Genomic DNA, 43,977 nt, shown 5'->3' with positions numbered 1-43,977 from the left:
CGCTAAAGCGGGCGTTTTTTATGGCTTACTTCCGGCGCCAGGTGGTGCCCTGCGGGCCATCCTCCAGCACAATGCCCATCTCGTTAAGACGGTCGCGCGCCGCATCCGCCGCCGCCCAGTCTTTCGCTTTACGCGCGTCCAGGCGCTGCTGGATAAGCGATTCGATCTCCGCCACTTCCGCGTCGTCGGCCTGCGCGCCGCTCTGCAGGAAGGCGTCCGGCTCCTGCTCCAGCAGGCCCAGCACCGCAGCAAGCTTACGCAGGTGGGCCGCCATGGCATTTGCCGCCGCAGCGTCCTCGGTTTTCAGGCGGTTTACTTCACGCGCCATATCGAACAGCACCGAGTAGGCTTCCGGGGTGTTGAAGTCGTCGTCCATCGCCTCGATAAAGCGTGCTTCGAAGACTTCGCCCCCCGCCGCGTCGACGGATTTGTCCGTTCCGCGCAGCGCGGTGTACAGACGCTCCAGCGCCGAACGCGCCTGCTTGAGGTTCTCTTCGCTGTAGTTCAGCTGGCTGCGATAGTGGCCGGACATCAGGAAGTAGCGAATCGTCTCCGCATCGTAATACTTCAGCACGTCGCGGACGGTAAAGAAGTTGCCCAGCGATTTCGACATCTTCTCGCGATCGACCATCACCATCCCGGAGTGCATCCAGTAGTTGACGTACTCGCCGTCGTGGGCGCAGGTGGACTGGGCGATTTCGTTTTCATGGTGCGGGAACATCAGATCCGAACCGCCGCCGTGAATATCGAAGTGGTTGCCGAGCTGCTTGCAGTTCATCGCCGAGCACTCGATATGCCAGCCCGGACGGCCCGCGCCCCACGGCGACGGCCAGCTCGGCTCGCCCTCTTTCGACATCTTCCACAGGACGAAGTCCATCGGGTTACGCTTGACGTCAACCACGTCGACGCGCGCCCCCGCCTGCAGCTGGTCGAGATCCTGGCGCGACAGCAGTCCGTAGTTCGGGTCCGTCGGCACGTCGAACATCACGTCGCCGTTATCTGCCACGTAGGCATGACCTTTGGCGATCAGTTGTTCGGTGATCTCGATGATCTCCGCAATATGATGCGTCGCGCGCGGCTCGCTGTCAGGGCGCAGAATATTCAGAGCGTCAAAATCTTTGTGCATTTCGGCAATCATGCGATCGACCAGCGCGACGAAGCTTTCGCCGTTTTCATTAGCGCGCTTAATGATTTTATCGTCAATATCGGTGATATTGCGCACGTACTTCAGCTTATAGCCGAGAAAACGCAGATAGCGCGCCACAACGTCAAAGGAGACGAAGGTCCGGCCATGGCCGATGTGACAGAGATCGTAAACGGTAATACCACACACGTACATGCCGACTTCCCCGGCATGGATAGGTTTAAATTCCTCTTTCTGGCGCGTCAGTGTATTAAAAATTTTTAACATCGAAGATTCCGTGTAGACGTGTGTGGGTAATGAAGTCTCTATAATACCCATAATTCAGACCGGACGCAGCACACATTGCAAGGTGCATCGACCCCCGCGGTTATGCTATAACACCCCCCTATATCTCACCCGACATCGGGTGCTGGCACCACACTCATCGGAACAGGATGCAAAAATGGTTACTTTCCACACCAATCATGGCGATATCGTAATCAAAACGTTTGACGACAAAGCGCCGGAAACAGTTAAAAACTTCCTGGACTACTGCCGCGAAGGTTTCTACGACAACACCATTTTCCACCGTGTTATCAACGGCTTCATGATTCAGGGCGGCGGTTTTGAACCGGGCATGAAACAAAAAGCCACCAAATCTCCGATTCAAAACGAAGCGAACAACGGCCTGAAAAACACCCGCGGTACGCTGGCAATGGCTCGTACTCAGGCGCCGCACTCTGCCACCGCGCAGTTCTTCATCAACGTGGTTGACAACGACTTCCTGAACTTTTCCGGCGAAAGCCTGCAGGGCTGGGGCTACTGCGTGTTCGCGGAAGTGGTTGAAGGCATGGACGTGGTAGACAAAATCAAAGCGGTTGCCACCGGCCGCAGCGGCATGCACCAGGATGTGCCGAAAGACGATGTGATCATCAAAAGCGTCACCGTCAGCGAGTAATTCGTGGCGACACTTTTTATTGCAGATTTGCACCTGCAAACAGAAGAACCGGCGATCACCGCCGGTTTTCTGCGTTTTTTACAGGGCGAAGCCCGCCAGGCGGACGCCCTGTATATCCTTGGCGATCTGTTTGAGGCATGGATCGGCGATGACGATCCCAACCCGCTGCACCAGCAAATTGCCGCGGCAATCAAAGCCGTCGTCGACGCCGGGGTACCCTGCTACTTCATCCACGGCAACCGCGATTTTCTCGTCGGCCAGCGCTTTGCCCGCCAGAGCGGGATGATCCTGCTCGCCGAAGAAGAGCGACTGGACCTCTATGGCCGTGAAGTGTTGATTATGCATGGCGACACGCTGTGCACCGATGACCCAGGCTATCTGGCGTTTCGCGCCAAAGTCCACACCCCGTGGATCCAGCGTCTGTTCCTGGCCCTGCCGCTGTTTATCCGCCGCCGCATCGCCGCCCGCATGCGCGCCGACAGCAAAGCCGCCAACAGCAGTAAATCAATGGACATTATGGATGTAAATCCACAGGCGGTAGTTGACGCGATGGAGCGGCATCACGTGCAGTGGCTGATCCATGGCCATACCCATCGCCCGGCGGTTCATGAACTGCAGGCCAACGGCCAGCCCGCATGGCGCGTGGTACTCGGCGCCTGGCACAGCGAAGGTTCGATGGTCAAGGTAACGCCGGACGACGTCGAACTCATCCACTTTCCGTTTTAGTTCCCCCGCAAGCACAATTCCGAAATCGTCCCTCACCTGGGCGAAGATGCGCACTTCCCCCCGCCCTGCATGCTAGTCTTCCACAACGTCACTCTCAAGGAACGAGCATGAGCAGGAAAAAGTGGAGTCAGCCGCTGATGTGGGGAACGATCATCGCGATCCTCAATCCATTAGGGGTAAGTTATATCGCCTTAGTCGGCGTCGCTATTGGCAACACGCTGACATTTGTCTGGTGTGCGCTGCTGGCGTGGGCTATGTATTTCTATGCCATTTATTTGCTCTGCACCCGCCCCCACGATAGCCGGCTGGTACAAATCTATTTACTGATAATGGGTGCCCTGATGCTCCCCTGGGGGTTAGTGCTGCTCATCACCTGCATCATGACTGAGATAAAGGCTAATAACCAGCGCTCGCCATCACCGCCGGGCGAGACAAAAGACGGCTAACCATGCGCACGCAACCGTTTTCCTTGCTAGCAGTTCATGCTATTCTCTGTGGCCTCTAAAGCAGTGTGAAACACACCCACAGGAGTTTTAAGACGCATGTCTTCCCGCAATAATTCGGCGCGTATCGCCATCGTGATGGGGTCCAAAAGCGACTGGGCTACCATGCAATTTACCGCAGAAATCCTGGATGCCCTGAACGTTCCGTATCATGTCGAAGTGGTCTCTGCCCACCGCACGCCCGATAAGCTCTTCAGCTTTGCTGAAAGCGCCGAAAGCCACGGTTATCAGGTGATTATTGCAGGGGCAGGCGGCGCGGCGCATCTGCCGGGCATGATTGCGGCGAAAACCCTGGTGCCGGTGCTCGGCGTACCGGTACAGAGCGCGGCCTTAAGCGGTGTCGACAGCCTCTACTCCATTGTACAGATGCCGCGCGGCATTCCGGTCGGCACCCTGGCTATCGGCAAAGCCGGCGCCGCAAACGCAGGCCTGCTCGCCGCGCAGATCCTTGCCCAGCACGATGCTGAACTGCACCAGCGCCTGAGCGCCTGGCGTCAGGCGCAAACCGATGAAGTGCTGGATAACCCGGACCCGCGGGGTGCGGCATGAAACAGGTATGCGTGCTCGGTAACGGCCAGTTAGGCCGTATGCTGCGTCAGGCCGGCGAGCCGCTGGGCATCGCCGTCTGGCCGGTGGGGCTGGAAGCCGACCCGGAAGCGGTGCCGTTCCAGCAGAGCGTCATCACGGCAGAAATTGAACGCTGGCCGGAAACCGCCCTCACCCGCGAGCTGGCCCGCCACCCGGCGTTCGTCAACCGCGATGTCTTCCCGATTATCGCCGACCGCCTGACGCAAAAGCAGCTGTTCGACAAACTTGGCCTGGCCACTGCCCCGTGGCAGCTGCTGGCGGATAAAAGCGAGTGGCCGGCGGTGTTTGCCCGTCTCGGCGAACTGGCGATCGTTAAGCGTCGCGTCGGCGGCTATGACGGCCGCGGCCAGTGGCGTCTGCGCGCTGACGAAACCGCGCAACTGCCCGATGACAACTACGGCGAATGCATTGTCGAGCAGGGAATTAACTTCTCCGGCGAGGTATCGCTGGTGGGCGCCCGCGCTCATGACGGTAGCACCGTCTTCTACCCGCTGACCCGCAACCTGCATCAGGACGGTATTCTGCGCGCCAGCGTGGCCTTCCCGCAGGCCAATGCCCGCCAGCAGGCGCAGGCGGAAAGCATGCTGACGGCGATCATGAACGAGCTGAATTACGTCGGCGTGATGGCGATGGAGTGCTTCGTTACCGCCGAGGGGCTGCTGATCAACGAGCTGGCGCCGCGGGTGCACAACAGCGGCCACTGGACGCAGAACGGCGCGTCTATCAGCCAGTTCGAGCTGCATCTGCGGGCGATTACCGGCCTGCCGCTGCCGCCGCCGGTGGTCAACAGCCCGTCGGTGATGATCAACCTGATCGGCACCGATCTCAACTACGACTGGCTGAAACTGCCGCTGGTGCACCTGCACTGGTACGATAAAGAGGTGCGTCCGGGTCGCAAAGTCGGCCACCTGAATCTCACCGACAGCGATACCGATCGCCTGAGCGCCACCCTGGAGGCGATCAAACCGCTGCTGCCGCCGGAGTACACCAGCGGTCTGTTCTGGGCGCAATCGCAGCTGGCGTAACGCCTTACCTTTGTCTTGCCGGGCGGCGGCTGACGCTTGCCCGGCCGATAAAAACCCAGCTATTCAGAACTCGTCGCCCTGGCAACTCGCCTCCGTCGCCGTCCCGGGGCAAAATGCACGATATTCAGACATCCTCACCGCCGGTAGTCCCACGTCAGGGCTTGATACAGGTTCCCGCCCGCCCGGCGAGTGTCTCCTCAATGCGTGATAATGCACCAATCCACGCCCGCTTGCCTCTGCGGCGAACATAGCTGCTGACTGCCGAAATTTTCGGCCCCATCGCGCCATCGTCGCGAGCAAAAGGCGCCAGCGCTTCCGGGGTCGCTTCACGGATCGGTCGCTGCATTGGGGTGCCCCAGTGTTCATATACCGCATCCGCATCGGTGAGGATCACCAGACCATCGGCATCAATCTGTTCCGCTAGTAGCGCTGCGGCCAAATCTTTATCGATAACCGCCTCTGCGCCCTGTCCGCTCTCGAGCACCGGAATGCCTCCGCCGCCACAGCAGATCACGACATGTCCCTCATTCAGCAGACGCTCAATCGAGTCGCTCTCCTCAATTCTCACCGGCCTTGGCGAGGCGACAACCCGACGCAAGTATTTGCCGTCGCGCTTCATCGTCCAGCCATACTCCTCTTCCAGTTGCTGCTGTAACTCAGGGTCATAGACCGGACCGATAAATTTCTCCGGCGCCGAAAAGGCTGGATCGTTCGATGCCACAGTAATACGCGTCATCACTGTCGATACCGGCGGTACCAACGATTCCTGCGCCAGACATTGGGCCAGCATATAGCCAATCATGCCCTGGCTCTCCGCCACCAGCACGTCCAGCGGGTAAGGTTCAACGTCGCTATAGGCCAGATTTTGCAGCGCCAACAGGCCTACCTGCGGCCCGTTGCCGTGCACAATGGCCAAACGGTAATGCTGCGCCAGACGCGCCAGCGCGGGAACGGCACTGTGAATATTGCGATACTGATTTTCTACCGTCAGCGCTTCTCCGCGCTGTAATAAAGCGTTACCCCCGAGGGCAACAACCAGCGTTTTCATAAAAGTCCTTACATTATTTGTTGCGCCAGCCAGAACCCCAGAAGCGTGTCGGCACCAGAGGTGTGCCCCATCGCCAGCAGGGCTTCGACGGCAGGTTCAATTCGTCGTCCGCACTGAAGCGCGTTAACAACATGCAGTAGCGGTGAAGCGAAGCATCCCTTACTGGCGTAGCGTAAATAGTTGACGCTGACCTGCGTTGTGGCAGCATGCAGATCGCCGGAGGCATGAAAGAAATGGTGTCCGCTGTTGCGCGACATCTGTCCAGAACACCACGCGGACAGCATCATGCCGATCAGCATATCGTCCATGCTCGGCGTCAGGCCTGGCCCCTTCCCCAACCACAGCCGCCAGTCAACGGGGCTCCCGGTCAACGCAGAAGCAAAACAGTGGCGTAATTGCCGCAACTCAGGATGATGCGGCAGATGGATAGCCTGCCACAGCGGCCCAAACAGGCCCGTCTCTTCCGGGCGCTTCATGAGCGCTGCCGGCAGATAAGGGCCATCAGGCTGATATCGAGGCCGCAGGGAGCAGCGCCTGCGTGGCGGTAACAGCAAAAGGTTATCGACCTGAATGCCGTCATCACGCGCTATCGGCAACCCCCCCGCCTTCAGCGCCGCGTGTAAACGGATAAAATCACGGTGACGTAATACCCATCCGCCGGGGCTCACGCCTTGTCCCCGATGATGCAGCGTCAGCATCGCGCCGCCTGCAACATAGAGATTGATGGTGCGCTGCCAGAGGCCGCCGGTTCGCCACGGCTGGCGATGGTCCGGCGCGTCAATGCTGCCTGTCAGCGGACGGATCTTATCCATTGCGTGCCTCAGCTCACGCCCAACTCGTCCGCCAGCGCTTCCAGCGCCAGTTCAAAGCAGGCCAGTGGGGCTCTGACGGTTCCGGCGCCAATCTGGCCGATCCCCGCCTCTTTATGCGCGATACCAGTGTTGATAAGCGGTGTAATGCCAGTTTCAACCACCCGGCGAATATCCAACCCCAGACAGGCGCCCTGGAAATCCCAGCCCGGAATTTGCAGTTGCATATTGCGTTCAAGGAAGATTTCCGCCATCTCCTCGGAGACCGATTTCGCCGCCTCCATCCCACCCGCGCCGACAAAGCGAGTGACGCCCGGGGCCGCGATCATCGCCGCCCCGCCGATGCCGAAGGTTTCAGTAATGGCGCTATCGCCCATATCCGGGTTGGCCTGCTCCTGCGAGAAACCAGTGAAAAACAGCCCCTGCGGCGTATTGACCGGCGCGGTAAACCAACGGTCGCCCAGCCCGCTGACGCGAATACCAAACATATCGCCGTTGCGGGTCATCGCGGTGACGATACTGCCCGCGCGGACCTGCGCCCCGGCATCCATCGCCGATTTACAGTAGGCCATCGCCAGGTTGAGAAAGAACTGATCGGTAATGGCGAGGAAATCCATCACTTCAGCTATCTGCTGTTTGTCGTGATTAAGGCGCGCCAGATGCGGCGCCAGCGTGCGCATTAGCAGCGCGGAGGTGGCGATATTACGCTGGTGAAACTCATCCCCCATGGTGATGCCCTGCGCCATCATCGCCGTCAAATCGATGCCGCGCTCCATCTGTTTCAGAGCCGCGCTAAGCACCGGCATCAGCACATCGCGCATCCAGCGCAGGCGCTGCTGCACATCTTCGCCGTAAGCGCCGAAACGCATCACCTTGCCAATCCCTTCGTTCAGGTTGCAATAGGCGCGGTTGCCTTCAGCGATATTTTCCACCACCAGCATCGGCATGTTCGGCGAAGTAATGCCGCCCATTGGCCCCACGGCGTTAACGTGATGGCATGGAATAAAGGTAATTTCGCCGCTTTCCAGCATCGCATGGGCAGTTTTTTCATCCTGCGCCCAGCCTTCGAACAGGCATGCGCCAATGCAGGCCCCTTTCATTGGGCCGGTCATCGCCTGCCAGCGCATCGGCGGCCCGGCGTGGAGCAACGTTTTGTTCTGATTCAGCGCCCCGATTAGCGCACCTGCCGGCTTCACATCCAGCCAGTGCGGACGTGCATTCCGAATTCGTTCAATTACTGCCTCATTGGCCTGCGCCACTGATGTAAACATAGGGACCTCTTATTGCAAACGCTCTAATAAACGAGCCAGTTTTTTATTTCCTCCGGCAATCGGCGCCCACTGATAGTGAACAACCGGCGTTCCGGCGGACTGTAAATCGATCGCAAAACTGCGCAGACCGGCATTAATTACCGCCACCCCATCCAGCAGACTGGAACGCGGTGCGGGCTCCGCCATCCGCTGAGGGCTAATCAGCGCAACAGCAAGCAGTGCGGCTTCCGGGAGGCTATCGACCACCACCACGCCGGCATCTTCCAGCTCGGCAATCTGACGGGAACGACACTGCGGGTCATTTTCGGTACCGGTCACGGTCGCGATAACGTGCAGCGGATGGCTTTCACTCCTCAATGCCCAGGCCAGCCGGCATGCTTCCACCAGCGATCCCGCCGGGTCGGCGGTGGCGCCATAGCCAATCACCACATCCAGCAGCAATACGCCCACCTGCGTTTGCTCGCCGAGCTCGGCAATCAGTTGGTTACGCAGGGAGGGATCAATCATCGGGTGTGGACGACCAACGGTGTAGAAATCATCGCCGAGGTCGACGATCTGGTGGCCCAGAGCGTTGAGCATCATGCCCTGCGGGTGATGCTCATCGGGAGTGATGTTCAGGCGCTCAGCCAGCAGCCCGGCAGATTCCGCCGCTAGCGTGCCGCCGGTATATAAACCGCGGATATGCTTATCCGCGACTGCGGTCAGATTTTCCTGGTGGCGTACCACTCGGGCCAACAGACACGCCAGCCGACCGGCCTCGTCCAGCGTGCGGGCAAACCAGACGTTTTCATCGCGGTTGACTGGCGAGACATAGCCAAGAAATAGCGCCACCACCGGTTTAGCACTGCGTTTCATTGCGTTAATTATCTTCAGGCGCACCGCCTCATCAGGTGGCTTGGATACAAAGGCCAGTACCTGGCTCCGCGCATCCTGGGTTAGCATTTCCAGCGCCGTTTGCGCACTAAGGCCCCCCACTTCCGCGCTCAGATCACGGCCGCCGAGACCTATCGCATGGCTGATCCCTTCGCCGCCGAGGGCAATTTGCGATACCAGTTCCTGGATACCGGTACCGGAGGCGCCAATCACCCCGATATTGCCCTCTGGTGTAACGTTGGCGAAGGCCAGCGGGGTGCCGGCAATCATGGCGGTGCCGCAGTCAGGTCCCATCACCAACAATCCTTTCTCACGGGCGCGGGTTTTGAGGGCAATTTCATCTTCCAGGGTGACGTTGTCGGAGAAAATCATCACGCTTTTCTCACTACTGAGCGCCTGATGGGCCAGCTCTGCGGCATATTCTCCGGCAACAGAAATTAAGGTCATATTGGCCTGCGGCAGTTTTTGCATCGCGCTTTGCCAGCGGCGAACCACGTTCAGACTCTGACTTTGTCCGCTTCCCTGCGCCAGGGCGGATAAGGCGTCATCCAGACGGGCGATAATCATTTCTGTCACCGATGCATCTGCGCAATCGGTACGGATCGCCACGCAAATATCATTCGGCGTCGCCGTGGCAAAATCGTCATGCCAAAAACCGGTAGTTTCCAGCAGCGCTTTATTTGCCGGCGTGCCCATCATGACCGAAACATCGTCGACATTTTCTGACTCACTCAGCTTACGTGAAATAATCATTAAACTGACTGAATCCTGAAAACAGCCCTTTTTAATAAAGGCATGGATCATAATAACTCCCCAATAATTGCACCCATTGCAATTGAATGAGCATGGTTAATCTGCAATCAGGCTAACGGGATGGAATTATCAATGGCGTGACCTAAATCACATGAGGATTATTACTACAGGCTTTCAAACAAACCGCCTGACATTAGCAGTGATTTTTTAATAAATCGATTACACGGCCATTTATGACAAATCCATTACGATTATCAAATAAAATCTAACACTGGTCATTTAACTATACAGATCACAATTTCAGTTTCTTTTCCCCGTATTTTAGTCAGCAGTCAGGCTCTACACCGTCGTTAAAAGGAAGACAGATGAAAGTCAGTCGGGAAACACTTCATCAGCTTATTGCTAATAAGCTGAACGCAGCAGGACTCACTCATAATCACGCGGATATTATTGCCGATGTGTTGGTTTATGCCGATGCCAGAGGCATTCATTCGCACGGCGCGGTTCGTGTTGAATATTATGCTGAACGAATTTCAAAAGGCGGCACCAATCGTCATCCCACCTTTAGCTTTGAAAAAACCGGTCCCTGCAGCGGCATTTTGCATGCCGATAACGCCGCCGGCCAGGTCGCCGCCAAAATGGGCATGGAACATGCCATTGAGATCGCCCGGCAAAATGGCATAGCCGTAGTGGGTATCCGGCGCATGGGACACAGCGGGGCCATCTCGTACTTCACGCAGCAGGCGGCTCGCGCCGGGCTGATTGGCCTCTCGCTGTGTCAGTCAGACCCGATGGTCGTCCCTTTTGGCGGAGCGGAGATCTACTACGGCACCAACCCGCTGGCCTTCGCCGCTCCCGGCGAGGGCGACGATATCATCACCTTCGATATGGCCACCACCGTCCAGGCGTGGGGAAAGATCCTTGATGCTCGTTCTCGCCATGAAAGCATTCCCGATAGCTGGGCGGTGGACAAAAACGGCGCCCCAACCACGGATCCCTTTGCCGTCCATGCTCTGCTTCCTGCCGCCGGCCCGAAAGGTTACGGGCTGATGATGATGATTGACGTCCTATCCGGCATTTTGCTCAACCTTCCTTTTGGTCGCCAGGTCAGCTCGATGTACGACAACCTGAGCCAGGGGCGTGAGTTAGGACAATTGCATCTCGTGATTAATCCTGACTTTTTCTCCTCCAGCGCCTTATTTCGCCAGCACATTAGCGAAACCATGCGCGAATTAAGCGCCATTACGCCAGCGCCTGGATTTAGTCAGGTTTATTACCCGGGGCAGAATCTGGATATCAATGAGAAAAACAGCGCGGTCAACGGGATCGAAATCGTTGATGAGATTTATGACTATCTGGTTTCAGACGCTTTATATAACCGCTCTTATGAAACCAATTCCCCTTTTGCTCAATAAAATAAGTAACAGGAGTTATGTATGACTCATTCTTTTCGACAGGCAATTGAAGAAACATTGCCCTGGCTTTCATCCTTCGGCGCCGATCCTACCGGCGGACTTACCCGTTTGCTTTATTCGCCGGAGTGGCTGCAGGCGCAGCAGGCGTTTAAACAAAAGATGAGCGACAGCGGGCTGGAAACACGCTTCGATGAAGTGGGTAACCTTTATGGCCGCCTGCCCGGTAGCCGTTTTCCCGACGACGTTATCCTCAGCGGCTCGCATATTGATAGCGTCGTCAACGGCGGTAATCTTGACGGTCAGTTTGGCGCGCTGGCGGCCTGGCTGGCGGTCCGCTGGCTAAAAGAGACCTACGGGGCGCCGCTGCGTACCGTGGAGGTGCTGGCGTTAGCGGAAGAAGAAGGCAGCCGCTTCCCTTACGTCTTCTGGGGCAGCAAAAATATCGTCGGCATCGCTAACCCAGCGGACGTGCGTGAGATTAAAGACGCCAAAGGCGTGGCGTTTGTCGATGCGATGAAGCAGTGCGGTTTCAGCCTGCCCGCCGCCCCGCTGGCGCCGCGCCGGGATATTAAAGCCTTCGTTGAACTGCATATCGAACAGGGCCGCGTGCTGGAAACCAACAAGCAGTCCATCGGCGTGGTCAACGCCATTGTCGGCCAGCGCCGCTACACCATTACCCTCAACGGCGAGTCTAACCATGCCGGCACCACCCCAATGGGCTACCGCCGCGACACCGTCCATGCTTTCAGCCGCATCTGCTGCGAATCTATCGCCAAAGCGAAAGCCCACGGCGACCCGCTGGTGCTCACTTTCGGTAAAGTCGACCCGCAGCCGAATACGGTCAACGTGGTGCCGGGTAAAACGGTCTTTACCATGGATTGCCGCCACACCGATGCCCTTGCATTAACGGCATTTACTGAAGTGATCGAAGGCGATATGCGGCGGATCTGCAAGGAAATGGATATTGGCATTGAAATCGACCTGTGGATGGATGAAGCTCCGGTTCCCATGGACCAGAGGCTGGTCGCCCAGCTCACTGCCCTGTGCGAAAAGGAGAAGGTGAATTTCCGCGTGATGCACAGCGGCGCGGGGCACGACGCGCAAATTTTCGCCCCCTGCTTCCCGACCTGCATGATCTTTATGCCGAGCATTAAAGGTATTAGCCATAACCCGGCGGAGAGTACGCATATCGACGATTTGGCGGAAGGCGTAAAAACGCTCGCCTTAATGCTGCACCAACTGGCCTGGACTGAATAAGGAAAAGATAATGGGATATTTAAATAATGTCGTGGGTTATCGCGATGATTTACTGGCCAGCCGTTCCATCGTGCGCCACGGTAATTATGCCCTGCTGACGCCGGACGGTCTGGTCAAAAATATTATTCCGGGTTTTGCTAACTGTGATGTGACTATTCTGTCGACGCCGAAATTAGGCGCATCCTTCGTTGATTATCTGGTGACGCTGCATGAAAACGGCGGCAATCAAAGCGGGTTTGGCGGCGAAGGCATTGAAACCTTCCTGTATGTCATAAAGGGGGAAATCACCGCCGGGGCGCAGGGTAAAACCTTTGCGCTGACCGAAGGCGGCTATCTTTACTGCCCACCGGGTGAACGGATGACGTTCAGTAATAGCCATTCAGCCGACAGTCAGCTATTTCTCTATAAGCGCCGCTATATTCCGACAGAGGGCCATGCGCCTTATCTGGTCACCGGCAACGTCAGCCAGCTGGAGCGTATTCATTATGAAGGAATGGAAGACGTTATTCTGATCGACTTCCTGCCAAAAGAGCTGGGCTTCGATATGAATATGCATATCCTCTCTTTCGAGCCGGGCGCCAGCCACGGCTATATCGAAACTCATGTGCAGGAGCACGGCGCCTATATTCTTTCCGGCCAGGGCGTGTATAACCTCGATAACAACTGGGTTCCGGTGAAGAAAGGCGACTATATCTTTATGGGCGCTTATTCCCTACAGGCGGGATACGGCGTTGGGCGCGAGGCGTTCAGCTATATCTACTCGAAAGATTGCAACCGTGACGTTGAGATCTGATTGCTAACAATCTGCGCTCGTTGGTATTGCCCGGCGGCGCTTTGCTTGCGTGTTCCTACGGGTACATCTCGCCGCTTTCGTCGGCCGGGTAAGGCGTCATCCGCCACCCGGTGAAATGCGGACACAACGGTAAAGGCGGATTTGTTACCCATCGCATAACATTCTTTTTTGTTTAGCTATGTTGGATTTTGCCACGGTGAGAACCGTGGCATTTTTTATTCAGGCGGGAATGTTCTGGCCGAGCTTGATAGCACAGGCAATATTGCGCGCGCAGGCATACAGATTTTGCTCACCGCGATCCAGCACTTCGGCAAGCGGCGCCAGCGCGGGCAGAATGCTGAATACCGCATCAATGCCATGCTGATGCACCGCTTCCACGCCGTCCCCCAGAACGCCAGCGATACCGATCACTGGGATGCCATGCTTTTTCGCGAGCCGCGCCACGCCAATCGGCGCTTTGCCGCCGACGGTTTGCGAATCCATTCGCCCTTCACCGGTAATTACCAGATTCGCGTCGCGCAGCGCCTCCTCCAGTTGCATCGCCTCAATCACGATATCGATGCCCGGCTTCAGCGCCGCGTTAAGGAATACGCAAGCTGCCACGCCCATACCGCCCGCCGCGCCGCCGCCGACAATCTTCGTCACCTCCGTACCCGTTGCCGTGAGCAGCACCTGTGCGTAATTTTGCAAACCACGCTCGAGGGCAGCGACCATCTCAGCGCTGGCTCCTTTTTGCGGTCCAAAGACCGCCGCCGCGCCGCGTTCGCCGAGCAGTGGATTATCAACATCGCAGGCCACATCAATCCGGCATTTGCGCAGGCGCGGGTCGAGGTCGCGTAAGTCAATGCTAGCCAGCCGCGCCAGCGCGCCGCCACCGAATCCTACGCTCTCGCCGCGCTCGTCAAGAAAACGTGCCCCCAGGGCCTGGGCCATGCCCATTCCACCATCTACCGTGGCGCTGCCGCCAATACCGAGGATAATATGGCGAACGCCGGCGTCCAGCGCATGGCGAATCAGCTCCCCAGTCCCGAAGCTGGTGGCCCGCAAGGGATCGCGTCTCCCGGCGGGAACCAACATCAGCCCGCTGGCTGCTGCCATTTCAATAAACGCGGTTTGCCCGTCGCCGCTCAGGCCATAGAAGGCGCCTACCACCTCTCCCAGCGGTCCCATCGCCGGCAGCATCACCATTTTGCCGTCGGTCGCCTCAACCATTGCCTCAACCGTCCCCTCGCCGCCGTCGGCGATCGGCAGGCAGATGCACTCCGCCTGGGGGAAAATGGAGACGAAGCCCGCCTTAATCGCCTGAGCGCAGCGACTGGCGCTGACGCTTTCTTTGAACGAGTCTGGTGCAATAATAATTTTCATTGTTCATCCTTTTAATGTCATGACTTAATACGATCCCAGGGAATGAGATTCTCCATGGCTACCGCCAGCAGCACCCCGATTAGTAAGCCGTTACCTAAGAGTGGTCTGATTGTCAGAGGCAACGTCTGGAGATAAACCGGCGGTAGCCCCATCAAAAAAATGCCGACAAATAACGGCAGAGCCAGCCGATAGATATTTCGCGCGGTAAAGGTAATTTGCTTACTGAAAGATAAACTGGAATATAACAACGGCAGGTAAGAGACCAGCATGACCGCACTGCTGATCGGTAAAGGTAGGGTGGTAAAAAAGTGGGTCAGCGGCGTAAATAATCCAACCAGCAGACAGCACAAACAGCCGATAATAAATGGCCGGCACGAGGTGTCGCCAGTTTGAGTTAATAAAGCTGTCGACGAAACAAAGGGGGAAAATGGCACCACGTTGAGCGGAACCGTTATTAATGTTATCAAACCGGAGATTATAAAGCTGCGTCGATAGCGGGTATTACTGGCTCCCTGTTGGGGGTAAAAAACATCGGTGCTGCGAATGGCGCCATAGGTATTGGTAATATTAACCAGTCCCGCCAGCAGGGCGGTTAAAATGATGCCGGGTCGTAGCTGGCCGCCGTAACCCAGCGGGAACCACTGCCAGTGAATGGGGCCTGAGGCTACCGTAGCGGGAGGCATGCGAAACAGCAGATACCAGCCAGCCCAGCCCGCCAGAGTGCCGATCAGTAAGGCGTAGCGAGCGATACCATCCGGGAGAAAAATGATCATTCCCAGCACCAGAATCATCACCGACAGCGCCAGGCAAAATGGTGCCAGCTGAATAGCCGGATTAACCTGCGTCGAACTAAAGGGCAGCCCAAGCATGCCTTTAAAAAAGATGGTAGTCAGCTGCGCGCCCAGCAGCAGCATGAAAAAGACCATTACCGTTGGGCTGAACAGCTTCGCCAGGCGATGGCCAATGCCACTTACGCCAATAATGATGGTGAGCGCCGCCGAGAAAAATATGCCGACAGCCAGGCTGGAGGCGATGCTGTCGAACGGCGTCCCCCGTGCGGCTTCGCCCACGGTGACCGTCAGAATGGTGCTCCACCACAGGCCCGTCGGTCCTTCCATAATCGCCCGACGATGTCCCAGTAACGCTTGTGCCAGACAGGCCAATCCAGTGGTGATAAACCCGTACTGGGTAAGCGTAATTAACGCGCTGGCAGGGAGCTGAAAAGCAGACTGTAATGTTGGCGGTACCACAACGGTGTTGCAGAAAATAAAGAAGAACCATTGAAACCCCGCCAGGGTGTTACGTTTATTTAGCGGCAATACCACCATGATGAAATCCTGAAAAAGCGCCTGCCGTTAAACAGACGCTAAATATGGAATGGGGCGAGAAACGGTCCCCTCTCCCCTTTTAGGAAGAGGGATAGGGTGAGGGAAAATGTACCCACCAATGCCCTCACCCCGGCCCTCTCCCAAAGAGAGAGGGAGCAAACCATCCCCAACTTTTTATTCGCCCGTTACTGCTGATGCTTAAGGATAAATTTCCCCTTCGGCTCGCGCGGGAAGCCCTGTTCGATGTCATAGATCACCTCGCCGCGCAGAATGGTTTTAGCAATCCGAGCGCCAATCTTGCGACCCACGTAAGGGCTGACTTTGTGGCGATATTCGAGGTCTTCTGCCCGTAAGACGTAGCTGCTGTTCGGCTGAATAAACACCAGGTCGGCGTCTTTACCCGGGGCAATGCGGCCCTTATGCTTCAGGCCGAAAATATCGGCGGCGTTGGTCGCCATCAGACGGGCAAACTGCGGCAGAGACATACCGCGTTTCTGCACCGCTTCATCGAACATCACGTCCATGCAGTTTTGCAGACCGGCAATCCCGCCCCAGGCCTGCATGATATTGCCAGCCTTCATTTCCGGTGGGCACGGCGAATGGTCGGAGACCAGGCAGTCGATTTCTCCGTTGAACAGCTTTTCCCACATGCCTTTCTGGTTTTCCGCATCGCGGATCGGCGGAGAGCACTTCGCCAAGGTACCGATCTCTGCAAACTGATCGGTATCCAGTACAAAGTAGTGCGGGCAAGATTCACAAGTCACATCCTGCCCTTCCTGACGGGCGCGGGTCACTTCGGCTACCCCTTCCGGGCTGCTGACATGACACACATGCAAGCGGCAACCGGCGACTTTCGCCAGATACAGAACGCGGCGAATGGCTTCCACTTCGGTGAAGACCGGACGAGAGGCTACGTAATCATGCGCCGTCACGCGGCCTTCCCTTTTCGCCTCTTCGCCCAACTCGTCGCAGATCAGCGCGTTTTCGCAGTGCACCAGCACGGTCTGCTTCATTTCGGCCAGCTTTTGTATACCTTTGAAGAACTGCCAGTCGTTGACGTCGCGGAAGTCGTTATCGATCCCGCGGTCACCGCAGGTGGCGACGAAGCATTTGAATCCCACCACTCCCACTTCATCCAGCTCATGCAGTCGGTCGAGGTTATAAGAGACCAGGCCGCCAAGCTGCGCGGCATCGATGGTCAGTTTGCCTTTCGCCGCGTCGAATTTCAGCTCAATGGTCTGCCGGTCAACGGTGGCCGGTAGCTGATTCAGCGGCATTTCAATCATCGTGGTGATGCCGCCTTTTGCCGCCGCGCGAGTCCCGGTTTCGTAACCTTCCCAGTGGGTACGACCAGGTTCAGAGATATGCGTATGCGCATCGACCATGCCCGGCGAAACGATCAGCCCCGTGGCATCCATGACCTGCTTCGCCTCGCCCAGGTGCTCACCAATAGCAGCGATTTTACCGTCGTTCACCGCGATATCGACTACCCGGGATTCGTTTTCCAGAATAACAGTGCCGTTTTTAATGATTAAATCAAAAGACATAATAACTCCTTGTATGTGTACAGATGGGTCAGCCGCCATACTTCTGCTGCGACATTGCGTGCCGCAATAACAATGGCTTTGGCCGGTAATGCTTCATCCATGAAATAAACTTTCCTGGTTAAAATTAAATTAACTAACAGTATTTGGCCGTGTCAGATTATTGTGTTGCGCCCGTTTCTTCAGCAAAGCGTACGCAACAAAAGCGACAATAACACCGACAAACCATGACACACGGGAGAAAGGTTCCAGCAAAGGAATAAACTTCCCACCGAGAGATAAAATAACTGCTACAATGGTTACCAGGAATGCGGTAACATTAAAACCATTATCAAAATATTTATAATCCCCTGGTGCGGTATAAAGTTCATCAAGATTTATTTGCCCACGCATAACGATGAAATAGTGAGCCATCATTACACCAATAACCGGCCCCAACATCCCGCCAATAATATCGAGGAAGAGATAAATACTGTCTTGATTCTCCATTAATTTCCATGGGCAAATCAGTAAGCTAATAATACTGGCGATAAGCACGCCATTTTTATAGGTCAGTTTGGCTGGGGCGATCGCCGCGATCTGATAACCTGCCGGTATAATATTACCGGTAGCATTGGTGGAGATCGTGGTCATCAATATCACCAGCACCGCAAAGAACGAGGCAAACAGGCTGTCCCATTTCTGCACAATATCCAGCACGTTCCAGGTATCCATACCATAGTGGATACTTGCCCCGGCGATAATACAGACGCCGGCGACCGCAAACAGAATATAGGCCACCACGAGTCCAAGCGTCTGACCAATAGCCTGCTCGCGAAATGAGCGCGCGTTCTGGGTGAAATCCGAGGCACTGACAGCCGGAGCGGCCCAGACGGCCACCACCGCGTTGATCACCACCAGGAACAAGAAACCGGTATGTTCCGCTTTTGCCACCCCGGCAGGCAGGTAGTCGAGGATCGGGCCGAATCCTACCAGCGAAATGGCCCAGATAGCCATGCCGCCGAAGACAATATAGATGCAGGGGTTGAGGATTGCGGTAAATTTATTCAGCACTTTTCCGCCACCAAAGCCAATCCCGACGTTAATCAACCAGAACACCAGAAAGGCGATCAACCCCGGCAACGACAGCCCCAGCAGCTTAAAATCACCGCCAAGCGTCAGAAACGCAGGCCATAATTTGCCTAATAAGATCAGAAATGCCAGCGATCCGGCGTAGCATTGCAAGCCAAACCACATAATCGCCGCGATACCGCCTCTGAGCAGTCCGGGCAATAATGCACCGCGTACTCCATATGAGGCTCTTAATATCATCGCGAAGGGTACGCCATATTTACTTCCGGCAGCACCATTAAACACCATGACCAGGGCAATAATAAAGGCACTTAATATTATCGCCATCATGATGCTAAAAGTGGAAAGTCCAAGGATAAAAAAACCACCCACCATCACATAATTTGGTACGTTGTGTACAGAACCCATCCACAACGTGAAATAATTGAATGTTTTCCAGTTACGCTGAGTGTCTGATTTCGGCAATAGATCATCACTATAGCCCCTGGTTTTGTATAGGTCTTGAGTTTGTTCCATAATTCCCTCTTAATACGCATCGGATTACGTTTGTAGGTTTAGCTATGTGGAACAACAATTTTTATTATTTATTTTTATTATACGGTGATGGTCTTTGACGGTATTTTATTCTTGCGCAAGGTGATCAGAGCAAAAAGTATCGTCCCGGTAACAACCAATCCGGCAGACATCACAAAACTAATTTCTTTCGATCCGGTCAGGTCGGAAATAAAGCCGGTGAGCGTCGGTGCAACTACCGCAGAACTCATACCAAAGAAATTAAATAAGCTGAAGGCGCGGCCTAACGTTTTCGCTGACGCCTGCTCGGAGACGAACGAGATAAGAATCGGATCAACGGCCATTTTGCCCAGCAGCCCGTACAGTACCAGGCTAATCATCAGCATGGTGGTATTCGGCGACAGAACGGTAAACATCAACATGGCCGCTGCGACTATCTCCAGCCCGAGAATAACTTTGACTTTACTGTCACGGAATTTATCCGAGAGATGGCTAAAGAACAGCGCGCCCGGTACCCCGACCACCGCCACCAGCGCGGAAGCAAAACCAATCGCCCCACCGTCAAACCCGCGTTCGGTCTGAAGATAAGAGGGCAGCCAGGTTACAATCAGATAGTAGCCGTAGCAGGTACAGAAATAGAGAAAGTACACGCTGCACAGTAATGGCGAGAACAGCGGCGCCGATTTCTCTTCCGCAATCGGCGCTGACGCCGCTGCGCTCGTTTTATTTTCCGCCGTGGCGGGTTCTTTCAGTTTGCGGCGAATGACCAGGGTAAACACGCAGAGCATCACCAGTAAAATCGCAGCGACGATAAACAACACATTTTGCCAGGCCATGTGCATGCTCTTGACCAGAATACTTGAGCCAATCAGGCCAATCCCCATGCCAATGGCAGAGCCGCTGTTGATGATGGCATTCGCCAGCGCCCGGCGTTCCTGCGGCACGTTGGCCGAGGAGAGCGAATAGGCGGAACTAAAGAAGGAGGCACAACCGGCGCCGGCCAGTAGCGAGCCGATATAAATCAGCGTCAGATTTCCGGCATTAGCGATACTCAGGGTACCGATAATAAATAGCGAAAAACCGCACATCAGCATAATTTTCTGGCCCAGTTTATCCACCAGAATGCCGCAGGGGATCTGCATGCCGCAGTAGGCCAGAAAATAGAAGCTGGCAATCGCGCCAATTTCAGCATTACTGACGTTACCCAATGACGCCTGAATCTCCGGATAAATCGGCGTTAACACGGTACGATAGATCCAAATTGCCACCCAGCCCAGACTCATTACCACGACTATTTGTTTCCAATAGTCGACACCTTTTTTATTGATCGTATCCATAAAGTCACCTGTGAGGTTCAAATAAAGCTGCCGATTTCGGCAGCTTTACGCTTATTATGCTATTTGATGATTTGCCATTAATTCCAGAGCCTGAATCAGAGACGAGTGATCTAATTCGCTGCCGCCATTCGCGGCACAGGTATTAAATAGCTCCTGACAGGTAGCTGTATTCGGCAGATTAAGCGCCAGGGCTTTAGCGCTCTGCAGAGCCAGATTGAGATCCTTCTGGTGCAGAGAAATTTTAAAGCCTGGATTAAAGGTGCGGTTAAGCATTCTTTCACCATGCACTTCCAGAATACGTGAGGAAGCGAAACCGCCCATCAACGCCTGACGAACGCGAGCGGGGTCCGCCCCGGCTTTAGAGGCAAAAACCAGCGCTTCGGACACCGCTTCAATATTCAGCGCGACGATAATCTGATTGGCGACTTTACAGGTCTGACCGTCGCCGTTTCCTCCGACGAGGGTGATATTTTTACCCAAAATCTCAAACAGCGGTTTTACGCGGGCAAAGATGTTTTCATCGCCGCCAACCATAATGGAGAGGGTGCCTTCACGTGCGCCAATTTCGCCGCCGGAGACCGGGGCATCAAGGTAATCGGCGCCCAGATCCCGCACCTGCTGCGCAAAACGTTTGGTTTCTATCGGTGAGATAGAGCTCATATCCACGATAATTTTGCCCTTCAGCGCCGCTTTAGCACAACCATGTTCGCCAAACAGCACCTCGGCAACCTGCGGGGTATCGGGTACCATAATAAAAATAATGTCTGACTGCTCCGCCACCTGTTCCGCGCAGGCCAGATGTTGTGCCCCGTGCTTGAGTAATTCATCAGCAACAGGCCCAATGGTGGTAACGTGCAGTGCGTGCCCTGCTTTAGCAAGACGGAGCGCCATCGGGGTGCCCATAATCCCCAAACCAATAAATCCCAGCTTCATAAGTGTCCTCTCACGATGTGTATTTCGATTTATCTGGGCAATAGCTATCCCTTCCTGTTGTCAGGAAATAAATCCCCTGAGTCTGGAATAATAAATACTGCCCAACGATAAATTTAAAATTAGCGGTAGCGATTAAACCAAGTCAGTCCCGCTTCGGTGGTGGTCAATGGTTTATATTCACAACCTACCCAACCGTCATAGTTTGATTTATCGATGAAATTAAAAAGATACTCATAATTAATTTCACCGGTCCCGGGTTCGCCGCGATTCGGATTATCGGCGATCTGTAAGTGACCAATACGATTAGCATATGTTTGCATCGTATGGGTTAATTCCCCCTCCATACGTTGCATATGGTAAATATCGTACTGAATTTTCAGATTATCATTACCCACTTCATCAATCAGCGCCAACGCCTGATGCGTGGTATTCAGATAAAAGCCCGGCATGTCGAAGTAATTGATTGGCTCAATTAGCAGTAGAATACCTTCCTGGGCCAGCGCGGCGGCGGCAAAACGTAAATTCGCCACCAGCGTTGAGCGAATATGTTCTTCGCGATAACCCACCGGAGTTTTGCCGACCAGACAGTTAATTTTACGATTGCCCAGCGCTTTGGCGTAGCGGATTGCGGCGTCGACACCTTCGCGAAACTCCACTTCGCGGCCTGGAATACAGGCGATGCCGCGTTCCCCTGCCGCCCAGTCACCAGCGGGTAAATTGTGTAAAGTATGTTCCAGCTGGTTGTCGCTCAGCTTTTGCTTTAATAGCTCGGGGGCATAGTCATAGGGAAACATAAATTCAACAGCGCGAAAACCACAGGCCGCCGCTTTCTCAAAGCGATCCAGAAAATCATATTCCTGAAATAACATGGAAAGGTTGGCAGAAAAGCGCAACATAATGTCACCTCATTTATTCATATTTCATGAAACAAGTTTCGGTTGGTGCGTCAATGGCGCTATCGGCAACGTCTTCGAACTCCATGACATTATCCAGTTCGCTGCCCATGGAGATATTGGTTACGCGCTCGAGGATCACTTCCACAACGACCGGCACGCGATAGGCTTTTATCCATGCTTTGGCCTGCTCAAACGCGGGGGCAATATCCTCAGGCTTGAAGACGCGAATTGCTTTACAACCGAGTCCCTCCGCGACCTTCACATGATCGACGCCGTAGCCGTTTACTTCGCTGGAGTTAATATTTTCAAACGCCAGCTGAACGCAGTAGTCCATGTCAAAGGCGCGTTGCGACTGGCGGATCAAGCCGAGATAGGCGTTGTTCACCAGGACATGGATATAGGGAATATTGAACTGGGCGCCTACCGCCAGCTCTTCAATCAGAAACTGGAAGTCGAAGTCGCCGGAAATCGCGACCACGTTGCGCTCAGGATCGGCAGCGCAAACGCCCAACGCAGCGGGAAGCGTCCAGCCCAGCGGCCCCGCCTGACCGCAGTTGATCCAGTGGCGGTCTTTAAACACATGCAGCATCTGCGCGGCGGCGATTTGCGACAGGCCAATGGTGGTGACATAGCATACGTCCCGGCCAAACGCTTTATTCATCTCTTCATAGACACGCTGCGGTTTGACCGGCACGTTATCGAAGTGGGTTTTACGCAGCAGCGTACGCTTGCGCGCCTGGCACTCGCTAACCCAGCTCTCGCGACGCGGCAGGCGACCCTCTTTTTGCATTTGCTGCGCAATGTCTACCAGCTGAATTAACGCCGCTTTGGCATCGGAGACAATGCCTAAGTCCGGGCACAGTACACGGCCAATCTGCGTCGGTTCAATGTCGATATGAATAATTTTGCGGCCTGCTGTGTACTTCTCAACCGAGCCGGTATGACGATTCGCAAAGCGGTTGCCAATCCCGAACACCAGATCTGAGGCCAACAACGTGGCGTTGCCGTAGCGATGCGCGGTTTGTAAGCCGACCATTCCGGCCATCAGTTCGTGGTCGTCCGGTATACAGCCCCAGCCCATCAGGGTCGGGATCACCGGGACATGGGTGATTTCCGCAAATTGTTGCAGCAGCGCGGCGGCATCGGCGTTAATCACCCCGCCACCGGCAACAATCACCGGACGTTCAGCCTGGACTAACAGCGCCAGTGCCTTTTCAATTTGCGGACGCGTGGCGATCGGTTTATAAGCCGGCAGCGGCGAGTAAAGCTCAGGGTCGAATTCGATTTCTGCCACCTGGACATCATAAGGCAAATCGATGAGCACCGGTCCCGGTCTACCGGAGCGCATCAGATGGAAAGCCTGCTGCAGCACGCCCGGAACTAGCGCCGCCTCTCGGACAGTCACCGCCATCTTGGTAACTGGTTTAGCAATAGATTCAATATCCACCGCCTGAAAATCCTCTTTATGCAGGCGCGCGCGCGGCGCCTGGCCGGTGATGCACAGAATCGGAATCGAGTCCGCGGAGGCAGAGTACAGGGCGGTGATCATATCCGTACCCGCCGGACCGGAGGTCCCCAAACAGACACCAATATTACCGGCAGTCGCGCGGGTATAGCCTTCAGCCATATGAGACGCGCCTTCAACATGGCGGGCAAGAATATGGCGGATCCCGCCGTGCTTACGCATCGCAGAATAGAACGGGTTAATAGCCGCGCCAGGCACGCCAAATGCCGTGTTAACCCCTTCTTTTTCCAGAACATACATTGCCGCGTCAACGGCTCTCATTTTTGCCATTTTTACAACCTCACTTTATTGGAAAATTTTTCCAAATATAAACATAATCAAAAAAGTCCCGCTCAAGTGAGCGGGTTGGATCGGCGATCAGTCGGCCTGGGGTTTAAGGCCCAGCGCGGTACTGATATTCCTTGCCGTCTCCCTTACCAGCTCACCCTGGCTGACAAAACGGTCCGGGGTTAGCCTGGACGCAGGTCCGGAAATCGAAATGGCCGCTACCACGGAGCCCACATCATCGTAAACCGCTGAAGCAATACAGTTTAATCCTGTCACATGCTCCTCCTGGTCAATGCTGTAGCCGCAGGCTCGCGCCTCATCCAGATTTCGCTGCAGGACCGGCAAATCCACAATCGTCGTCGGCGTAAACCGCTGCAGGCCGGTCTTCACAATCACATCCACCAGCTCTTCCGCAGGGAGCGGATACAACAGCGCTTTCCCGGCGCCTGAAGCATGGAGCGGGAGTCGACTGCCGAGCGGCGCGCACATTCGCACCATCGACTTACACTCCTGCTGACCAATCAGCACCGCTTCGTTGCCGTTGCGAATCGCCACGTTGACTGTCTCCCCCGACATCAGCATCAGCCGCCGCATAAAGGGCCCGCCGACGGATAAAACGTCCCGGTTATGGATGTAGGCCGAGCCGATATTGAACGCGCCAAGACCGATATGCCACCAACCTAACTGGCTGTCCTGATAGACAAAATCCGCGCCTTCCAGCACTTTTAGCAGGCGAAAGGTGGTCGATAACGGTAAGTCCAGATTCAGGGAAATATCGCTAACCGACGAGCTGCCGCCGCTCTTTTCCAGGTATTGCAATATCGCGATCCCTCTCTCCAGCGCCTGTGCGCCTTTTTGCGCGGAAGGCTCCTGCTGGCCAGGCCTTCCACGCCTTCTCACTTCTGTCATACCTCGATTATCTCCGGCTCAAAACCTGAGCATAAATAGTGTGTAAGCGCCCACATGTTATGCAAGATAATCGACAGCGTCACGTGTAACCTCACGCAAAGCTCAGCTCCACGGTCGGGATCTTTACGACATCGCAGTTGTCTTTTCCGCCGCGATCGACGGTTAAAAAATCGGTTTCCGTCTGCCAGGCAAACAGCGGATGGTGCCAGACATTACGGTGGTAATTCACCCCCTGACGGCCATTTGAGATAAACGCACGCAGCGTATTCATGTCCGGCTCATCGCCGCCTGCCGCGACCACCACGACAAAGGCCTCTCCCCGCATCGGCACAAACGCCTGGGTACCCAGCGGATGGCGCTCCAGTTCGGTGACAATAATCGGCAGCGCGGCGGGTTGCGCACGATTAATGCTGATGAGCGTACGATCCTGCTGTAACGTCTCCACCATCGCCAGATCGTGAAAACGCTGTACTTTTCCATCATTGATGTGAAAAAAATCCTGTCCTTCCGTTTCGATAACATCCCCATACGGGCGGAATGCATCTCGCGTCAGGGGCAATACTTCAAGCTTCATGAGCTGTTCCTTATTCATTTAAAACCGTTCCCCTTCCCAACGTTGAAGGGGGTAGAGAAGCTGCACAATCAACAGCCATCTAAGCGTGACAACACTATAAATTGGAATAATTTTCCAAAATCTGATTTAACCCACATTATTGAAAAGGTTATTATGAAAAAATACTTAAAAATCATGGGTGAATTATTAAATAACGAGGAATATGGCGATGCTCGATCCCGAAACATTACGCACCTTTGTCAGCGTCGCTGAGACCGGCAGCTTCTCAAGAGCAGCGGAAAAACTTTATAAAACAACCGCCACCATCAGCTATCGCATCAAATTACTGGAGGACAACACCGGTGTCGCACTCTTTTCCCGCACAACGCGCAGCGTACTGTTGACGCCGGCCGGGATGCACCTGCTGGCGCAAGCCAGAGAGTGGCTGGGGTGGATTGATAGTATGCCCGGTGAGCTTCAGCAGATAAACGACGGGGTAGAGCGCCAGGTCAATATTGTGGTGAATAACCTGATGTACGACCCGCAGGCCATTGCCCGGCTGCTGGCCTGGCTCACCCAGCGCTATCCTTTTACGCAATTTCATTTTTCACGACAAATCTATATGGGCGTCTGGGATACGCTGCTACATGACGACTTCTCCCTGGCGATTGGCGTGACCGGCACCGAACCGTTAGCGGAAAACATGGCCGTCTACCCACTGGGTGAGGTGACCTGGCTCTTCGTGATGTCGCCGCATCACCCGCTAAGCCAGCAACCCGACCCGCTATCAGAGGCGCAATTGCGGCGCTATCCGGCGGTGAATATTGAGGACAGCGCCCGACGGCTGACGAAGCGCGTCGCCTGGCGTCTGCCCGGGCAAAAAGAGATAGTGGTTCCCGATATCGAAACCAAAGTTGCCACCCATCTCGCCGGCGTCGGCATCGGCTTTTTACCGGAACCGCTGTGCCTGCCGCTTATCGCTCAGGGCAAGCTGATCGCCCGACACATTCCGACCATGCGCCCCCCTTCGCCATTGAGTCTCGCCTGGCGCAAAGATCATCATGGTAAAGCGGTGCAGGATATCGCCTCCCTGTTCAGCCATTCTGCGCCGGAAATAACGGGGTTCCTGACGCTATTCAGCAATACACCGTGAAAAATCAATCCTCCCGGGCGCTCACCGCGTACAATAGGAGAATTATCGCGTCGAGCGACGCGTCTGGATTGCCTAACGGTTTAAATGATGGAATCAGTACTAAAAAATATTCTGCAGATCCTCGCCAGCGATACGCCACTGATTGACGTACGCGCCCCGGTGGAATTTAGCCAAAGCGCGATGCCGGCGGCGATCAACCTGCCGCTGATGAATGATGAAGAACGCGCCGCGGTCGGCACCTGCTATAAGCGTCAGGGGCCGGAAGCGGCGCTGGCGCTCGGCCATTCGCTGGTCCAGGGTGACCTGCGCGCCAGCCGTACTCAGGCGTGGCTGGAAGCATGCGCCCGTTACCCGCACGGTTATCTGTGCTGCGCCCGCGGCGGCCAGCGCTCGCATATCGTCCAGCAGTGGCTGAAAGAAGCTGGCGTGGATTACCCCCTGATCGTCGGCGGCTATAAAGCGCTACGCCAGGCAGCGATCCAGGCCACCGACGAACTGGTGCAGCGCCCGATCGTGCTGATTGGCGGCTGTACCGGTAATGGCAAAACTCAGCTGGTCTGCTCGCGCCCGGACGGTATCGATCTGGAAGGTCACGCCCACCACCGCGGCTCTTCGTTTGGCCGCACGCTGCAGCCGCAGCACCCGCAGGCCACCTTTGAAAACCATCTGGCGGTCAGCCTGCTCAAAAAAGCCGAACAGCAGACTCGCTGGGTGCTGGAGGATGAAGGCCATATGATCGGCGCCAATCATCTGCCGGAATGCCTGCGTATCCGCATGGCGCAGTCACCGCTGGCGGTGGTGGAGGATCCGTTTGAGGTTCGCCTCGAACGGTTACGTGAAGAGTATTTCGATCGCATGTATCGCGACTTTATCGCCGCGTATGGCGAAGAGGAAGGCTGGCTGACGTATGCTGAGTATCTGCATCACGGCCTGTTTGCTATTCGCCGCCGCCTGGGGTTGCAGCGTTTTGCCCAGTTGACTGAACGCCTCGATGAGGCGCTGGTGGTGCAGCAGCGTACCGCCAGCACCGAGGCGCACTTCGCCTGGCTGGTGCCGCTGCTGGAAGAATACTACGACCCGATGTATCGCTATCAGCTAGGGAAAAAAGCCGGCAAGATCCTGTTTCGCGGTAGCTGGCAGGAGGTTGCCGCCTGGCTGGCGCAGTAATCGCATGCGCTATTGTCCCGGCTTGCGGCGTAAACGCCTTAGCCGGGCCAACGGTCGGCGCGATTTGTAGCCCCGGTAAGCGCAGCGCGACCGGGGAGTTATGACCGCTTAGAAGTCGTAGCGCAGACGCACCAGGTTCATATCGCCCAGGTTGTCGGTGCTGGAGGTAAACACGTGTTCATAGTCAACGCGGAAGCCGTAATCCAGCTGGAAGCTAATCCCCAGACCGTTATCGATACGCTGGTAGTTGCGGCCATTCACGTATTCCAGGCGGTCGCCCATAAAGTACGGCTGAATAGATTTAACAGCGTATTGGTTGATCGGGAATTTATAGCCCGCAAAATATTCAATCCCCCAGGCATCACCGGCAAAGTAATTATGCACATCGGTTTTCTTGGTGGTGAGGAAGTTCTGATACCAGCCGCCGCCGAAGGAGAAGGTCCAGTTATCCGGCGTCCAGCTCAGCGCGGTACCCACGATATTCTGGTCATAGGTTTTGCTGTCGGCGCTTGACGGGTCGCGCATTTCGGCGCGAGTGTAGTTCCACGCGGTACCCCAGGTCAGATCCTTCATGATGTGGTAATCCGCACCAATCGAGCCGCCGCCTTTACGCTTATAGCGCAGGCCATTACCCGGCAAATATTCGCTGTCTTCGAACAGGTAAGAACCGTAGAGATCAACATCGCCGACGGTTTTCTTATATTTCAGCATCGCGCGCGAACGATAAGAACCATCATAATCGCCGTTAATCCCGTTGCCCGGTGCCTGGGCAATCATATCGTAGTCCCAGATATCGGTTTTCGCGCCGACCACATCGTAATAAATACTGTTCTGCTTACCGTAGGTTAATGTCCCCCAGGTATCGCTCTTCAGGCCGGTATACAGCATACGACGGCTGGTATTATTCGCGCCTTCCGCATAGTGATTATCCCAGTCGAACAGCGCCGGAATATTCACGCCCAGTTCGTAGTAGCTTATCCAGCTAATATCATCAAACAGATAGTAATCTGCTGCGAAGCGGAAACGGGTGCCGCCGTCGAAACCGTTACGTTTGTAGGAACCTTTATCGCCATCGCCGGTCATCATATTGAACTGCGGACGAATACTGCCGCCAACGGTAAAGTTTAGGCGACTTAGCGGGTCCCCTGCCTGCGGGTCTTGTTTCAACAGCGTGATTTCGGCGTGAGAAGCAAATGAAGCGAGTGCCAGTGTTGCGCCGATCGAGACCGCCAGCGCTTTTATTTTATGTGCCATGCTTTTTCCTTGAGTAATAAGCAACCTTATATTTGCAAGGGCATATTACCTGCGAAATTTGATGGCGTGTTGGCGGTTTTTTAATGTTTTGTGCGCTTAAAAATCAATGAATTATCATTTTGTGCGCTTAAAATAAAAGCGCCGCCAAAAATGGCGGCGCATCATCAAAATGCAATAATTTCACTGGCTAAACTGGCGGAATAATGCTCTGCCCTTTAACAGACGCAATCCCAGCCCGCCGCCACACAGCGATAATAATACCGCCCCCGTCAGCGGTAGCATCGTCCATAAACGCCAGTCTGGCGCCCAGGGGAAATCAAACACTTTCGTCTGCAGCATCGCCAGCGCCACTTCAGCCCCTATCGCCGCCACCAGACCGGAGACCAGCCCCAGCAGAGCAAACTCCGCCCACAGCGTGGCGCGCAGCAGCGATTTACCCGCGCCCAGCGTGCGCCAGACCACCAGCTCCTGATAACGCTGGCGCATTCCGACCTGCACCTGCGCCAGCAACAGCAGCACACCGCAGGCCGTCACCAGCCCCACCATCACCTCCAGCGCCCGGCTGACCTGGGAGAGCACCTGGCCGACCTGGCGCAGAATGGCGCCGATATCCAACAGGCTGACAGTAGGAAATTCGCGGTTCAGTTGGGTCAACATCGCGGGACCGTTATCCCAGCGGAAGCTGGTGAGCCAGCTCTGCGGCTGCCCGTCCAGCGCCCCGGCGGGGAAAATAAAGAAGAAGTTTGGCCGCAGACTCTCCCAGTCAACTTTGCGCACGCTGCTGACCTTCGCGCTGAAGTCCTGGGTATCGCCGGTAAAAGTCACCGTATCGCCAATCTTCACCCCCAGCCGCTGCGCCAGCCCCTCTTCAATCGACACCTCGCCCGGCTTCGGCGGCCAGCTCCCGGCCACCAGCGGATTGTGATCAGGACGCTGTTCACTCCAGGTGAGATTAAGCTCGCGATTCAGCGCTTCGTCTTTGTTCCCGTCCGTGGAATGGCCGTTGATCTGCGTCAGACGAGCCCGGACGATCGGATAAAACTCCGCCGCCCGGGTCTGATGTTCGGCAAGGAAGGTCTTCACCGGCATTATCTGCTCAGGGGCGATATTGATCAGAAAGTAGTTCGGGCTTTCCGGGGGAAGCTGTTGTTGCCAGCGGTCAAGCAGATCGCCGCGCAGTACCAGTAACAGCGCCAGCAGCATAAACGACAGGGAAAACGCCGCCAGCTGGCTGAGAGTTGACCACGGCTGGCGCAGCAGGCGGTTTACCGCCAGGCGCAGCGGCAAAGCTTTCAGCGTCAGCCGTTTAAGCAGCCACAATACTCCCCAGCCCACCAGGCCGCACAGCAGCGCCAGCACCACCGCCCCGGCCAGCACCGACCACAGCAGCGGGCTGCCGCCCATCAGCCAGGCCAGCAGGCCCACCACCACAACGCTAACCGTCGGGATCCAGATTTTCAGCGGCCAGACATTAGCCACCACGTCCTGACGCAGTACCCGCAGCGGCAGAGTCGCCAGCAGCAGCCGATATGGCCGCAGGCCCACCAGCAGGGAAATGACGCCTGTCGCCCCGATAGCCCACAGCCACGGCCAGCCGCTGGCGGGGGGGAGCGCAGCGGGCAGCACGGGTTTAAGCACCAGCAGCAGCAGTCCCTCCAGCGCCAGGCCCGCCACCCCGCCGGTTATCACCGACAGCGTCAGCAGCAACAGCCACTGGCCGACGATAAGTTTGCGCAGCTGCGCCCGCCCGGCGCCCAGCGTCTTGAGAATGGCAACCAGATCGTAGCGGCTACGGCAGTAGTGGCTCATCGCTACCGCCACTGCAGCGACGGCCAGCAGCAGCGTCAACAGCGCGGATAACAACAGGAACTGCTGCGAGCGCTCAAGGGATTTACCCAGCGCGCTGTCGTCCTGTTCAAGGCCAATCCAGCGATGCTCCGGGCCGAGCTTCGGCAGCAGCCACTGCTCATAATTCGCCAGCTGTTGCGCGTTACCGGCGAACTTATAGCGCCATGCGACGCGACTGCCGGGCTGCACGGCCCCGGTTTTTGCCACGTCGGCGATATTCATCATCAGTCGCGGCGCCATCTGGAAGGGGTTAAACCCCGCATCCGGCTCCTGAATCACTTCCCCGGCAATGCGCAGCGTGGCATCGCCAACGTCAATCGTATCGCCGGTTTTCAGGTTCAGCAGCGCCATCAATCTTGGCGCCAGCAGCACGCTGCCCGCCTGGGGCTTCAGCCCCGACGGCTGCGTCTCGAGGGTGCCATACAGCGGGTAGCGGTCGTCCACTGCCTTGACGTCCGCCAGCTGCGGCGTATCACCGGCGAACGTCATGGTGGCGAAGCTTAGCTGCTCGCCGACGGTCAGCCCTGACTTTCGCGCCTGTGCGATCCACTCGGCGGGTACTTCGCGCGAACTGCGCAGCGTACGGTCGCCGGCCATAAACTCCCGGCTTTGCTGGCTGAGGCCTTTCTCCATCCGATCGCTTATCGACCCCAGGGCCAGGACGCAGGCCACGGCGAGGCTTAACGCCAGCCAGACGATCAGCAGCGACGGCGAGCGCCATTCGCGCCAGAACCAGCGGGCAATCATGCTTCCTCCCGCAACTGGCCGTCCACCAGGCGCAGACGGCGATCGCAGCGCGCCGCCAGCAGCGGATCGTGAGTCACCAGGATCAACGTCGTGCCGTGTTCGCGATTGAGCGAAAACAGCAGATCGGCAATTTTGTCCCCTGTCTGGCGATCGAGGTTGCCGGTGGGCTCATCGGCGAACAGAATAGCCGGACGCCCGTTAAAGGCCCGGGCCAGCGCCACCCGCTGCTGCTCGCCGCCGGAGAGCTGCGCCGGCAGATGGTGCAGGCGTTTGCCAAGCCCCAGCTGTTCAAGCAGCGCGCGGGCATCCCCTTGACTTTCACTGTCGCTGGCGCCGCGCAGCAGCGCCGGCAGCTCGACGTTCTCCAGGGCGTTGAGCGTTGGGATCAGCATAAACGACTGAAAAACAAAGCCAACGTGCTGCGCCCGCAGTGCCGCCCGCGCCTCTTCATCCATCCGGTGCAGCGGTTTGCCCAGCATCGATACTTCACCGCTGCTGCCATCGTCCAGGCCCGCGAGGATCGCCAGCAGGGTCGATTTCCCCGAACCTGACTCACCGATCAGGGCGATGGTCTGCCGCGGTTTGACAACCAGCTCAACTCCGGTAAGGATGGAGAGCTGATGCTCTCCCTGACCGACGGACTTCTTAAGATGATGAACTTCAAGTATGTTTTCCGCTGGCATGTGCCTTTCCTGTTTTTGTTCCTGTTTACCTGCCGCGCGATGGCGGCGGACACGCTGCTGATCCTCGGCGACAGCCTGAGCGCTGGCTATCGGATGGCGGCCAACGCCGCCTGGCCTGCGCTGCTCAATGAGAAGTGGCAGACGAAAACGCCGGTGGTGAACGCCAGCATCAGCGGCGATACCTCGCAGCAAGGGCTGGCCCGTCTGCCTGCGCTGCTTGAGCAGCATCAGCCCCGCTGGGTACTGGTTGAGCTCGGCGGTAATGACGGGCTGCGCGGTTTTCCGCCGCAGCAGACCGAGCAGACGCTGCGCACCATTATTAAAGATATCAAAGCGGCCAATGCCGAGCCGCTGCTGATGCAAATTCACCTGCCGGCGAACTATGGCCGCCGCTATAATGAAGCCTTCGACGCGATTTACCCGGCCCTGGCCAAAGAGTTTGATATTCCTCTCCTGCCCTTTTTTATGGAGGAGGTGTATCTCAAGCCGCAATGGATGCAGGACGACGGTATTCACCCCAATCGCGACGCACAGCCGTTTATCGCCGACTGGATGGCGAAGCGGCTGGCACCCTTAGTTAATCATGACTCCTGAACGCCAGGGGTCGCTGACAGGTAAAGTTATGCAAAAAACGGTTTTAGTGACAGGCTGTTCCAGCGGAATTGGTCTGGAGAGCGCGCTGGATTTAACCCGCCAGGGCTTTCGCGTGCTGGCGGCCTGCCGCAAGGCGGAAGATATCGCGCGGATGCAGACGCTGGGGCTAACCGGTATTTTGCTCGATCTGGACGATCCGCAGAGCGTGGAACGCGCGGCGGCGGAGGTCATCGCTCTGACCGATAATCGTCTCTACGGCCTGTTCAATAACGCCGGCTACGGCGTCTATGGCCCGCTGAACACCATCAGTCGCCAGCAGATGGAACAGCAGTTTTCCGCCAACTTTTTCGGCGCCCATCAGCTGACCATGCTGCTGCTGTCGGCGATGACGCCGCACGGCGAAGGGCGCATCGTGATGACCTCCTCGGTGATGGGGCTTATCGCCAGTCCCGGTCGCGGGGCCTATGCCGCCAGTAAATACGCCCTCGAGGCGTGGTCCGATGCGCTACGCATGGAATTGCGCCACAGTGGTATTCAGGTCAGCCTGATTGAACCGGGCCCGATCCGCACCCGCTTTACCGATAACGTCAACCAGACGCAAAGCGATAAACCCGTAGAAAATCCGGGCATCGCCGCTCGCTTTACCCTCGGGCCAGAGGCGGTGGTGGAAAAAGTGCGCCACGCTTTTACCAGCGATAAGCCAAAGCTGCGCTACCCGGTCACTCTGGTGACTCACGCGGTGGCGCTGCTCAAACGCCTGCTGCCTGCCCGCGCGATGGACAAAATTATCCACGGCTGAGTTGAAGCGCGGCATGCCGCCCCCATGTAAAACAGAAATCGACTAACGAGAAATGCCCATGTCCGAACAGAATATTGTCAATATTAGCGAAGCGAACCTGCAGCAGACGCTACAGCAGTCCATGAACGTCCCGGTGCTGTTTTATTTCTGGTCTGCCCGCAGCCAGCACTGCGAACAGCTGACCCCGGTACTCGAGCGCCTGGCCGCCCAGTATAACGGCCAGTTCACGCTGGCGAAGGTCGATTGCGACGCCGAGCAAATGCTCGCTTCACAGTTTGGTCTGCGCGCAATCCCTACAGTTTATCTGTTCCAGAACGGCCAGCCGGTGGACGGTTTTGAAGGCCCGCAGCCGGAGGAAGCGATTCGCGCCCTGCTGGATAAAGTCCTGCCGCGTGAAGAGGAGCTGAAAGCCCAGCAGGCGCTGGCCCTGATGCAGGAAGAAAAATACGCCGAGGCATTACCGCTGCTGAAGGAAGCCTGGCAGCTGTCGAATCAGGACAGCCAGATTGGTCTGCTGCTGGCGGAAACGCTGATTGCCCTGCACCGTTCCGATGAAGCGGAAAGCGTGCTGAAAACCATCCCGCTGCAGGATCAGGATACCCATTATCAGGGGCTGGTGGCGCAGATTGAGCTGCTCAAACAGGCCGCCGACACCCCGGAAATCCAGCAGCTGCAGCAGCAGGTGGAACAGAATCCGGACGATGCGCAACTGGCCTCCCAGCTGGCGCTGCAGCTGCATCAGGTCGGGCGTAATGAAGAAGCGCTGGCGCTGCTGTTCAGCCATCTGCAGAAGGATTTAGGCGCCGGCGATGGCCAGGCGCGCAAGATGCTGCAGGAGATCCTCGCCGCCCTCGGTACCGGCGATGCGCTGGCCGCCAAATATCGTCGTCAGCTCTATTCGCTGCTGTACTAATCCGTTGCCTTCCCCGGATAGCGCTACGCTTATCCGGGCTACAGATTACGCCGTGGTAGCCCGGGTAAGGCGTGAACGCCGCAACCCGGGATAGTTCATGGGTGCTTTTTCAGCTGCGTTACCACCAGTTGATGACGGGCATTGAAGAACTTCCGGTAGGTCAGATAGCCGGCGATAATCGTCGACAGGCTGGCGGTCGACAGCAGCATAAAGGTCACCATGATCTGGTACTTAATCGCCTTCACCGGGTCAATACCGGCAAAAATTAGCCCCGACATCATCCCAGGCAAGCTCACCAGCCCGACCGTTTTCGCTGAATCGACGGTGGGAATCAATGACGCGCGAATGCTCTCGCGAATCAGCCGCGCCGCAGCCATCTTCGGCGTCGCGCCGAGGCTCAGCTTCTCCTGAATCTGCTGCTGCTCGCTGCTGAAGCGCTGGCCCATATTGTTGTAGCACAGCCCCACCGCCACCATGGCGTTACCGGCCACCATCCCGGCAATTGGAATAACCTGCATCGGCACAAAGGCGATCGACCCCGAGAAGACCAGTACCGCCAACGTTAGTCCGGCGCCAGTGGTGATGGCGATAAACGACGAGACAAAAGCTTTATCGATATATTTACTGCGCTTCTTCGCATTCCACGCCGCGTTAAAGCAGATAAACAGCACCATCAACAGCGTCAGAACCGCATGATTGACGTTAAAGATATATTTCAGCACATAGCCGACGATAATCAGCTGCACGATCGCCCGGCAAATACTCCAGATAATATCTTTTTCCAGTGCCAGTTTTTCCCGATAGCTGACCAGAATAGCGATCAGCACCAGCACCATCGACAGCGCCAGCGATTCGTTCGTAATGTTATGCCCGTTCATGCTGTACCTCCTGCATGTTTCCGCCGGCAGGTTGCAGCGTAATCACTTCATCGGCATGCGAAATTTCGTTGCGATCGTGGGTGACCCACAGAACAGCGACCTGTTTTTCCGTCGCGTAGCCATGAATAATGTCATTCACATTCTGTTTATTACTTTCATCCAGCGCGCTGGTAATTTCGTCCAGCAGCAGCACGCGCGGCAGAAATTGTAAATTGCGGATCAGCGATACGCGCTGCTTTTCCCCGCCGGACAGTTCGTTAATAGACTTTTCCAGCATATTTTCGCCAAGGCCAAAGCGCTGCAGGTCAGCCACCAGCGCCTGCGGATCGGGTTGTTTGTTGCGGATCTGCCACGGAAAAACCAGGTTATCGTAGACTGAATCACCGAACAGCGCCGGCGTCTGCGCGCAGTAAGACACCTGCTGACGATAGGTTTCTGGCGACAGCGTCGCGATATCCACATCGTCAAAAAACAGGCGTCCGGAGGTTGGGCTGAGCAGCGAGGCGATAATCTTCAGCAAGGTGCTTTTCCCGCAGCCGGAAGGCCCGGTAATCAGCTTAAATTCTCCGGGTCTGAGCTGAAGAGTGATATTGTGTAAAATAACTGCGTCGTCGGTCTTAAACCCCACACCCTCGAGACGCAAAAGCGCGTTATTTTCCTTCATGAGTCTTCCTGATTATTTTCTGAAACACCGCTAGTTTACCCCACTTTCCTTTCTCCAGGATGAGGAGAAAGATATACTCAGTTTAAACATGCGCTATTTCCTTGTAGCGCCCCACCAGGCAACAAGACAGGAGGTTTTTGATGCTGATTTTTATTCCTATCCTTATTTTCGTCGCGCTGGTCATTGTGGCCGCGGCGGTGAAAATTGTCCCGCAAGGCTATCAGTGGACGGTAGAACGTTTTGGGCGCTTTACCCAGACGCTGCAGCCGGGATTAAGCTTAGTCGTGCCGTTTATGGACCGAATCGGCCGCAAAGTGAACATGATGGAGCAGGTGCTCGACATCCCCTCGCAGGAGGTTATCTCCCGGGATAACGCCAACGTCACCATCGACGCGGTCTGCTTTATTCAGGTGATTGACGCGCCAAAGGCCGCCTACGAGGTCAGCAATCTTGAGCTGGCGATCGTCAACCTGACGATGACCAACATCCGTACCGTGCTCGGCTCGATGGAGCTGGACGAAATGCTCTCCCAACGCGACAGCATTAACACCCGTCTGCTGCATATCGTTGACGACGCCACTAATCCGTGGGGGGTGAAAATCACCCGCGTCGAAATTCGCGACGTTCGCCCACCGGCGGAGCTTATCGCCTCGATGAACGCCCAGATGAAAGCCGAACGTACCAAACGTGCCTATATTCTTGAGGCCGAAGGGGTGCGACAGGCGGAAATTCTGAAAGCGGAAGGGGAAAAGCAGTCGCAGATCCTCAAGGCCGAGGGCGAACGACAGTCCGCATTCCTGCAAGCGGAAGCTCGTGAACGTTCCGCCGAAGCGGAAGCCCGCGCCACCCAGATGGTCTCCTCGGCGATCGCTTCAGGCGATATTCAGGCGATCAACTACTTTGTAGCGCAGAAATACACCGATGCCCTGCAGCAGATTGGCGTCGCTAACAACAGCAAAGTGGTATTGATGCCGCTGGATGCCAGCAGCCTGATGGGATCGATCGCCGGGATCAGCGAGCTGATCAAAGAGGGCGCTGGCGATCGGAAAAAATCATGATCGACATGATCCTCGCCCACCCCCATCTGTTCTGGCTAAGCCTGGGCGGGCTGCTGCTGGCGGCCGAGATGCTGGGCGGCAGCGGCTATCTGCTGTGGAGCGGCGTCGCTGGCGTGGTGACCGGCGCTCTCACCTGGCTCCTGCCGCTGAGCTGGGAATGGCAAGGGACGCTGTTCGCCGTTCTCACCCTGCTGGCGGCGTGGCTGTGGTCGAAATGGCTGCGCAAGCGGGTCAAAACGCAGCGTCCGGCCGATGCCCAGCTCAACCAGCGCGGGCAGCAGCTGGTGGGTCGCCGCCTGACGCTGGATGCCCCGCTGGTAAACGGCCGCGGCCATGTGCGCGTGGGGGATAGTTCCTGGCCGGTGACGGCTAACGAGGATCTCGCGGCGGGTACTCAGGTCGAAGTGCTCGCCGTGGAAGGGATTACCTTACGAATCAGACCCGCCGTCCGTTAAGCCTGCGCCTTGCGATGGCAGCAGCCGGAAAGATTATCGATAATCGGGCACTCCGCGCTGTCATCGCCGGGGCAGGATTCGGCCAGCGCCAGCAGGTGCGCGCGCATGTTTTGCAGTTCGCGGATATGGTTCTCGATATCCGCCACTTTCTCCAGCGTGCGTTTTTTCACATCGGCGCTGTGCCGCGACGGGTCGTTGAACAGGGCCACCAGCTCGCGGCACTCTTCCAGATTAAACCCCACCTGCCGCGCCTGGCGCAGCAGCGTCAGCTCATCGAGATGCTGCTGACTGTAGGTGCGGTAACCGTTTTCGCTCCGTAACGGCGGCGTCACCAGCCCCTTCTCTTCGTAAAAACGAATCGCTTTGCTGGTTAAACCGGTTTTTTTCGCCACATCGCTGATATTCATTTTTTCTCCTTGACCTTCCCCTTGCTGGAAGGTTTAACCTTCTTAATACTCGATGAAAGAGTGGGTCTGGTCAATCGTTGACCGGAAAATTATTCAGGAGTTTTTGTATGTCTAACACTATCGACCTGACGCTGGATGGCCTCTCCTGTGGCCACTGCGTCAAACGCGTGAAAGAGAGTCTCGAACAGCGTCCTGACGTTGAACAAGCAGAGGTGACCCTCACTGAAGCCCATGTGACGGGCAGCGCCAGCGCGCAAGCGCTGATTGAAACCGTGAAACAAGCCGGATACGGCGCGGAGCTCAGCCACCCAAAGGCTAAACCGCTGGCAGAACCATCAATCCCGTCGGAAGCACTGACAGCGGCCACTCCTGAGCTTCCGGCAGCCCATGACGAGGATGACAGCCAACAACTGCTGATCAACGGCATGAGCTGCGCCAGCTGCGTCTCCCGGGTACAAAACGCGCTTGCCGCGGTGCCGGGCGTCTCACAGGCGCGGGTCAACCTGGCGGAACGCACAGCGCTGGTGATGGGCAGTGCGTCCGCCGCTGAATTAGTCCAGGCGGTGGAAAAAGCCGGCTATGGCGCGGAGGCGATCGAAGACGATCTGGAACGCCGCGAACGTCAGCAGGAAACCGCCATCGCGACGATGAAGCGTTTTCGCTGGCAGGCGATTGCCGCCCTGCTGGTCGGCGTGCCGGTGATGGTCTGGGGGATGATCGGCGATAACATGATGGTCAGCGATGACAACCGTTCGCTGTGGCTGGTTATCGGCCTTGTCACCCTCGCCGTGATGGTCTTTGCCGGCGGCCACTTCTACCGCAGCGCGTGGAAAAGCCTGAAAAACGGTACCGCCACCATGGATACACTGGTGGCGCTCGGCACCGGCGTCGCCTGGCTGTACTCGATGAGCGTCAACCTGTGGCCACAGTGGTTCCCGATGGAGGCCCGGCATCTCTATTACGAAGCCAGCGCGATGATTATCGGTCTGATTAACCTCGGCCATATGCTGGAAGCCCGCGCCCGTCAGCGCTCCTCGAAAGCGCTGGAAAAACTGCTCGACCTGACGCCGCCGTCGGCCCGCGTGGTGACCCCTGAGGGAGAAAAGGATCTGCCGCTCGCTGACGTTCAGGCCGGCATGACGCTGCGCCTGACCACTGGCGACCGCGTTCCGGTCGACGGGGTTATAAGCCAGGGCGAAGCCTGGTTTGATGAAGCGATGCTCACCGGCGAACCGGTGCCACAGCAAAAAGGCGATGGCGATGCCATTCACGCCGGCACCGTGGTGCAGGACGGCAGCGTGCTGTTCACCGCCAGCGCCGTCGGCAGCCAGACCACGCTGGCACGTATTATCCGCATGGTGCGCCAGGCGCAGAGCAGCAAGCCGGAGATCGGCCAGCTGGCGGATAAAATCTCCGCGGTGTTTGTTCCGGCGGTGGTCGCCATTGCGCTGATCAGCGCCGCGATCTGGTACTTCTTCGGCCCGGCGCCGCAGATCGTCTATACCCTGGTGATCGCCACCACGGTACTGATTATCGCCTGTCCATGTGCCTTGGGACTGGCGACGCCGATGTCGATTATCTCCGGCGTTGGCCGGGCGGCGGAGTACGGTGTGCTGGTGCGCGATGCCGATGCGCTGCAGCGCGCCAGCGAACTCGACACCCTGGTATTCGATAAAACCGGCACCCTGACCGAAGGCAAGCCGCAGGTGGTGACTGTAAAAACTTTCTCTGGCATTGATGAAGCGACTGCTGTCCGTCTTGCCGCCGCGCTGGAACAGGGCTCAAGCCATCCGCTGGCGCGAGCGATCCTTGATAAAGCTGCCGACGGCCCACTGCCGGAAGTCAGCGGCTTCCGCACCCTGCGCGGCCTTGGCGTCAGCGGCGAAGCGGAAGGTCATCGCCTGCTGCTCGGCAACCAGGCGCTGCTCAACGAGCAGCATATCAATACCGCCGAAGTGGAAAGCGAGATGACAGCCCAGGCCTCACGCGGCGCCACGCCGGTGCTGCTGGCCATTGATGGCCAGGCTGCCGCGCTGTTCGCCATTCGCGACCCGCTGCGCGAAGACAGCGTCGACGCGCTGGCGCGCCTGCATCGGCAGGGCTACCGGCTGGTGATGCTTACCGGGGATAACCCCACCACCGCGAATGCCATCGCCAAAGAAGCGGGCATTGATGAAGTGATCGCCGGCGTGCTGCCGGACGGTAAAGCCGACGCCATTAAACGGTTGCAGAGCCAGGGGCACAAAGTGGCGATGGTCGGCGACGGCATTAACGACGCTCCGGCGCTGGCCCAGGCCGATGTCGGGATCGCCATGGGCGGCGGCAGCGATGTCGCTATTGAAACCGCGGCGATCACCCTGATGCGCCATAGCCTCAACGGCGTGGCCGATGCGCTGGCGATTTCGAAAGCAACGTTACGCAATATGAAGCAGAACCTGCTGGGCGCGTTTGTCTACAACTCGCTGGGTATCCCGATTGCCGCCGGGATCCTCTGGCCGCTGACCGGTACCCTGCTCAACCCGGTGGTCGCCGGCGCGGCGATGGCGCTGTCATCGATCACCGTGGTAAGTAACGCCAACCGCCTGCTGCGCTTTAAACCGAAAGAGTAAACGCCGTCAGATGAAACGGGCACCGACGTTGTTCGGCGCCCGTTTTTTTTGCTGAGACAAGAAAAGCCCGCCGGAAGGGTGACGTGTATCACCATATGCGCTAGCATGAAGTCCTCACACTTCGGAGCGCGTATGGGCCTGTTAAACCGGATAAAAATGCTGTGGCGAGCCGCCGTCGGCTCGTCTTATTCCTGGCCTGCAATGGATATCGTCCTGCCCGGCGAACGTTATTTGCACCTCGTCGGCAGCATCCATATGGGTACCCGCGACATGGCGCCGCCGCCAGCGAAGCTTCTGAAAAAAATACGCCAGGCCGATGCGTTAATCGTCGAGGCCGATATCAGCGGCAATGAAACCCCCTTTAGCAATCTCCCCACTTACCCACCGCTGGCGGAACGCCTGAGCGATGCGCAGCTGAGCGAGCTCGAGGCGCGCGCCGGCGAGCTGGGCCTGTCGGTCGGGCTGTTCGACAGCCAGCCGCTGTGGCAGGTGGCGATGGTTCTGCAGGCTACCCAGGCGCAGAAGCTGGGACTGCGACCCGATTACGGCATCGATTATCAGTTGCTGATGGCCGCCCGCGAGAGCAACATAACGGTGATGGAACTGGAAGGCGCCGACAGCCAAATCGCGCTGCTGCGCGATCTGCCCGACGGGGGGATGGCTCTGCTGGAAGACACACTGAGCCACTGGCGGACCAATGCCCGCCTGCTACAGGTGATGATCGGCTGGTGGCTGGAACAACCGCCATCGCGCGGTGCGGTATCTCTGCCGACGACTTTCAGCCAGTCTTTATATGATGTGCTGATGCACCAGCGCAATCTCGCCTGGCGCGAGACGCTGCTGGCCTTGCCGCCGGGGCGCTACGTGGTTGCCGTCGGCGCGCTGCATCTGTATGGCGAAGGGAATCTGCCGGATATGCTGACATAAAAAAATGGCCAATATTGCTATTGGCCCGTCAAAGAGGAATTTCATCATTATTATTATCCCGGGATTTGCATCCCGGATCGTCTGATTGTCGCTCAAAGTGACCATCACTGCCAACACTATTGCGCAAGATGGTACTATTTTTTAGACAACCTGCGGGCGTATTCTAACGTCACGCAAAACCGGTTGGTAAGAAGGATAGCTATGACTCCCGCCGTTAAATTACTCGAAAAAAACAAAATTTCCTTTCAGATCCACAGTTACGATCACGATCCCAATGAGACCAACTTCGGTGATGAAGTGGTGCGCAAGCTCGGCCTCAATGCCGACCAGGTTTACAAGACTCTGCTGATCGCCGTTAACGGCGATATGAAGCATCTGGCGGTCGCCGTCACCCCGGTCGCCGGGCAGCTGGATTTAAAGAAAGTGGCGAAAGCGCTGGGCGCCAAGAAAGTCGACATGGCCGACCCGATGGTGGCGCAGCGTATCACCGGCTATCTGGTGGGCGGCATCAGTCCGCTGGGGCAGAAGAAACGCCTGCCGACGGTGATTGACGCCCCGGCGCAGGAATTTGCCACTATCTATATTTCCGGCGGCAAACGCGGGCTGGATATTGAGCTGGCGGCCAGCGATCTGGCGCAGCTTCTGGACGCGAAGTTCGCCGATATCGCCCGCCGCGATTAAGCACACCATCCCGGATAGCGGCGCACGCGCCTTATCCGGGCACCCAACTCGTAGCCCCGGTAAGCGCAGCGCCACCGGGGAAATAGCCAACCTGAAGCCCGGGCTTACTGCCAGCTCACCTCGCCTTTCGGCTCGTAGGCTGCCGCATCCAGCGGCGAGTTCTTCTCGATATACTCTTTCAGCACTTCGGCATCGATAAAGCCGGTATTCACATACCCGGGTTTATCGGCAATGTTCGGGTAGCCATCGCCGCCGGTGGCGTTAAAGCTCAATGTCGCCATTCGGTAGGTCTTCGCCGGATCCACCGGTTCGCCTTTGATTTTCAGATCGTTCAGCTTGCCGTCTTTGGCCACAAAGCTGACGTTGGCAAACTGCGGATAGGCGCCGGAATCCGGCTTCATCTGCGCGACGGCGGTCAGATAATCCACCACCTCCTTGCCGCTCATATCGACATAGGTCAGCACATTGCCGAACGGCTGGACTTTCATCACATCCTTATAGGTGATATCCCCCGCTTCGATGGAGTCGCGGATCCCGCCGCCGCTCATCACCGCGAAATCCGCGTTGCTGCGCGCCATTTGCGCCGCCAGCAGCAGGTGGCCCATATTGGTCTGCACGAAGCGCACTTTACTGCGATCGCCCTCCAGATGACCGTTCACGCTGCCGATCTTGACCTGCAGTTGCGCCTTGCCTTTGTTCTGGAACGGCGTCAGCAGCGACATCATCTGCGGGTTCTCGGCGATCTGCGGCGTATACAGCACCCGCTCGCTTTGGCCGTTATCGTAAGTCACTTTTTTCTTCAGGTTCACCGGGATCAGCTGATAGTGCACCAGCTTCATTTCACCGTTGCGGAACTCAAAATCGGCGCGGCCGACGTATTTGCCCCACTCATGCGCCTGGACGATCCAGATGCCGTTCTGACGATCCGGGGCGCACGGCGTCCCTGGCACATAGTCGACCTGCTTTTTATTTTCCGACGCCATGCACACCGGATCCTGCGAGTGACCGCCGACGATCATCGCCAGCGATCCCGCAGGTAAACTGCGCGCCATTTCCACGTCGCCCGGCGCGTTGGAGCCGTGGTTGCCATTGTCGTAATGGCCCATATGGGTGGTGGCCAGGATCACGTCCGGCTTTTCATTCTGCTGCAGCTCCTGGATAACCAGCTTCGCCTCTTCCGCCGGTTTGCGGAATTCGATATCGGTGAAATATTCCGGATTGCCAATCTTGGCCGTATCGTCGGTGGTTAAGCCAATCACCGCGATTTTCAGCCCGCCGCGCTTAAACAGCGCCCAGGGTTTGAACAGCCGTTCGCCGGTGCTTTTCTGATAAATATTGGCCGACAGGAACGGGAACTTGGCCCATTTTTCCTGCTGGCGCAGCACGCTTAGCGGATTATCAAATTCATGGTTACCCACCGCCATCGCGTCGTAGCCGATCAGGTTCATGCCGCGAAAATCAGGCTCTGCATCCTGTAAATCAGACTCCGGCACGCCGGTATTAATATCGCCGCCGGATAACAACAGGACGCTCCCCCCTTCCGCCGCTACCTCTTTGCGGATGCCATCGACCAGCGTTTTCTGCGCCGCCAGACCATATTCGCCGTAGTCATTGCGCCAGAAATGGCCATGGTGATCGTTGGTGTGCAGGATGGTAATTTTATAGGTTTTATCCTGCTCATAGGCCTGCGCGGACAGGCTGCCCAGCGATAAGGCGGCAAATAACGCCAGCGCTACGCGATGTTTAAAATACTGCAT

Annotated in this window: 41 protein-coding genes; 19 read left to right on the top strand and 22 right to left on the bottom strand. The window is 56.7% G+C overall.

Going from position 1 to position 43,977, the window contains the following annotated elements; all coding sequences use genetic code 11:
- Positions 1-25: 25 nt before the first annotated feature.
- On the bottom strand, positions 26-1,411 hold the full coding sequence (gene cysS / locus ACKLKD_RS22730) for a cysteine--tRNA ligase (RefSeq protein WP_080924513.1): 1,386 nt from the start codon (positions 1,409-1,411) through the stop codon (positions 26-28).
- A 175-nt stretch (positions 1,412-1,586) separates the two neighbouring features.
- On the opposite strand from cysS, the gene ppiB reads away from it, so the two are divergent.
- The 5 genes from ppiB to purK all read left to right on the top strand — a co-directional run bounded on the left by ppiB (position 1,587) and on the right by purK (position 4,923).
- Positions 1,587-2,081, top strand: a complete 495-nt coding sequence (gene ppiB, locus ACKLKD_RS22725) for a peptidylprolyl isomerase B (RefSeq protein WP_004151319.1) — start codon at positions 1,587-1,589, stop codon at positions 2,079-2,081.
- Between the two features lie 3 nt (positions 2,082-2,084).
- A complete protein-coding gene (gene lpxH, locus ACKLKD_RS22720; protein WP_025714226.1) occupies positions 2,085-2,807 on the top strand; it encodes a UDP-2,3-diacylglucosamine diphosphatase in 723 nt (240 codons plus the stop codon).
- Between the two features lie 107 nt (positions 2,808-2,914).
- Entirely contained in the window at positions 2,915-3,253 is a 339-nt protein-coding gene (locus ACKLKD_RS22715) for a hypothetical protein (RefSeq protein ID WP_025714225.1), read from the top strand.
- Between the two features lie 96 nt (positions 3,254-3,349).
- Positions 3,350-3,859 (top strand): 5-(carboxyamino)imidazole ribonucleotide mutase, encoded by a 510-nt coding sequence (gene purE / locus ACKLKD_RS22710; protein ID WP_004151322.1) that lies wholly within the window; start codon positions 3,350-3,352, stop codon positions 3,857-3,859.
- Positions 3,856-4,923 carry a 5-(carboxyamino)imidazole ribonucleotide synthase gene (purK, locus tag ACKLKD_RS22705; protein WP_025714224.1) on the top strand — a complete coding sequence of 356 codons (1,068 nt, stop codon included), beginning with the start codon at positions 3,856-3,858 and terminating at the stop codon, positions 4,921-4,923. The genes purE and purK overlap by 4 nt, the downstream gene beginning before the upstream one ends.
- A 154-nt stretch (positions 4,924-5,077) precedes the next feature.
- On the opposite strand, the gene ACKLKD_RS22700 is transcribed toward purK, so the two are convergent.
- The 4 genes from ACKLKD_RS22700 to ACKLKD_RS22685 are packed head-to-tail and all read right to left on the bottom strand — an operon-like array spanning position 5,078 to position 9,728.
- Positions 5,078-5,971 (bottom strand): carbamate kinase, encoded by an 894-nt coding sequence (locus ACKLKD_RS22700; RefSeq protein WP_012737544.1) that lies wholly within the window; start codon positions 5,969-5,971, stop codon positions 5,078-5,080.
- A gap of 8 nt (positions 5,972-5,979) precedes the next feature.
- Entirely contained in the window at positions 5,980-6,783 is an 804-nt protein-coding gene (locus ACKLKD_RS22695; protein WP_012737543.1) for a DUF2877 domain-containing protein, read from the bottom strand.
- Between the two features lie 8 nt (positions 6,784-6,791).
- Positions 6,792-8,051 (bottom strand): DUF1116 domain-containing protein, encoded by a 1,260-nt coding sequence (locus tag ACKLKD_RS22690; RefSeq protein WP_012737542.1) that lies wholly within the window; start codon positions 8,049-8,051, stop codon positions 6,792-6,794.
- Between the two features lie 9 nt (positions 8,052-8,060).
- Complete coding sequence (locus ACKLKD_RS22685; RefSeq protein ID WP_080924512.1) at positions 8,061-9,728, bottom strand: acyl-CoA synthetase FdrA; 1,668 nt, start codon at positions 9,726-9,728, stop codon at positions 8,061-8,063.
- Positions 9,729-10,042: 314 nt separating this feature from the next.
- On the opposite strand from ACKLKD_RS22685, the gene allD reads away from it, so the two are divergent.
- The 3 genes from allD to allE are packed head-to-tail and all read left to right on the top strand — an operon-like array spanning position 10,043 to position 13,142.
- Complete coding sequence (gene allD / locus ACKLKD_RS22680; protein ID WP_025714223.1) at positions 10,043-11,092, top strand: ureidoglycolate dehydrogenase; 1,050 nt, start codon at positions 10,043-10,045, stop codon at positions 11,090-11,092.
- Positions 11,093-11,113: 21 nt separating this feature from the next.
- Positions 11,114-12,349 carry an allantoate deiminase gene (gene allC / locus ACKLKD_RS22675; RefSeq protein ID WP_080896985.1) on the top strand — a complete coding sequence of 412 codons (1,236 nt, stop codon included), beginning with the start codon at positions 11,114-11,116 and terminating at the stop codon, positions 12,347-12,349.
- Positions 12,350-12,359: 10 nt separating this feature from the next.
- On the top strand, positions 12,360-13,142 hold the full coding sequence (allE, locus tag ACKLKD_RS22670; protein ID WP_025714221.1) for a (S)-ureidoglycine aminohydrolase: 783 nt from the start codon (positions 12,360-12,362) through the stop codon (positions 13,140-13,142).
- 219 nt (positions 13,143-13,361) lie between these two features.
- Here allE and glxK read toward each other — a convergent pair whose 3' ends face one another.
- From glxK to allA, 10 genes are all read right to left on the bottom strand, one after another.
- Complete coding sequence (gene glxK, locus ACKLKD_RS22665) at positions 13,362-14,507, bottom strand: glycerate 3-kinase (protein ID WP_025714220.1); 1,146 nt, start codon at positions 14,505-14,507, stop codon at positions 13,362-13,364.
- A gap of 17 nt (positions 14,508-14,524) precedes the next feature.
- The gene (locus tag ACKLKD_RS22660) at positions 14,525-15,835 is read right to left on the bottom strand and encodes a uracil/xanthine transporter (protein ID WP_025714218.1); all 1,311 of its coding nucleotides are present in this window, start codon (positions 15,833-15,835) and stop codon (positions 14,525-14,527) included.
- A gap of 185 nt (positions 15,836-16,020) precedes the next feature.
- A complete protein-coding gene (allB, locus tag ACKLKD_RS22655; protein WP_012737535.1) occupies positions 16,021-17,382 on the bottom strand; it encodes an allantoinase AllB in 1,362 nt (453 codons plus the stop codon).
- A gap of 129 nt (positions 17,383-17,511) precedes the next feature.
- On the bottom strand, positions 17,512-18,966 hold the full coding sequence (locus tag ACKLKD_RS22650) for an allantoin transporter (protein WP_080896986.1): 1,455 nt from the start codon (positions 18,964-18,966) through the stop codon (positions 17,512-17,514).
- 77 nt (positions 18,967-19,043) lie between these two features.
- Positions 19,044-20,300 carry an MFS transporter gene (locus ACKLKD_RS22645; RefSeq protein ID WP_025714215.1) on the bottom strand — a complete coding sequence of 419 codons (1,257 nt, stop codon included), beginning with the start codon at positions 20,298-20,300 and terminating at the stop codon, positions 19,044-19,046.
- Positions 20,301-20,354: 54 nt separating this feature from the next.
- A complete protein-coding gene (glxR, locus tag ACKLKD_RS22640) occupies positions 20,355-21,233 on the bottom strand; it encodes a 2-hydroxy-3-oxopropionate reductase (RefSeq protein ID WP_025714214.1) in 879 nt (292 codons plus the stop codon).
- Positions 21,234-21,352: 119 nt separating this feature from the next.
- Positions 21,353-22,129 carry a hydroxypyruvate isomerase gene (gene hyi, locus ACKLKD_RS22635; RefSeq protein WP_012737531.1) on the bottom strand — a complete coding sequence of 259 codons (777 nt, stop codon included), beginning with the start codon at positions 22,127-22,129 and terminating at the stop codon, positions 21,353-21,355.
- 13 nt (positions 22,130-22,142) lie between these two features.
- Positions 22,143-23,924: a glyoxylate carboligase gene (gene gcl, locus ACKLKD_RS22630; RefSeq protein WP_025714053.1), complete on the bottom strand. Its 1,782-nt coding sequence runs from the start codon at positions 23,922-23,924 to the stop codon at positions 22,143-22,145.
- A gap of 87 nt (positions 23,925-24,011) precedes the next feature.
- Positions 24,012-24,830, bottom strand: a complete 819-nt coding sequence (gene allR / locus ACKLKD_RS22625; protein ID WP_012737529.1) for an HTH-type transcriptional repressor AllR — start codon at positions 24,828-24,830, stop codon at positions 24,012-24,014.
- A gap of 91 nt (positions 24,831-24,921) precedes the next feature.
- Complete coding sequence (gene allA / locus ACKLKD_RS22620; RefSeq protein WP_025714052.1) at positions 24,922-25,404, bottom strand: ureidoglycolate lyase; 483 nt, start codon at positions 25,402-25,404, stop codon at positions 24,922-24,924.
- 208 nt (positions 25,405-25,612) lie between these two features.
- Here allA and allS point away from each other — a divergent pair, with 208 nt between their 5' ends.
- Both allS and mnmH read left to right on the top strand, forming a co-directional pair.
- Positions 25,613-26,536: an HTH-type transcriptional activator AllS gene (gene allS / locus ACKLKD_RS22615; protein ID WP_025714051.1), complete on the top strand. Its 924-nt coding sequence runs from the start codon at positions 25,613-25,615 to the stop codon at positions 26,534-26,536.
- Between the two features lie 87 nt (positions 26,537-26,623).
- Positions 26,624-27,703, top strand: a complete 1,080-nt coding sequence (gene mnmH / locus ACKLKD_RS22610; protein ID WP_080897031.1) for a tRNA 2-selenouridine(34) synthase MnmH — start codon at positions 26,624-26,626, stop codon at positions 27,701-27,703.
- A 108-nt stretch (positions 27,704-27,811) separates the two neighbouring features.
- Here mnmH and ACKLKD_RS22605 read toward each other — a convergent pair whose 3' ends face one another.
- A complete protein-coding gene (locus ACKLKD_RS22605; protein ID WP_025714049.1) occupies positions 27,812-28,957 on the bottom strand; it encodes a porin in 1,146 nt (381 codons plus the stop codon).
- Positions 28,958-29,047: 90 nt separating this feature from the next.
- Here ACKLKD_RS22605 and ACKLKD_RS22600 point away from each other — a divergent pair, with 90 nt between their 5' ends.
- Complete coding sequence (locus tag ACKLKD_RS22600; protein WP_042929758.1) at positions 29,048-29,161, top strand: hypothetical protein; 114 nt, start codon at positions 29,048-29,050, stop codon at positions 29,159-29,161.
- Here the strand turns inward: ACKLKD_RS22600 and ybbP are convergent.
- On the bottom strand, positions 29,138-31,552 hold the full coding sequence (gene ybbP, locus ACKLKD_RS22595) for a putative ABC transporter permease subunit YbbP (RefSeq protein ID WP_080896987.1): 2,415 nt from the start codon (positions 31,550-31,552) through the stop codon (positions 29,138-29,140). The two genes, ACKLKD_RS22600 and ybbP, sit on opposite strands and share 24 nt — an antisense overlap.
- On the bottom strand, positions 31,549-32,235 hold the full coding sequence (gene ybbA, locus ACKLKD_RS22590) for a putative ABC transporter ATP-binding protein YbbA (RefSeq protein WP_023286106.1): 687 nt from the start codon (positions 32,233-32,235) through the stop codon (positions 31,549-31,551). The genes ybbP and ybbA overlap by 4 nt, the downstream gene beginning before the upstream one ends.
- Here ybbA and tesA point away from each other — a divergent pair.
- From tesA to ACKLKD_RS22575, 3 genes are read left to right on the top strand one after another with little or no spacing between them, the layout of a single operon-like run.
- Complete coding sequence (gene tesA / locus ACKLKD_RS22585; protein WP_165931883.1) at positions 32,206-32,829, top strand: multifunctional acyl-CoA thioesterase I/protease I/lysophospholipase L1; 624 nt, start codon at positions 32,206-32,208, stop codon at positions 32,827-32,829. The two genes, ybbA and tesA, sit on opposite strands and share 30 nt — an antisense overlap.
- A complete protein-coding gene (locus tag ACKLKD_RS22580; RefSeq protein WP_165931834.1) occupies positions 32,819-33,628 on the top strand; it encodes an SDR family oxidoreductase in 810 nt (269 codons plus the stop codon). The genes tesA and ACKLKD_RS22580 overlap by 11 nt, the downstream gene beginning before the upstream one ends.
- Before the next feature lie 58 nt (positions 33,629-33,686).
- Positions 33,687-34,541, top strand: a complete 855-nt coding sequence (locus ACKLKD_RS22575; protein WP_008805461.1) for a co-chaperone YbbN — start codon at positions 33,687-33,689, stop codon at positions 34,539-34,541.
- A gap of 95 nt (positions 34,542-34,636) precedes the next feature.
- Here ACKLKD_RS22575 and fetB read toward each other — a convergent pair whose 3' ends face one another.
- Positions 34,637-35,419: an iron efflux ABC transporter permease subunit FetB gene (fetB, locus tag ACKLKD_RS22570; RefSeq protein ID WP_008805460.1), complete on the bottom strand. Its 783-nt coding sequence runs from the start codon at positions 35,417-35,419 to the stop codon at positions 34,637-34,639.
- Positions 35,406-36,083, bottom strand: coding sequence for an iron efflux ABC transporter ATP-binding subunit FetA (fetA, locus tag ACKLKD_RS22565; RefSeq protein ID WP_022065246.1), 678 nt, complete (start codon positions 36,081-36,083; stop codon positions 35,406-35,408). The genes fetB and fetA overlap by 14 nt, the downstream gene beginning before the upstream one ends.
- A 140-nt stretch (positions 36,084-36,223) precedes the next feature.
- Here fetA and ACKLKD_RS22560 point away from each other — a divergent pair, with 140 nt between their 5' ends.
- Both ACKLKD_RS22560 and ACKLKD_RS22555 read left to right on the top strand, forming a co-directional pair.
- Positions 36,224-37,141: an SPFH domain-containing protein gene (locus ACKLKD_RS22560; protein WP_080896989.1), complete on the top strand. Its 918-nt coding sequence runs from the start codon at positions 36,224-36,226 to the stop codon at positions 37,139-37,141.
- Positions 37,138-37,596 (top strand): NfeD family protein, encoded by a 459-nt coding sequence (locus tag ACKLKD_RS22555; RefSeq protein WP_080896990.1) that lies wholly within the window; start codon positions 37,138-37,140, stop codon positions 37,594-37,596. Before ACKLKD_RS22560 ends, ACKLKD_RS22555 begins: the two co-directional genes overlap by 4 nt.
- On the opposite strand, the gene cueR is transcribed toward ACKLKD_RS22555, so the two are convergent.
- The gene (gene cueR / locus ACKLKD_RS22550) at positions 37,593-38,003 is read right to left on the bottom strand and encodes a Cu(I)-responsive transcriptional regulator (protein WP_002892208.1); all 411 of its coding nucleotides are present in this window, start codon (positions 38,001-38,003) and stop codon (positions 37,593-37,595) included. The two genes, ACKLKD_RS22555 and cueR, sit on opposite strands and share 4 nt — an antisense overlap.
- Positions 38,004-38,110: 107 nt before the next feature.
- Between cueR and copA the strand changes: the two genes are divergently transcribed.
- From copA to ybaK, 3 genes are all read left to right on the top strand, one after another.
- A complete protein-coding gene (gene copA / locus ACKLKD_RS22545) occupies positions 38,111-40,612 on the top strand; it encodes a copper-exporting P-type ATPase CopA (protein ID WP_080924896.1) in 2,502 nt (833 codons plus the stop codon).
- Positions 40,613-40,744: 132 nt separating this feature from the next.
- Complete coding sequence (locus ACKLKD_RS22540; RefSeq protein ID WP_080896992.1) at positions 40,745-41,539, top strand: TraB/GumN family protein; 795 nt, start codon at positions 40,745-40,747, stop codon at positions 41,537-41,539.
- A gap of 201 nt (positions 41,540-41,740) precedes the next feature.
- Positions 41,741-42,220, top strand: a complete 480-nt coding sequence (gene ybaK / locus ACKLKD_RS22535) for a Cys-tRNA(Pro)/Cys-tRNA(Cys) deacylase YbaK (protein ID WP_080924889.1) — start codon at positions 41,741-41,743, stop codon at positions 42,218-42,220.
- Positions 42,221-42,324: 104 nt separating this feature from the next.
- Here the strand turns inward: ybaK and ushA are convergent, their stop codons facing one another.
- Entirely contained in the window at positions 42,325-43,977 is a 1,653-nt protein-coding gene (gene ushA / locus ACKLKD_RS22530) for a bifunctional UDP-sugar hydrolase/5'-nucleotidase UshA (protein ID WP_012542660.1), read from the bottom strand.

Source organism: Klebsiella sp. 10982, assembly GCF_048589245.1.
GTDB lineage: Bacteria > Pseudomonadota > Gammaproteobacteria > Enterobacterales > Enterobacteriaceae > Klebsiella > Klebsiella quasivariicola.
This window is presented reverse-complemented; position numbering and strand designations above follow the sequence as displayed.

Coding starts and splice junctions, on each gene's coding strand:
- cysS (WP_080924513.1), bottom strand. CDS start 1,411: ATGTTAAAAATTTTTAATACACTGACGCGCCAGAAAGAGGAATTTAAA.
- ppiB (WP_004151319.1), top strand. CDS start 1,587: ATGGTTACTTTCCACACCAATCATGGCGATATCGTAATCAAAACGTTT.
- ACKLKD_RS22715 (WP_025714225.1), top strand. CDS start 2,915: ATGAGCAGGAAAAAGTGGAGTCAGCCGCTGATGTGGGGAACGATCATC.
- purE (WP_004151322.1), top strand. CDS start 3,350: ATGTCTTCCCGCAATAATTCGGCGCGTATCGCCATCGTGATGGGGTCC.
- purK (WP_025714224.1), top strand. CDS start 3,856: ATGAAACAGGTATGCGTGCTCGGTAACGGCCAGTTAGGCCGTATGCTG.
- ACKLKD_RS22700 (WP_012737544.1), bottom strand. CDS start 5,971: ATGAAAACGCTGGTTGTTGCCCTCGGGGGTAACGCTTTATTACAGCGC.
- ACKLKD_RS22695 (WP_012737543.1), bottom strand. CDS start 6,783: ATGGATAAGATCCGTCCGCTGACAGGCAGCATTGACGCGCCGGACCAT.
- ACKLKD_RS22690 (WP_012737542.1), bottom strand. CDS start 8,051: ATGTTTACATCAGTGGCGCAGGCCAATGAGGCAGTAATTGAACGAATT.
- ACKLKD_RS22685 (WP_080924512.1), bottom strand. CDS start 9,728: ATGATCCATGCCTTTATTAAAAAGGGCTGTTTTCAGGATTCAGTCAGT.
- allD (WP_025714223.1), top strand. CDS start 10,043: ATGAAAGTCAGTCGGGAAACACTTCATCAGCTTATTGCTAATAAGCTG.
- allC (WP_080896985.1), top strand. CDS start 11,114: ATGACTCATTCTTTTCGACAGGCAATTGAAGAAACATTGCCCTGGCTT.
- allE (WP_025714221.1), top strand. CDS start 12,360: ATGGGATATTTAAATAATGTCGTGGGTTATCGCGATGATTTACTGGCC.
- glxK (WP_025714220.1), bottom strand. CDS start 14,507: ATGAAAATTATTATTGCACCAGACTCGTTCAAAGAAAGCGTCAGCGCC.
- ACKLKD_RS22660 (WP_025714218.1), bottom strand. CDS start 15,835: ATGGTGGTATTGCCGCTAAATAAACGTAACACCCTGGCGGGGTTTCAA.
- allB (WP_012737535.1), bottom strand. CDS start 17,382: ATGTCTTTTGATTTAATCATTAAAAACGGCACTGTTATTCTGGAAAAC.
- ACKLKD_RS22650 (WP_080896986.1), bottom strand. CDS start 18,966: ATGGAACAAACTCAAGACCTATACAAAACCAGGGGCTATAGTGATGAT.
- ACKLKD_RS22645 (WP_025714215.1), bottom strand. CDS start 20,300: ATGGATACGATCAATAAAAAAGGTGTCGACTATTGGAAACAAATAGTC.
- glxR (WP_025714214.1), bottom strand. CDS start 21,233: ATGAAGCTGGGATTTATTGGTTTGGGGATTATGGGCACCCCGATGGCG.
- hyi (WP_012737531.1), bottom strand. CDS start 22,129: ATGTTGCGCTTTTCTGCCAACCTTTCCATGTTATTTCAGGAATATGAT.
- gcl (WP_025714053.1), bottom strand. CDS start 23,924: ATGGCAAAAATGAGAGCCGTTGACGCGGCAATGTATGTTCTGGAAAAA.
- allR (WP_012737529.1), bottom strand. CDS start 24,830: ATGACAGAAGTGAGAAGGCGTGGAAGGCCTGGCCAGCAGGAGCCTTCC.
- allA (WP_025714052.1), bottom strand. CDS start 25,404: ATGAAGCTTGAAGTATTGCCCCTGACGCGAGATGCATTCCGCCCGTAT.
- allS (WP_025714051.1), top strand. CDS start 25,613: ATGCTCGATCCCGAAACATTACGCACCTTTGTCAGCGTCGCTGAGACC.
- mnmH (WP_080897031.1), top strand. CDS start 26,624: ATGGAATCAGTACTAAAAAATATTCTGCAGATCCTCGCCAGCGATACG.
- ACKLKD_RS22605 (WP_025714049.1), bottom strand. CDS start 28,957: ATGGCACATAAAATAAAAGCGCTGGCGGTCTCGATCGGCGCAACACTG.
- ybbP (WP_080896987.1), bottom strand. CDS start 31,552: ATGATTGCCCGCTGGTTCTGGCGCGAATGGCGCTCGCCGTCGCTGCTG.
- tesA (WP_165931883.1), top strand. CDS start 32,206: ATGAACTTCAAGTATGTTTTCCGCTGGCATGTGCCTTTCCTGTTTTTG.
- ybbA (WP_023286106.1), bottom strand. CDS start 32,235: ATGCCAGCGGAAAACATACTTGAAGTTCATCATCTTAAGAAGTCCGTC.
- ACKLKD_RS22580 (WP_165931834.1), top strand. CDS start 32,819: ATGACTCCTGAACGCCAGGGGTCGCTGACAGGTAAAGTTATGCAAAAA.
- ACKLKD_RS22575 (WP_008805461.1), top strand. CDS start 33,687: ATGTCCGAACAGAATATTGTCAATATTAGCGAAGCGAACCTGCAGCAG.
- fetB (WP_008805460.1), bottom strand. CDS start 35,419: ATGAACGGGCATAACATTACGAACGAATCGCTGGCGCTGTCGATGGTG.
- fetA (WP_022065246.1), bottom strand. CDS start 36,083: ATGAAGGAAAATAACGCGCTTTTGCGTCTCGAGGGTGTGGGGTTTAAG.
- ACKLKD_RS22560 (WP_080896989.1), top strand. CDS start 36,224: ATGCTGATTTTTATTCCTATCCTTATTTTCGTCGCGCTGGTCATTGTG.
- ACKLKD_RS22555 (WP_080896990.1), top strand. CDS start 37,138: ATGATCGACATGATCCTCGCCCACCCCCATCTGTTCTGGCTAAGCCTG.
- cueR (WP_002892208.1), bottom strand. CDS start 38,003: ATGAATATCAGCGATGTGGCGAAAAAAACCGGTTTAACCAGCAAAGCG.
- copA (WP_080924896.1), top strand. CDS start 38,111: ATGTCTAACACTATCGACCTGACGCTGGATGGCCTCTCCTGTGGCCAC.
- ACKLKD_RS22540 (WP_080896992.1), top strand. CDS start 40,745: ATGGGCCTGTTAAACCGGATAAAAATGCTGTGGCGAGCCGCCGTCGGC.
- ybaK (WP_080924889.1), top strand. CDS start 41,741: ATGACTCCCGCCGTTAAATTACTCGAAAAAAACAAAATTTCCTTTCAG.
- ushA (WP_012542660.1), bottom strand. CDS start 43,977: ATGCAGTATTTTAAACATCGCGTAGCGCTGGCGTTATTTGCCGCCTTA.